The sequence below is a fragment of the Ramlibacter sp. genome (genome assembly GCF_041916345.1).
Taxonomy (GTDB): domain Bacteria; phylum Pseudomonadota; class Gammaproteobacteria; order Burkholderiales; family Burkholderiaceae_C; genus Ramlibacter.
This window is the reverse complement of sequence record NZ_JAYRZR010000025.1, coordinates 1-47243: the sequence shown is the minus strand read 5'-3', so window position 1 is coordinate 47243 and position 47243 is coordinate 1. Positions and strand designations below refer to the sequence as shown.

General features: G+C 69.7%; 46 protein-coding genes and 1 pseudogene. 19 read left to right on the top strand and 28 right to left on the bottom strand.

Going from position 1 to position 47243, the window contains the following annotated elements; genetic code table 11:
- Window positions 1-337 precede the first annotated feature (337 nt).
- Window positions 338-1312 carry an IS110 family transposase gene (locus ACE3T5_RS09155; protein WP_374666737.1) on the top strand — a complete coding sequence of 325 codons (975 nt, stop codon included), beginning with the start codon at window positions 338-340 and terminating at the stop codon, window positions 1310-1312.
- 96 nt (window positions 1313-1408) lie between these two features.
- Here the strand turns inward: ACE3T5_RS09155 and ACE3T5_RS09150 are convergent, their stop codons facing one another.
- The 17 genes from ACE3T5_RS09150 to ACE3T5_RS09070 all read right to left on the bottom strand — a co-directional run bounded on the left by ACE3T5_RS09150 (window position 1409) and on the right by ACE3T5_RS09070 (window position 21258).
- Window positions 1409-2578 carry a dipeptidase gene (locus ACE3T5_RS09150; protein WP_374666735.1) on the bottom strand — a complete coding sequence of 390 codons (1170 nt, stop codon included), beginning with the start codon at window positions 2576-2578 and terminating at the stop codon, window positions 1409-1411.
- Window positions 2579-2585: 7 nt separating this feature from the next.
- The gene (locus ACE3T5_RS09145) at window positions 2586-2990 is read right to left on the bottom strand and encodes a group II truncated hemoglobin (protein WP_374666733.1); all 405 of its coding nucleotides are present in this window, start codon (window positions 2988-2990) and stop codon (window positions 2586-2588) included.
- Between the two features lie 25 nt (window positions 2991-3015).
- Window positions 3016-5535: an ABC transporter permease gene (locus tag ACE3T5_RS09140; protein WP_374666731.1), complete on the bottom strand. Its 2520-nt coding sequence runs from the start codon at window positions 5533-5535 to the stop codon at window positions 3016-3018.
- Between the two features lie 61 nt (window positions 5536-5596).
- Window positions 5597-6442 carry a formate dehydrogenase accessory sulfurtransferase FdhD gene (locus ACE3T5_RS09135; RefSeq protein ID WP_374666729.1) on the bottom strand — a complete coding sequence of 282 codons (846 nt, stop codon included), beginning with the start codon at window positions 6440-6442 and terminating at the stop codon, window positions 5597-5599.
- An 83-nt stretch (window positions 6443-6525) separates the two neighbouring features.
- Window positions 6526-6900: a hypothetical protein gene (locus tag ACE3T5_RS09130; RefSeq protein ID WP_374666727.1), complete on the bottom strand. Its 375-nt coding sequence runs from the start codon at window positions 6898-6900 to the stop codon at window positions 6526-6528.
- Between the two features lie 19 nt (window positions 6901-6919).
- The gene (locus ACE3T5_RS09125; RefSeq protein WP_374666725.1) at window positions 6920-8134 is read right to left on the bottom strand and encodes a formate dehydrogenase subunit gamma; all 1215 of its coding nucleotides are present in this window, start codon (window positions 8132-8134) and stop codon (window positions 6920-6922) included.
- Complete coding sequence (locus ACE3T5_RS09120) at window positions 8118-8345, bottom strand: hypothetical protein (RefSeq protein ID WP_374666723.1); 228 nt, start codon at window positions 8343-8345, stop codon at window positions 8118-8120. The genes ACE3T5_RS09125 and ACE3T5_RS09120 overlap by 17 nt, the downstream gene beginning before the upstream one ends.
- A complete protein-coding gene (fdh3B, locus tag ACE3T5_RS09115) occupies window positions 8342-8959 on the bottom strand; it encodes a formate dehydrogenase FDH3 subunit beta (RefSeq protein ID WP_374666721.1) in 618 nt (205 codons plus the stop codon). Before fdh3B ends, ACE3T5_RS09120 begins: the two co-directional genes overlap by 4 nt.
- Window positions 8960-8969: 10 nt before the next feature.
- Window positions 8970-11933: a formate dehydrogenase subunit alpha gene (locus ACE3T5_RS09110; RefSeq protein WP_374666719.1), complete on the bottom strand. Its 2964-nt coding sequence runs from the start codon at window positions 11931-11933 to the stop codon at window positions 8970-8972.
- A 22-nt stretch (window positions 11934-11955) separates the two neighbouring features.
- Complete coding sequence (locus ACE3T5_RS09105) at window positions 11956-12165, bottom strand: twin-arginine translocation signal domain-containing protein (RefSeq protein WP_374666717.1); 210 nt, start codon at window positions 12163-12165, stop codon at window positions 11956-11958.
- Window positions 12166-12326: 161 nt separating this feature from the next.
- Window positions 12327-12944, bottom strand: a complete 618-nt coding sequence (locus ACE3T5_RS09100; RefSeq protein WP_374666715.1) for a molecular chaperone — start codon at window positions 12942-12944, stop codon at window positions 12327-12329.
- Window positions 12941-15028, bottom strand: coding sequence for a 4Fe-4S binding protein (locus ACE3T5_RS09095; protein ID WP_374666713.1), 2088 nt, complete (start codon window positions 15026-15028; stop codon window positions 12941-12943). Before ACE3T5_RS09095 ends, ACE3T5_RS09100 begins: the two co-directional genes overlap by 4 nt.
- Window positions 14955-15566 (bottom strand): DUF3306 domain-containing protein, encoded by a 612-nt coding sequence (locus ACE3T5_RS09090; protein ID WP_374666711.1) that lies wholly within the window; start codon window positions 15564-15566, stop codon window positions 14955-14957. The genes ACE3T5_RS09095 and ACE3T5_RS09090 overlap by 74 nt, the downstream gene beginning before the upstream one ends.
- Entirely contained in the window at window positions 15559-16113 is a 555-nt protein-coding gene (locus ACE3T5_RS09085; protein WP_374666709.1) for a DUF3305 domain-containing protein, read from the bottom strand. Before ACE3T5_RS09085 ends, ACE3T5_RS09090 begins: the two co-directional genes overlap by 8 nt.
- Window positions 16114-16185: 72 nt before the next feature.
- Complete coding sequence (gene fdhF / locus ACE3T5_RS09080; RefSeq protein WP_374666707.1) at window positions 16186-18972, bottom strand: formate dehydrogenase subunit alpha; 2787 nt, start codon at window positions 18970-18972, stop codon at window positions 16186-16188.
- Window positions 18959-20713: an NADH-ubiquinone oxidoreductase-F iron-sulfur binding region domain-containing protein gene (locus ACE3T5_RS09075; RefSeq protein ID WP_374666705.1), complete on the bottom strand. Its 1755-nt coding sequence runs from the start codon at window positions 20711-20713 to the stop codon at window positions 18959-18961. The genes fdhF and ACE3T5_RS09075 overlap by 14 nt, the downstream gene beginning before the upstream one ends.
- Window positions 20714-20778: 65 nt before the next feature.
- A complete protein-coding gene (locus ACE3T5_RS09070) occupies window positions 20779-21258 on the bottom strand; it encodes a MarR family winged helix-turn-helix transcriptional regulator (RefSeq protein ID WP_374666703.1) in 480 nt (159 codons plus the stop codon).
- A gap of 203 nt (window positions 21259-21461) precedes the next feature.
- Here ACE3T5_RS09070 and ACE3T5_RS09065 point away from each other — a divergent pair, with 203 nt between their 5' ends.
- Both ACE3T5_RS09065 and ACE3T5_RS09060 read left to right on the top strand, forming a co-directional pair.
- Window positions 21462-21830 carry a hypothetical protein gene (locus ACE3T5_RS09065; protein WP_374666701.1) on the top strand — a complete coding sequence of 123 codons (369 nt, stop codon included), beginning with the start codon at window positions 21462-21464 and terminating at the stop codon, window positions 21828-21830.
- Between the two features lie 46 nt (window positions 21831-21876).
- Window positions 21877-23010 carry an ABC transporter substrate-binding protein gene (locus ACE3T5_RS09060; protein WP_374666699.1) on the top strand — a complete coding sequence of 378 codons (1134 nt, stop codon included), beginning with the start codon at window positions 21877-21879 and terminating at the stop codon, window positions 23008-23010.
- Between the two features lie 7 nt (window positions 23011-23017).
- Here ACE3T5_RS09060 and apbC read toward each other — a convergent pair whose 3' ends face one another.
- Complete coding sequence (apbC, locus tag ACE3T5_RS09055; RefSeq protein WP_374666697.1) at window positions 23018-24106, bottom strand: iron-sulfur cluster carrier protein ApbC; 1089 nt, start codon at window positions 24104-24106, stop codon at window positions 23018-23020.
- A 55-nt stretch (window positions 24107-24161) separates the two neighbouring features.
- On the opposite strand from apbC, the gene metG reads away from it, so the two are divergent.
- Window positions 24162-26252 carry a methionine--tRNA ligase gene (gene metG, locus ACE3T5_RS09050; RefSeq protein WP_374666695.1) on the top strand — a complete coding sequence of 697 codons (2091 nt, stop codon included), beginning with the start codon at window positions 24162-24164 and terminating at the stop codon, window positions 26250-26252.
- Window positions 26252-26467 carry a hypothetical protein gene (locus ACE3T5_RS09045; protein WP_374666693.1) on the top strand — a complete coding sequence of 72 codons (216 nt, stop codon included), beginning with the start codon at window positions 26252-26254 and terminating at the stop codon, window positions 26465-26467. The genes metG and ACE3T5_RS09045 overlap by 1 nt, the downstream gene beginning before the upstream one ends.
- A 15-nt stretch (window positions 26468-26482) precedes the next feature.
- Here the strand turns inward: ACE3T5_RS09045 and ACE3T5_RS09040 are convergent, their stop codons facing one another.
- On the bottom strand, window positions 26483-28267 hold the full coding sequence (locus tag ACE3T5_RS09040) for a 7TM diverse intracellular signaling domain-containing protein (protein WP_374666691.1): 1785 nt from the start codon (window positions 28265-28267) through the stop codon (window positions 26483-26485).
- Between the two features lie 95 nt (window positions 28268-28362).
- Between ACE3T5_RS09040 and ACE3T5_RS09035 the strand changes: the two genes are divergently transcribed.
- The 7 genes from ACE3T5_RS09035 (at window position 28363) to ACE3T5_RS09005 (ending at window position 34673) form a co-directional block, all read left to right on the top strand.
- Window positions 28363-29124, top strand: a complete 762-nt coding sequence (locus ACE3T5_RS09035) for a YoaK family protein (protein ID WP_374666689.1) — start codon at window positions 28363-28365, stop codon at window positions 29122-29124.
- Window positions 29125-29147: 23 nt separating this feature from the next.
- Window positions 29148-30809, top strand: a complete 1662-nt coding sequence (locus ACE3T5_RS09030) for a SulP family inorganic anion transporter (RefSeq protein WP_374666687.1) — start codon at window positions 29148-29150, stop codon at window positions 30807-30809.
- Window positions 30810-30830: 21 nt separating this feature from the next.
- Window positions 30831-31058: a DUF3460 family protein gene (locus ACE3T5_RS09025; RefSeq protein ID WP_374666685.1), complete on the top strand. Its 228-nt coding sequence runs from the start codon at window positions 30831-30833 to the stop codon at window positions 31056-31058.
- 80 nt (window positions 31059-31138) lie between these two features.
- A complete protein-coding gene (locus ACE3T5_RS09020) occupies window positions 31139-31936 on the top strand; it encodes a ScpA family protein (RefSeq protein WP_374666739.1) in 798 nt (265 codons plus the stop codon).
- A gap of 28 nt (window positions 31937-31964) precedes the next feature.
- Window positions 31965-33590, top strand: a complete 1626-nt coding sequence (gene nadB / locus ACE3T5_RS09015) for an L-aspartate oxidase (protein WP_374666683.1) — start codon at window positions 31965-31967, stop codon at window positions 33588-33590.
- A 22-nt stretch (window positions 33591-33612) separates the two neighbouring features.
- Window positions 33613-33948 (top strand): ribosomal protein L7/L12, encoded by a 336-nt coding sequence (locus tag ACE3T5_RS09010; RefSeq protein WP_374666681.1) that lies wholly within the window; start codon window positions 33613-33615, stop codon window positions 33946-33948.
- A gap of 11 nt (window positions 33949-33959) precedes the next feature.
- Window positions 33960-34673, top strand: a complete 714-nt coding sequence (locus ACE3T5_RS09005) for an aspartate/glutamate racemase family protein (RefSeq protein ID WP_374666679.1) — start codon at window positions 33960-33962, stop codon at window positions 34671-34673.
- A gap of 11 nt (window positions 34674-34684) precedes the next feature.
- On the opposite strand, the gene nadA is transcribed toward ACE3T5_RS09005, so the two are convergent.
- Window positions 34685-35803, bottom strand: a complete 1119-nt coding sequence (gene nadA / locus ACE3T5_RS09000; protein WP_374666677.1) for a quinolinate synthase NadA — start codon at window positions 35801-35803, stop codon at window positions 34685-34687.
- A complete protein-coding gene (nadC, locus tag ACE3T5_RS08995; RefSeq protein ID WP_374666675.1) occupies window positions 35803-36666 on the bottom strand; it encodes a carboxylating nicotinate-nucleotide diphosphorylase in 864 nt (287 codons plus the stop codon). The genes nadA and nadC overlap by 1 nt, the downstream gene beginning before the upstream one ends.
- Before the next feature lie 62 nt (window positions 36667-36728).
- Here nadC and ACE3T5_RS08990 point away from each other — a divergent pair, with 62 nt between their 5' ends.
- A complete protein-coding gene (locus tag ACE3T5_RS08990) occupies window positions 36729-37049 on the top strand; it encodes a thioredoxin family protein (RefSeq protein ID WP_374666673.1) in 321 nt (106 codons plus the stop codon).
- Window positions 37050-37060: 11 nt separating this feature from the next.
- Here the strand turns inward: ACE3T5_RS08990 and ACE3T5_RS08985 are convergent, their stop codons facing one another.
- The 4 genes from ACE3T5_RS08985 to ACE3T5_RS08970 all read right to left on the bottom strand — a co-directional run bounded on the left by ACE3T5_RS08985 (window position 37061) and on the right by ACE3T5_RS08970 (window position 39368).
- Entirely contained in the window at window positions 37061-38068 is a 1008-nt protein-coding gene (locus ACE3T5_RS08985) for an NAD(P)H-dependent glycerol-3-phosphate dehydrogenase (RefSeq protein ID WP_374666671.1), read from the bottom strand.
- Window positions 38069-38105: 37 nt separating this feature from the next.
- The gene (gene secB / locus ACE3T5_RS08980) at window positions 38106-38573 is read right to left on the bottom strand and encodes a protein-export chaperone SecB (protein WP_374666669.1); all 468 of its coding nucleotides are present in this window, start codon (window positions 38571-38573) and stop codon (window positions 38106-38108) included.
- 121 nt (window positions 38574-38694) lie between these two features.
- Window positions 38695-38958 (bottom strand): glutaredoxin 3, encoded by a 264-nt coding sequence (gene grxC, locus ACE3T5_RS08975; RefSeq protein ID WP_374666667.1) that lies wholly within the window; start codon window positions 38956-38958, stop codon window positions 38695-38697.
- 2 nt (window positions 38959-38960) lie between these two features.
- The gene (locus tag ACE3T5_RS08970) at window positions 38961-39368 is read right to left on the bottom strand and encodes a rhodanese-like domain-containing protein (RefSeq protein ID WP_374666665.1); all 408 of its coding nucleotides are present in this window, start codon (window positions 39366-39368) and stop codon (window positions 38961-38963) included.
- Window positions 39369-39462: 94 nt separating this feature from the next.
- Between ACE3T5_RS08970 and gpmA the strand changes: the two genes are divergently transcribed.
- The 4 genes from gpmA (at window position 39463) to ACE3T5_RS08950 (ending at window position 42887) form a co-directional block, all read left to right on the top strand.
- Window positions 39463-40206 carry a 2,3-diphosphoglycerate-dependent phosphoglycerate mutase gene (gene gpmA / locus ACE3T5_RS08965; protein WP_374666663.1) on the top strand — a complete coding sequence of 248 codons (744 nt, stop codon included), beginning with the start codon at window positions 39463-39465 and terminating at the stop codon, window positions 40204-40206.
- Between the two features lie 113 nt (window positions 40207-40319).
- Window positions 40320-40481 carry a hypothetical protein gene (locus ACE3T5_RS08960; protein ID WP_374666661.1) on the top strand — a complete coding sequence of 54 codons (162 nt, stop codon included), beginning with the start codon at window positions 40320-40322 and terminating at the stop codon, window positions 40479-40481.
- A gap of 122 nt (window positions 40482-40603) precedes the next feature.
- Window positions 40604-42046, top strand: coding sequence for a S41 family peptidase (locus ACE3T5_RS08955; protein WP_374666659.1), 1443 nt, complete (start codon window positions 40604-40606; stop codon window positions 42044-42046).
- Between the two features lie 88 nt (window positions 42047-42134).
- On the top strand, window positions 42135-42887 hold the full coding sequence (locus ACE3T5_RS08950; RefSeq protein WP_374666657.1) for a ThiF family adenylyltransferase: 753 nt from the start codon (window positions 42135-42137) through the stop codon (window positions 42885-42887).
- Window positions 42888-42983: 96 nt separating this feature from the next.
- On the opposite strand, the gene ACE3T5_RS08945 is transcribed toward ACE3T5_RS08950, so the two are convergent.
- Window positions 42984-43343, bottom strand: a complete 360-nt coding sequence (locus ACE3T5_RS08945; RefSeq protein ID WP_374666655.1) for a hypothetical protein — start codon at window positions 43341-43343, stop codon at window positions 42984-42986.
- Between the two features lie 245 nt (window positions 43344-43588).
- On the opposite strand from ACE3T5_RS08945, the gene ACE3T5_RS08940 reads away from it, so the two are divergent.
- Both ACE3T5_RS08940 and ACE3T5_RS08935 read left to right on the top strand, forming a co-directional pair.
- Complete coding sequence (locus ACE3T5_RS08940) at window positions 43589-43801, top strand: addiction module protein (RefSeq protein WP_374666653.1); 213 nt, start codon at window positions 43589-43591, stop codon at window positions 43799-43801.
- A gap of 142 nt (window positions 43802-43943) precedes the next feature.
- A pseudogene (locus ACE3T5_RS08935) lies at window positions 43944-44087 on the top strand (type II toxin-antitoxin system RelE/ParE family toxin); the annotation flags it as partial.
- Window positions 44088-44761: 674 nt separating this feature from the next.
- Here the strand turns inward: ACE3T5_RS08935 and ACE3T5_RS08930 are convergent.
- Both ACE3T5_RS08930 and ACE3T5_RS08925 read right to left on the bottom strand, forming a co-directional pair.
- Window positions 44762-45025: a Txe/YoeB family addiction module toxin gene (locus ACE3T5_RS08930; RefSeq protein ID WP_374666651.1), complete on the bottom strand. Its 264-nt coding sequence runs from the start codon at window positions 45023-45025 to the stop codon at window positions 44762-44764.
- Window positions 45022-45267, bottom strand: coding sequence for a type II toxin-antitoxin system Phd/YefM family antitoxin (locus tag ACE3T5_RS08925; RefSeq protein ID WP_374666649.1), 246 nt, complete (start codon window positions 45265-45267; stop codon window positions 45022-45024). Before ACE3T5_RS08925 ends, ACE3T5_RS08930 begins: the two co-directional genes overlap by 4 nt.
- Window positions 45268-47243 lie beyond the last annotated feature (1976 nt).

Sequence of the window (47243 nt, the reverse complement as noted above, 5' to 3'; positions counted from 1 at the left end):
CCGGTTGCTCTCCACCCCGCCTCGCGGCGACGCAGTTACCTTCAGCTACGAAGTCAATGACCTCCTTCGATGCGGACTTCCACCGCACTGGTTACGCGCCTTCACGGGCGCACGGGTTGCGCTGCGCTCCACCCCAGCCTTGTATTGTGTTGCCCTGATTTTTCAGAGTTCGGCGAAAGCCGATCGGAGCGGGTGCACGCCGCCCCCAGCCTTCAGGCCCCAAGCCCGCAGCGTAGATCAAGCGGCGCCCGCTCCTTTTTTCCCGTCCTGTCCAAAGATCGGACAGTATCTTTCTGCCCGGCTTTGCCGGAGCCCGCATTCACAAGGTTGATCGGACATGGAAGAGGAAAAGCTGCACTCTGTTGGCATCGATGTTTCAAAGGCCAAGCTGGACGTGGCCTTGAAGCTGCCCGCAGGCAAGTGGAAGTCCAAAGTGGTGGCCAACACGGCCGCGGGGTTTGTCGAGCTGCGCGCCTGGCTGGCCAAGCAAGGCGTGGTCAAGGCTCACGTGTGCATGGAGGCCACCGGGGTGTACTGGGAGGCTGTGGCCACCGAACTGGTCGACCAGGGCGTCACGGTCAGCGTGATCAATCCGGCCCAGATCAAGGCCTTTGCCGGCACGCAGGGGGTTCGCACCAAGACCGACGCGGTCGACGCGCGTGTCATCGCCGACTTCTGCGCGATGCACGTACCGCAGGCGTGGAGACCTGCGGCCAAGAGTGTGCGCCGCTTGTGTGCCCTGGTGGCCAGGCGCGAGGCGCTGCTGGATCTGCGCACGCAGGAGAGCAACCGCCTGGAGGTCACTGCCACCGAGGAGGTGCGCACGAGCATCGAGCAGGTCATTGCCGTGCTGGATCGGCAGATCCAGCAGATCGAGCGGCAAATCGCCAAGGATGTGGATGGTGACCCAACGCTGCGTGAGCAGCGCGATCTGCTGGACTCCATCCCCGGAGTGGGAGACAAGACGATCAGCACCCTGCTGAGCCACTACGGAGGCGAACTGAGGTTCGAGAAGACCGCACAGGCGGTGGCCTTCGCGGGCCTGGACACCAGGAAGCACGAGTCGGGCTCGAGCGTGCAGGGCAAGCCCCGGCTGTCCAAGCAGGGCCATAGTGCGATCCGGCGAGCCCTGTACATGCCTGCCGTGGTGGCAATGACCAAGACCGCCTGGGGCAAGGCCTTCAGCCACAGGCTGCTTGCCGCAGGCAAGCCTAAGAAGCTGGTTCTCGGCGCCCTGATGCGCAAGCTCCTGGCGATCGCCTACGGCGTCCTGAAATCAGGAAAGCCCTTCAACCCGGCCCTTCACACTTGATTCGCGAGACAGTATCTACAGGAAGCCCCATGACCAGCCGCATTTCGTAGGCTGGGGTGGAGCGTCAGCGCAACCCCAGCGTTCCCAGTGCCTCCCTCACTCCGGCAGCTGCGCCAGCAGCAACCGCTGCACGTTGCCGCCCATGATGGCGATGATCTCCGCTTCGCTGAAGCCGGCCTGCTGCAGCGTCTGCGTCACCAGCGGCAGCCCGGTGGCGTCGATGGCGGTGCGGGTGGCGCCATTGAAGTCAGAGCCCAGGGCCACGTGCGCAATGCCCGCCACCCGCACCGCATGCCGGATCGCCCGCACGATGTCGCCCAGGCTCAGCCCGCACACCGCGCCGTGGAAGTAGCCGATGCCGACCACGCCGCCGTTCGCGGCGATGCGGCGCAGCTGGTCATCACTCAGGTTGCGCGGCCCTGGGCACGTGCCCTGTACCCCGGTGTGCGACACCACCACCGGCCGCTTCGCCATCGCGAGCACGTCGTCCACCACCTTCGGCGAGGCATGGGCGAGATCCACGATCATCTTCTTCTGTTCCAGCCGCCGCACCACCTCGCGGCCGAAGGGCGTGAGGCCGCCCTTCTCCATGCCGTGGGCCGAGCCGCCCAGCTCGTTGTCGAAGAAGTGGGTGAGGCCGGTCATGCGGAAGCCCGCGTCATACAGGCGGTCCACGTTCTCCAGCCGCCCCTCCAGCGGATGCAGGCCCTCGGTGGCGAGCAGGGCCGCCAGTCGGCCGCCACCCAGGCCGCCACTCGCGAGCAGCGCCTTCAGCTCGCCGCTCGTGCGCACCACCTGCATGCGGCCGCCGCTGGCGGCTGCCGCAGCATGCAGCTTCTCGCTCTGGTACAGCGCCCGCTCCAGCAGACTGCCCCAGGTGCGCGGCGGCCAGCGCTGCGCCATCACCAGCGCGGTGATGGTGTCGCTGTCGGACGGGTTGCGCTCGAAGTTCAGCCCGCGCGGCGACTTCGTCACAGTGGAGAACACCTGCAGCGCGACCCGCCCGTCCTGCAGGCGCGGCAGGTCGGTGTGGCCATAGTCATGGCGGCGCAGCAGGTCTCGCGACCACAGCAGCGCGTCGTCATGCAGGTCCGCCACGAACAGGCGGCCGTGCAGGGTGCGCGCCGCTGGCGTGGCCTCGTAGCCGGGCGGCATCGCCACGCCGTTCATGCGGCGATCCACCTCGCGCGGGACGACGAAGAAGAACAGGCCGAGGGCGATCAGCACCAGGGCGGCCAGGGCAGAGAGCCAGAAGCGCTTGGTCATGCCGGCCTCACATCGGGGTGTTGCGCATCCAGTCCGCCGTCTGGAAGAAGCTCTGGTTCAGCCGCGTGCGCAACTCGGCATCGACACCCACCTCACCCATGGCCTGGTCCATGCACGCCAGCCACTGGTCCCGTTCGAGGATGCCGATCTTGAAGGGCATGTGCCGCATGCGCAGCCGCGGGTGGCCGAAGCGGTCGGTGTAGTGCGGCGGTCCGCCCAGCCAGCCGCAGAGGAACCAGAAGAGGTGCTGGCGCGCGCGCACCAGGTCGCTGCCGTGCGCGGCGCGCAGGGCCGCGTACTTCGGCTCCAGATCCATCAGGTCGTAGAAGCGCTCCACGAGGGCATGGACCTTCGCTTCACCACCGATCCAGTCGAAGGGGGTGGCGTGGGGTTGCTGTTCGGCGGACTGCATGGGCCGGATTGTCGCCCGGCCGCACCTACTCCGCCGCCCGGCGCAGCGTCTCCACCACCGGGCGCTGCAGCACCTCGCGCAGGCCCCACCAGCCGGCCGCCAGCGCCAGCAACGCACCGGCGACGGCACCGACGAGCGGCACGAAGGGCGATGCGGTCCAGGCGAAGTCGAACGCGTACTTCGCCAGGCCCCAGCCCACCACCGCGGCGACGGCACTGGCCAGGAAACCTGCCAGCAGGCCGACGCCCGCCAGCTCGGCACGTTGCACCTGCCGCAGCAGGCTGGCGCGCGCACCGACGGCGCGCATGATGGCGAACTCGCGCGCCCGCTCCTCGCGCGTGGCGGTGACGGCGGCGAACAGCACCACCAGGCCGGCCGCGAGCGTGAAGCCGAACAGGAACTCCACCGCGCGGATCACCTTGTCCAGCACGGCCTGCACCTGGCTGATGGTGGCGCTCATGTCCACGTTGGTGATGTTCGGGTACTGCTTGACCAGCGCGTTGTCGAAGCCCTTGCGCTCCGGCGCGCGGAACGAGCCCATGTAGGTGACGGGCACGTCGGGCAGCTCGCTCACCGGGTACATGACGAAGAAGTTGGCGCGCATGGAGCTCCAGTCCACCTTGCGCAACGAGGTGATGCGCGCCTCGCTCTGCACGCCGGCGATGTCGAAGCGCAGGGTGTCGCCCAGCTTCAGGCCCAGCGTGGCCGCGATGCCGTCCTCCACGCTCACCGCGCCCGCCTCTTCCGGTTGCCAGCGGCCGGCGACGATGTCGTTGTGGGGCGGCTTGTCGGCCGCGTGCGAGAGGTTGAACTCGCGGTCCACCAGACGGCGCGCACGGTCCTCGGTGTAGCTGTCGGGCGAGACGGGCTGCCCGTTCACCGCCACCAGGCGGCCGCGGAACATGGGGTACCAGTCGAGCCGCTTCACGCCCTCGCCGCGCAGCGTGCGCACGAAGGCCTCGCTCTGCTCGGGCATCACGTTGATGACGAAGCGGTTCGGCGCGTCCGGCGGCGTGGCGGCGCGCCAGCTCGCGATGAGGTCGGTGCGCAGCAGCACCAGCAGCACCAGCGCCAGAAGGCCGACCGCGAGCGCGCTGGTCTGCACCACCGCATAGGCCGGCCGGGCGCCGATCTGGCGCGTGGCCAGCACCAGCCAGCGCGGGGCGGTGGTCTCGCTCACCACCCGGCGCAGCAGCTTCACCGCCAGCCAGCTCAGGCCGGCAAAGACCACCACCGCGCCAGCGAAGCCGCCCACCGCGATGCCGCCCAGCTTGAGATCGCTGCTGGCGGCCAGCAGCAGCGCGGCGAAGCCCGTCACGCCCACCCCCAGCACCAGCAGCGAGGCCGGGCGCAGGTTGCCCACGTCACGGCGGATCACCCGCAGCGGCGGCACCTGCGCGAGCTGCAGCACCGGCGGCAGGCCGAACGCGAGCAGCAGGGTCAGGCCCATGCCCAGCCCGAAGGCCACCGGCCACAGCCCCGGCGCCGGCAGCGCCGTCTCCATCAGGCCACTCAGCAGCGCGACGAAGACGAAGTGCACGCCGAAGCCCGCCAGCACGCCCAGCAGGCTGGCGACCACGCCGATCACCGCGAACTCCACCGTGTAGGCCAGCGCGATGGTGCGCTGGCTCTGTCCCAGCACGCGCAGCATGGCGCAGTCGTCGAGGTGGCGCGAGGCGAAGCCGCGTGCGGCCAGCGCCACCGCCACCGCGCTCAGCAGCGCGGCCAGCAGGGCCACCAGGTTCAGGAATTTCTCCGCGCGGTCCAGCGTCTGCCGCATCTCCGGCCGCCCGCCTTCGAGCGACTCCACCCGCACGCCGCGCACCTCGGGCTTGGCCGCCTCGGCGATGGCCCACTCGGAGAAGCGGGCGACATCGCGGTCGGCGCCCGCCACCGCGAAGCGGTAGGTGAGGCGGCTGGCCGGCTGCACCAGCCGCGTGGCGGCCAGCGACTCGGTGGCGATCATCACCCGCGGCGCGAAGTTGAGAAAGCCGCCGCCGCGGTCCGGCTCCACCGTCACGATGCGGGCGATGCGCAGCGTGGCATCGCCCAGCAGCAGCGGGTCACCCACCTTCAGGCCCAGCGCCTCCAGCAGCGGGGCGTCCACCCAGGCCTCGCCCGGGGCCGGCACGTCGCGCGTGGGCTGGCCGGGCTGGTCGGGCGAGGTCGTGGTCTGCAGGCGGCCGCGCAGCGGGTAGCCGGGCGGCACCGCCTTCAGCGCCACCAGGCGCGCGGCGCCGCCCTGGGCCTCGGGGGCGCGGCCCATGGAGGGGAACAGCAGCGTCGTCACGCCTTGCAGGCCCAGCGCACGGGCACGCTCGATGAACGCCGCCGGCGTGGCCTGGTCGCTCACCACCACCGCGTCACCGCCCAGCAGCTGGCGCGCGTCGCGACCCAGGCCGGACTTCAGCCGGTCGGCAAAGAAGCCCACCGCCGTGAGCGCGGCCACCGCCAGCGTGACGGCCACGATCAGCAGGCGCAGCTCGCCCGCGCGCAGGTCACGCCAGAGCGTGCGCCAGCCCAGGGTCCAGGGGGATGTCGACATGCCGCGGACCTTACCTGAAAACTCTCAGGTGGAAGTGAGCAGGGTCTGTGCCGCGGCGGCGTCAGTCGCCGCTGCGCAGGCGGGGCGGGGCCAGCTCCGGCTGCAGCAGCAGCCGGTCGTGGCCGGCATAGCAGAGGAACTGGCGGTTGACCGCGCGACCGACGGCGCACAGGCCCAGCCGCTGGGCGACCTCGTGGCCCATCTGCGTGATGCCGCTGCGCGAGACGACGATGGGCACGCCCATCTGCGCCGACTTGATGATCATCTCGCTGGTGAGCCGGCCGGTCGTGTAGAAGACCTTGTCGGCGCCGGTCTCCTGCGGCTCGCGCAGCCACATCCAGCCGGCAATGGTGTCGATGGCGTTGTGGCGGCCCACGTCCTCCACGAACAGCAGCATCTCCTCCCCGCGGAACAGCGCGCAGCCGTGCACCGACCCGGCCGACTTGTAGGTGCTCTCCTGCAGGCGGATCGCGTTCAGCACGCCGTACAGCTGGGCCTGCGTGATCGTGGCCGGCGGCAGCTGCACGGCCTCCAGCTCGTCCATCAGCCCGCCAAACACCGTGCCCTGGCCGCAGCCGGTGGTGACCACGCGGCTGGCCGTGCGGGCCTCGATGTGGTCGATGCCGCCGCGGGTGCGCACGGCGGCGGCGCCCACCTCCCAGTCGACCGTGATCGACTCCACCTCGTCCACCGCACGCACCAGCCGCTGGTTGCGCAGGTAGCCCAGTACCAGCCACTCGGGCCGCGCGCCCAGGGTCATGAGCGTGACCAGCTCGCGCTTGTCGACGTAGATCGTGAGGGGTCGCTCCGCCGGGATCTGCACGGCCTCGCGCGTGCCCTGCGGCGTGATCGCCTCGATGGCGCGGGTGAGCGGCGCTCGGGCCTCGGTGAGCTGGGGCAGGGGCATGGCGGGCGACAGGATGCGGGAGGCCGCAGGCTACCGCATCCTGCGGCCCGGGCGCAGGGCACGGCCACGTGGGCCGCGGTGCCTCAGGGCTTCTTGGCGGGGGCCTTGGCGGCGGCGGCGGTCGTGGTGGCCGCCGCGGGTGCGGCAGCGGTCGCGGGCGGCGGGTACACGAAGGGCCCCGGGTCGGCACACGCCGGCGTGGCAGGCGCCGCACCGGCCGCGGGCGCCGCGGCGGCCTTGGCATCCTTGCCGCCGGAGGCCTTCTTGTAGTGGGCGGCCACGCGGTCCTGCGCCTTGCAGAGCTGGTAGCCGTCCACCTTGCCCTGCCAGGCCGTCTTGGCCGCGGCCTCGGCCGCCTTGGCCTTGGCGGCGTCGTCCAGCACGGGGGCGGGGATCTTGGCGAACGCGGCGCCCGAAGCCACCAGGGCCAGGGCGCACAGGGTGATGCGGGTCGTCATGTAGAGGTCTCCTGCGCGGTCAGGCCGCGTTCGCCGGCGTGTCGGCCGCACCGGGCGCGGACAGCGTGGCCGGCTTGCTGCGCTGGGCGGGGATCTTGCCGGCCTTGACGTCGTCGTACCAGTACTCGTGGTGCTCCTTGGCCCAGGTCTCGTCCACGTAGCCGGTCTTCATGGCATCGAAGGCGCCGCGCATGCCCAGCGTGCCCATGTAGATGTGGCCGATGAACATGGCCATCATCAGCACCGCCGCGACAGCGTGGATCATGTGGGCCACCTGCATGGTGCCGCGGTCGTACAGCAGGCTCGGGATCAGCTTGTCCAGCACCAGGCCGGAGGCCGCCACCACCAGACCGAGCAGGAACACCCCGCCCCAGAAGAGCGCCTTCTCCCCGGCATTGAAGCGGTTGGACGGAACCTCCTTGTTGCCGAACAGGCCGCCGCCATGCAGCAGCCATTGCAGGTCACCGCGCTGGGGCAGGTTGTCGCGCACGAAGGTGACGAACACGATCACCAGCGACACCACGAACAGCGGCCCGACGAAGTTGTGCATCGTCTTCAGGGCGTAGGTCAGCCAGCCGAACAGCGTGCTGCCGATCACCGGCAGCAGGAAGAACTTGCCGAACGCCATGACGATGCCGGAGATCGCCAGCACGCAGAAGGCGATGGCGTTCGACCAGTGGGCGGCGCGCTCGAAGGGCGTGAAGCGCTCCACCTTGCGGCCGGTCTCGGCGCCGTGCAGTTCGATGGTGCCCTTGGTGAAATAGAAGATCGCGCAGGCCAGCAGGATGATGGCGAGCAAGGCCGCGCCGTAGGGGATGATCCAGTTGTTGCGCACCTGGCGCCACGCTTCACCGGCGGTGGTGAGGCGGCTGCCGGGGTACTGCACCTGCGGCTGGATCAGCACGCCCGCCTCGGGCGCCTGGCTGGCCGGCAGGCTGCTGTAGCCGGCCAGGCCCTGCTTCACGTCACGCCACATGGGCGAGTTGTTGCCGGGCTGCACGGCATTGCGCTGTGCGTTGGTCTGCTTGTCGTAGCCGGCCTCGGACGACGCGTCGCGCTTCACCTCCGGCTTGACGTCGAAGATGTTCTGGCTCTGGATGCCGCCGGGGGCGGCCTGCGCCGGGGCCGGTGGTTCGTCGTGGGGGGCGACCTTGCCCTGGGCGAAGGCCGGCCCCGCGCAGGCCACGGACAGCGCGAAGCCGAACGCGGCCAGGGTGCTACTGAACCTTGGCATAGTCGTTCTGCCCCTGGACGGTGCGCACCTTGAGCTGCTGCTCCCAGCTGTTGCGGTCGCCCGGCTTCCAGCCCGGCGCCACGTAGGGCTTGCCGGTGCCGGCGAAGGGCGGCGCATCGCCCTTGATGCCGGTGGCGGTCTGTTCCTTCTCGGCGCAGCCGGCCAGGCCAGCGGCACCGACGGCGAGCGCGATGACGAACGGGCGGATCATGACTTGGCTCCCGCGGGCTGGCCCGCCTGCTTGGAGCCGTAGGCCGTGCCCCAGCCCCACACCTCGGCGCCCTTGCCGCGCTTGAGCACGCGGTTGCGGAAGATGTCGGCCACCACGTCGCCGTCACCGGCGAGCAGCGCCTTGGTGGAGCACATCTCGGCGCAGGCCGGCAGCTTGCCTTCGGCCAGGCGGTTGCGGCCGTACTTCTCGAACTCGGCCTGCGAGCCATGGGCCTCGGGGCCGCCGGCGCAGAACGTGCACTTGTCCATCTTGCCGCGCACGCCGAAGGTGCCGGCGGAGGGAAACTGCGGCGCGCCGAAGGGGCAGGCGTAGCTGCAGTAGCCGCAACCGATGCAGGTGTCCTTGTCGTGCAGCACCACGCCCTCTTCGGTGCGGTAGAAGCAGCTGACGGGGCACACGGCCATGCACGGGGCGTCGCTGCAGTGCATGCAGGCGACCGAGACCGAGCGCTCGCCCGGCACGCCGTCGTTGAGGGTGACGACGCGCCGGCGGTTCACGCCCCAGGGCACCTCGTGCTCGTTCTTGCAGGCCGTGACGCAGCCGTTGCACTCGATGCAGCGCTCGGAGTCACAGATGAATTTCATGCGGGCCATCAGGGTCTCCTCACGCTCTCTCGATGTTGCAGACGGTCGTCTTGGTCTCTTGCATCATGGTCACGCTGTCGTAGCCGTAGGTCGTGGCGGTGTTCACCGCCTCGCCACGCACCACCGGCGCCGCGCCGCTGGGGTAGTAGGCCAGCATGTCCTGCCCCTGCCAGCGGCCGGAGAAGTGGAACGGCATCCAGACCGTGTCGGGGCCGACACGCTCGGTGACCAGCGCCTGCACGTTGAGCTGGGCGCCGGTGGGCGACTTCAGCCAGACGCGATCGCCGTTGCGGATGTTGCGCGCGGCCGCGGCCTTGGGGTTGATCTCCACGTAGGCTTCCTGCTGCAGCTCGGCCAGCCAGGGGTTGGCGCGCGTCTCCTCGCCGCCGCCCTCGTACTCGACCAGGCGGCCGGAGGTGAGGATGAGCGGGAACTTCTCGTGCACCTTGTCGGCCACGTTCTTCGCCTGCACCGTCTTGTACAGCGTGGGCAGGCGCCAGAAGGCCTTGCGGTCGTCGTGCGTGGGGTACTTGGCCACCAGGTCGGGCCGGGTGCTGTACAGCGCCTCGCGGTGCTGCGGAATCGGATCCGGGAAGTTCCAGACCACCGCGCGCGCCTTGGCGTTGCCGAACGGGTGCACGCCGTGGTTCTTCATGGCCACGCGGATCAGGCCGCCCGAAGGGTCGGTCTTCCAGTTCTTGCCTTCGGCGGCGGACTGCTCCTCGGGGGTGAGCTCGCCCCACCAGCCGAGCTTCTTGATCAGCAGGTGGTCGACCTCGGGGTAGCCGGTGGTGATGTCGCAGCCCTTGCTGTGCGAGCCGTCCTCGGCCAGCAGGTTGACGCCGGCGCGCTCCACGCCGAAGTTGGCGCGGAAGTTGCCACCGCCATCCATCACGTGCTTGCTGGTGTCGTACAGGTTGGGGGAGCCGGGGTGCTTGAGGGCCGGCGTGCCGTAGCAGGGCCAGGGCAGGCCGAAGTAGTCGCCCTCGATGTCGTAGCCGGTCTCCTTGTCCTTCACGCTGGCCTTGGCCTTGAGCGTCTTGACGTCGAAGTGGGCCATCAGGCGCATGTGGGCCTTCAGGCGCTCCGGGCTCTGGCCGGTGTAGCCGATGGTCCAGACCGACTTGTTGATCTCACGCAGGATGTCCTCGGGCACGGGCTCGTCCAGGCCCTTGACCTTCTGCATCTTGTAGTTCTTGACCAGTTCCTTGCCGAAGCCCAGCTTCTCGGCGAGCTGGTACATGATCATGTGGTCGCTGCGGCTCTCCCACAGCGGCTCGATCACCATCTCGCGCCACTGGATGGACCGGTTCGACGCGGTGCAGGAGCCGCTGGTCTCGAACTGCGTGGCCGCCGGCAGCAGGTACACGGCGCGGTTGGGGTTCAGGTCCTCGGGCTTGCCGGGCATGGCCGCCATGGCGGCGGTGGCGGAGGGATACGGGTCCACCACCACCAGCAGGTCCAGCTTGTCCATGGCCCGCTTCATCTCCAGGCCGCGGGTCTGCGAGTTGGGGGCGTGGCCCCAGAAGAACACCGCCTTGAGGTTGGGATCCTGGTCGATCAGCTCGTTCTTCTCCAGGATGCCGTCGATCCAGCGCGAGACGGTGATGCCGGGCTTGGTCATCATCGCCGGGGCGGCGAAGCGGCCCTTGATCCAGTCGTATTCCACGCCCCAGGTCTTGGCGAAGTGGCGCCAGGAACCTTCGACGATGCCGTAGTAGCCGGGCAGCGAGTCGGGGTTGGGGCCGACGTCGGTGGCGCCCTGCACGTTGTCGTGGCCGCGGAAGATGTTGGTGCCGCCGCCGGAGACGCCCACGTTGCCCAGCGCGAGCTGCAGGATGCACGAGGCGCGCACCATCGCGTTGCCGATGGTGTGCTGCGTCTGGCCCATGCACCACACGATGGTGGAGGGCCGGTTCTTCGCCATCATCTCGGCGACCTTGGCCACCTGGGCCTCGGGCACGCCACAGGCCTCCTCGACCTTGTCGGGCGTCCACTTGGCCATGACGTCCTTCTTGACGTCCTCCATGCCGTAGACGCGGTCGTTGATGTACTTCTTGTCTTCCCAGCCGTTCTTGAAGATGTGGTACAGCACGCCGAACAGGAACGGGATGTCGCTGCCGGAGCGGATGCGCACGTACTCGTCGGCCTTGGCGGCGGTGCGGGTGAAGCGCGGATCCACCACGATCATCTTCGTGCCGGTCTCCTTGGCGTGCAGCATGTGCAGCAGGCTCACCGGGTGCGCCTCGGCGGCGTTGGAGCCGATGTACAACGCGCACTTGCTGTTCTGCATGTCGTTGTACGAGTTCGTCATGGCGCCGTAGCCCCACGTGTTGGCCACGCCGGCCACGGTGGTGGAGTGGCAGATGCGCGCCTGGTGGTCGCAGTTGTTGCTGCCCCAGAAGCTGACGAACTTGCGCAGCAGGTAGGCCTGCTCGTTGTTGTGCTTGGAGGAGCCGACCCAGTAGACGGAGTCGGGGCCGCTGGCCTTGCGCAGGGCCATCAGGCGCTCGGCGATCTCGGTGTAGGCCTGGTCCCAGCTGATGCGCTGGTACTTGCCGTTGACCAGCTTCATCGGGTAGCGCAGGCGGTACTCGCCATGGCCGTGCTCGCGGATCGCCGCGCCCTTGGCGCAGTGCGCGCCCAGGTTGATGGGGGAGTCGAAGACCGGCTCCTGGCGGGTCCAGACGCCGTTCTCGACCACGGCGTCGATCGCGCAACCGACCGAGCAGTGCGTGCAGACCGTCCGCTTGACCTCGATCTTGCCGTCCCCGATGCCGGGGCCGGAGCCGGCGGCGCGCGCCTTCTTCACCAGGGTGAGCTGCGAGGCGGCGAGGCCCACGCCGACCCCCAGGCCGGAGCGGCGCAGGAAACCGCGGCGGTCCATGGTGGGCAGGGCGGTGCTCAGGCCGCGCTGCAGGCTGTGGACGAAGGGGGTGCGTGCGTGCGCCTCGGAGGCGCCCGACTTCTTGGTCAGCAACATGGATCGCTCCAGCGGATGGGCGTTAGATGAGCGTGGTCTTGTAGTACTGCTTCACGTGCTCGGACACGTGATAGCCGCCGCCGCGCTCGGGCGCGGGCGGCGTCTCAAGACGGGCGGCTTCGGCAGGCAGCGGGGCCTTCGGCAGGCTCACCACCGCGGCGGTCGCGGCACTGGCGGCCGCGGCGCCGAGCATGAAGCCCCGGCGCGAGGGCTGGACCTTGCGGTCGGACATGGTTGTCTCCTTGCAATGCGCGTGCGACTGCTATGCACGGCTGTTCATACTCTAGTCCAGCGCGCGCCCCGCGGCAATCGTTTGCATGCAATAACCGACCCGACAGGTCTCAGGGTAAACCCAGACCCTGCCGTCGACGTGTCGCAATTTGAGACGAAGTCTCAGGCCAGCAGGTCGAAGCCCTGCGCCTCCACGCTGGCGAAGGCCCGCGTGAAGCCGGCCAGCGCGGCATAGAAGCGGGCTGCCGGATGGGCCGCGAGCGCGTCACACAGAGCCGGCAGCCAGGGCTGGAGATGCGCCGCGAAGAAGTCGCGCTGGCGGGTGAGATTGCACACCGCGACATCGTCACCGGCGATCAGGTAGCGCATGACCTCGCACAGGTAGGCGACGTGGTCCTCGGTCTCGGGCATGGCCTCGTCGCGGGTGAGGCCGAGCGCCGCCAGATCGTCGCGCAGGCGAGCCAGCGGCTTCTCGTTCAGGTAGCCGGAGAGGTAGTGCGAGCCGAAGAGGTAGATCTCGGGCTTGCCGACGCCGCCGAAGAGCGCGTCGTACTCCTGCGCCACCTCGGCGTCTGTCACCGCACGCGCGCTGCCGACCAGGGTGCGCCACGGCTCCTCCAGGAAGGCGCCGGCCGCGGGCGCCTCGGTCACGGCCACGCGCAGGGCGGCCATCAGCTCCGGCGGGGGCGGGGCGTAGTACAGGCGGGCCAGCAGGCCGTAGATCTCGGCCCGGGCGGTCTCCTCGTCCAGGGCGGTGCTCGCGCGCGCGGTGTCGGTCATGCGTCGGTGATCCGGCGTTCGTCGGTGGCGGAATAGAGGTCGATCACGCGGCAGTCGGCGCACATCTTCAGCCGCTCCAGCGCCGCGCCCTGGAACATGGCGTGGCCCGCGAGCTTGCCGAGCATGGCCTCGATGGCTTTCTGGGTGCCGAAGGGCTTGCCGCAGCGGATGCAGCCATAGGGCCTGGTCTCCGCGACCACGCGCACCTCGCGGCGGGCCGGGCCGGGCACCAGCCGTGGCAGCAGCGACACGGCGTCCTCCGGGCAGGTCTTCACGCACAGGCCGCACTGCACGCAGCTCGCCTCATGGAAGCGCAGCTGCGGGGCCTGCGGGTTGTCGCGCAGCGCACCGGCCGGACAGGCGCCCACGCAGGACATGCACAGCGTGCAGCGGTCGCCATCCACCTGCACGGCGCCGAAAGGCGCGCCCGCCGGCAGCGGGATGGCCTCGGGACGGTGCGGCGCGTGGGTGATGAGGTGGTCCAGCGCCAGATCGAGCGTGGTGCGCTTCTCCGGCGCGAGCGCGAAGCGCGCGGGCTCGGCGGGCACGGCACCGGCACGCGCGCGCAGCAACTGCAGCTCCTGATCCAGCTCGGTCGGATGGCGCGCGCGCAGCAGGCTGAAGTGGCTGCCGGCATAGCCCAGGCCCTGCAGCACGGCCTGCGCCATGTCCATCTGCGCCTGCAGGCCCTCCAGGTACTGCGGCGCCTCCTCGTCGGTGATCAGCACGGCGACGTGCGCAGCACCCTGCGCCACCGCGGCCAGCCACACATCCGGGCCCAGGCTCGCCGTGTGCCAGAGCGCCAGCGGCATCACCTGGGCGGGCACGCCCTGTGCCGCGCCCACGCGGGCGGCGCGGCCAAGTTCCTCCACCAGCGTCTGGCCGCGCTGCTGGCTGTGCAGCAGCAGCATGGGCGCGCGGCCGCCGGCCTGGGTGTAGGTCGACAGCAGCGTGCGGATGCGGGTGCCGAGATCCACCGCCTTCGGATACGCATACGACAGCGCGCCCGTGGGGCACACCGTGGTGCAGGCCCCGCAGCCCACGCACAGGCTGGCGTTCACCTGGATCTGCTGGCGCTCCTTCTGGCTGCTGATGGCCTCGGCCGAGCAGATGTCCACGCAGGCGTTGCAGCCCACCAGCTCGTTGCGGCTGTGGGCGCAGAGCTTCTGCCGGTAGTTGACGAAGCGCGGTTTCTCGAACTCCCCCACCAGCTCGCGCAGTTGCAGCACCGCCTGCAGCGCGGCCGGGCCCTCGGCCTCCGCGGGCGGCAGGTGGAAGTAGCCCTGCGGCCGCGCGTGCTGCAGGAAGGCCGGCTGCGCCCGCAGGTCCAGCACCAGATCGAAGGTGTCGGTGTGGGACGCGGGCTCGCGGGAGAAGTCGATGGCGCCGGCCGCGTCGCAGGCCTTGACGCAGGCGCGATGGCCGCGGCAGGCCTCCAGGTTGATCTGGTAGTCCAGGCCGATCGCGCCCTCGGGGCAGGCCGCCACGCAGGCATTGCAGCGCGTGCAGAGGTCCAGGTCGATCGGGTTGTCGCTCTTCCATGCGAGCTGGAAGGCGCCGAGCCAGCCGGCCAGCCGCTCGATGCGGCCGGCGAGCACCGGGTGGCGGCGCTCCTGCGCGCCGCTGCCGCCGGTGGCGAACAGCGTGGCCTGCAGGCTGTCACCGATCAGCGCGGCGAACTTCTCGGCCGCTTCCAGCGCGCCGATGACCAGCAGGCGGCCGCTGCTGCGGTAGCTGACCACCGGCACGGGCTCAGGCTCCGGCAGGCGGGCGGCGGCCAGCAGGGCGGCGATCTTGGGGCCGGCGGCGCGGGCGTCGGCGCTCCAGCCACCAGTCTCGCGGATGTTCACGAAACGCACGGGCGCCACGGCGCCTTCGGTCTCGCGCGCCAGTTCAGCGAACAGCCGCTTTTCCTGTGTGCAGGCCACCACCACTTCACCGGGGCCGCGCACGGCCTGCTGGAAGGCCGGGGCCTCGCGGCGGCACAGCGTGCTGTGCAGCGTCAGGTTCTCATCGAGGGTCTTGCCCAGGACCTTCGGGTCCAGGGGCATCGTCTGGTTGCAGTCGCAGATCAGGGTCGGCATCGTCTTCGGCCGCGGGAACGCCCGCCTCACCGGGGCCCGACTCTGCCACGGATCCGGCCGTGGGGTCATTCGCACGATCCCTGCCTTCCGTTTCCGGATCCTCGTCGAACAGCTTCAGGAAGCGCGCGCCGGCGAGTTGCCGCGCCATCGCCAGCGGCAGCGGGTCGGGCTTGGAATAGTCGTCGATGTAGACATCCATGCCGTCCATCACGTTGAAGTGCGGATCGGCGAAGAGCTTCTTCATCGCGGTGTTGCGCACGTCCGGCGGCACGTCGGCGCGCACGAAGCGGCTGAAATCGCTGGCCGGGGTGAGGGCCTGCGCCTCTTCGAGCGTCGGCGGCGGAGCGGGCGGTACCGCCGCAGGCGGTGCGTCGGCGGCGGTGGTGGAGGCCGTACCGGCGGCGGGCACGGCCTTCGCCGGCAGGGCCACCCCAGGCGCGGCCGGCGGCGGCTCGGGCAGCTCGCGCCCGGTGCGGGCGGCTTCCTTGCGCCGCGCCCAGCGGCCCAGGAAGCCCTCGTCGCGCCCGCCTTCAGCCATGGCCGCCCCCGCGCGAAGGCTTGCCGGTGGACACCGAGGCCGGCTGGCCGAAACGGTCCTGCAGGGGCCGGAAGCTGTCCGGCCGCTTGCGCTTCTTGGGCTCGGGCACGTAGTGCGCCTCGGCGAAGTCACGCATCCAGGCCACCACCTCCGCCGGGGCGGGCACCTGTTCCACCGTCTCCTGCGCATCCAGCCAGCGGCCTGCATCGTGGTAGCTCAGGCTGACCATGGCCGGGCGGGCCATGGGCTCGGCAGCCACGGACGCCTCTTCCTCCATGCGCCACAGCACGAACCAGCACGGCGCGGGCGTGGTGGCATTGAGGATGTAGCCCTCGGCGTCGTCGCGGAACAGCTCGACCTCGAAGCCCGGGTGCAGCCAGCGCTGCTCGGCCGCATCGTCCACGAGCAGCCGCGGTTCCGTGCCGAAGGCGCCGTCATCCGGCAGCACCTCGGCCAGCTCCCAGCGCCAGGGCTGCCAGCGGTTGTCGATGCGCACGCGGCGCATCACCACGGCCACGGTCAGACGGGGGCGGACGGGTTCGACCATGGGGCGGAGATTAGCCGCTTTCGGCGCGACGGTCGGCGCGTGCGGGTTTGCCGCGACGCACCGACCAGTGCCTCAGGCCGCTGCCACGCGCACCGCGCAGTACTTGAACTCCGGGATCTTGCCGAACGGATCCAGCGCGGGATTGGTCAGCAGGTTCGCCGCCGCCTCCACATAGGCAAAGGGCATGAACACCGTGGCGTCGGGCGTGCCGTCATCCTGCCGCACGCGGCAGGTCACCTCGCCGCGGCGGGAGGCGATGCGCGCCTTCTGGCCGGGTGTCAGGCCCAGGCGCTGCAGCTCGCGCCCGTTCAACGACGCGGTCGCCACCGGCTCCAGCGCGGCCAGCACGTCGGTGCGGCGCGTCATGCTGCCGGTGTGCCAGTGCTCCAGCACGCGGCCGGTGATCAGCACCAGGGGATAGTCGGCATCGGGCTGCTCGTTGGCGCTCACCAGTTGGGCGGGCACCAGCTTCAAGCGGCCGTCGGCGGTGGGGAAGTGGTCGGTGAAGACGATGGGCTGGCCCGGGTCGTCCTCGCTCAGGCAGGGATAGGTGACGCTGCCCTCGCGCTGCAGGCGCGCCCAGGTGATGCCGGCGATGGCCGTGTGCATGGCCTGGCGCATCTCCTCGTACACGGCCGCCACGCCGGCATGCTCACCGAGGTAGTGCCACTGCAGGCCCATGCGACGCGCGATCTGCTGGATCAGCCAGAGGTCCGGCTTCGCCTCGCCCGGTGGCTCGATGGCCTGGCGGCCGAGCTGCACCATGCGGTCGGTGTTGGTGACGGTCCCGGTCTTCTCGGGCCAGGCGGTGGCGGGCAGCACCACATCCGCCAGCCAGGCCGTCTCGGTCAGGAAGATGTCCTGCACCACCAGATGCCGCAGCGAGGCCAGCGCCTCGCGGGCGTGGTTCAGGTCCGGGTCGCTCATGGCCGGGTTCTCGCCCACGATGTACATGCCGCGCACCTTGTGCGGGTCGTCGTCGGGCGCCAGCGCCTTGTGCAGGATCTCCACCACCGTGTAGCCCGGGCGGTCATCCAGCCGCGTGCCCCAGAACCGCTCGAACCAGGCGTGGGCCTGCGGGTTGTCCACGCGCTGGTAGTTGGGCAGCATCATCGGGATCAGGCCGGCGTCGCTCGCGCCCTGCACGTTGTTCTGTCCGCGCAGGGGATGCAGGCCGCTGCCGGGCTTGCCGATCTGGCCGGCCACGCTGCACAGCGCGATCAGGCAGCGCACGTTGTCGGTGCCGTGCACATGCTGGCTGACGCCCATGCCCCAGAGGATCATGGCGCTCTTGGCGGTGGCGAAGGCACGCGCCACCTCGCGGATGGTCTCGGCCGGGATGCCGCAGACGGCGGCCATCCGCTCCGGCGCGAAGGCCTGCACGCTCTCGCGCAGCGCGTCGAAGTGGCTGGTGCGCGCGGCCAGGAAGGCCTGGTCCGCCAGGCCCTCCTCGATGATCGTGTGGATCATCGCGTTGACGAGCGCCACGTCCGTATCGGGCCAGAAGGGCAGCACGCGCCACGCATGGCGACCCAGGTCGGTGACGCGCGGATCGGCCAGCACGATGCGGGTGCCGGCGCGCGCCGCGTTCTTCATCCAGGTGGCCGCCACCGGATGGTTGGAGGTGGGGTTGGAGCCGATCACGAGCACCAGCTCGGCGTGGGCCACGTCGCTCACCTGGTTGCTCACCGCGCCGGAGCCCACGCCCTCCAGCAGCGCCGCCACGCTGGACGCATGGCACAGGCGCGTGCAGTGATCCACGTTGTTGCTGCCGAAGCCGGTGCGCACCAGCTTCTGGAACAGGTAGGCCTCTTCGTTCGTGCCCTTGGCCGAGCCGAAGCCGGCCAGCGCCTTCGGCCCGTGCGTGTCGCGCAGCTTGCGCAGGCCACCGGCGGCGGCTTCCAGCGCTTCCTCCCAGCTGGCCTCGCGGAACACCTCGTCCCAGCGCGCCGGGTCACGCATCACGTTCACGTCCTTGGGCACGTCCGGCCGGCGAATCAGCGGCTTCGTGAGCCGATGCGGGTGGTGCACGTAGTCGAAGCCGAAGCGGCCTTTCACGCACAGCCGGCCGTGGTTGGCCGGCCCGTCACGGCCGTCCACCGCGACGATGCGGCCCCCGCGCACCTTGTAGGTGAGCAGGCAGCCGACGCCGCAGAAGGGGCAGACCGACTCGACCTCGCGGTCCACGCGCTGGTCACCGACCAGCGTGCGCGGCATCAGCGCGCCCGTGGGGCAGGCCTGCACGCACTCGCCGCAGGCCACGCAGCTGCTGTGGCCCATGGGATCATCCAGGTCGAACACGATCTTCGACTGCGCGCCGCGGAAGGCGTAGCCGATCACGTCGTTGACCTGCTCCTCGCGGCAGGCACGCACGCAGCGCGTGCACTGGATGCAGGCTTCCAGGTTGACACGCATCGCTGGGTGCGAGTCATCCGGTGCGGGCTGCTCGCGTTCCAGCCGGCGCAGGGCGCGCCGCGGCGCCACGCCAAGCCGGGCCGCCCAGTCACTCAGTTCACCGTGCTGGCCGGCGGGCGTCCACTTGCGGCCCTGCTCGGGCAGGTCGGCCAGCAGCAGCTCGACCACCATGCGCTGGCTGTGGCGCGCGCGCTCGCTGTCGGTGCGCACCTGCAGGCCGGGCGTGACGGCGCGGCAGCAGCTCGGCGCGAGCGTGCGCTCGCCCTCGACCTCCACCACGCAGGCGCGGCAGTTGCCGTCGGGCCGCAGGCCGTCGCTGTGGCACAGGTGCGGGATGGCCACGCCATGGCGCTGCGCGGCGTGCAGGATGCTCTCCCCCGCCACCGCCTGCGCCGGCCGGCCATCGAGCAGGAAGTCCACACGGGGCAGGTCAGGCGATTTCATGAGCGAAGTACTTCTGCACGCAGCGGATCGGGTTGGGCGCCGCCTGCCCCAGGCCGCAGATGGAGGCATCGGCCATCACCCGCGACAGATCCTCCAGCAGGGCCTGGTCCCACACCGGCGCTTCCATCAGCGCCGCCGCCTTGGCCGTGCCCACGCGGCAGGGCGTGCACTGGCCGCAGCTCTCGGCGGCGAAGAAGCGCATCATGGCCAGCGCGGCGTCGCGCGCGCGGTCTTGCCGGCCCAGCACGATGATGGCGGCCGAGCCGATGAAGGCACCATGCGGTTGCAGCGTGTCGAAGTCCAGCGGCACATCGGCCAGGGAGGCGGGCAGGATGCCGCCGGAGGCGCCGCCGGGCAGGTAGGCATACAGATCGTGGCCGGGCTGCATGCCGCCGCAATGGTCCTCGATGAGTTCGTTCAGGGTGATGCCGGCCGGCGCCAGCTTCACGCCCGGTTTCGCCACGCGGCCGCTGACGCTGAACGAGCGCAGGCCCTTGCGGCCGTTGCGTCCGGGGCCGGCGAACCACGCGGGGCCGCGTTCCACGATGTCACGCACCCAGAACAGCGTCTCGAAGTTGTGCTCCAGCGTGGGCCGGCCGAACAGCCCCACCTGCGCGATGTAGGGCGGGCGCTGCCGCGGCTCGCCGCGCCGGCCCTCGATGCTCTCGATCATCGCGGACTCCTCGCCGCAGATGTAGGCGCCGGCACCACGCCGCAGCTCGATGTGCGGCAGCGGGCACGGCGGCTCCGCCTGCAGGCGGGCGATCTCGCGAGTCAGCATCACGCGGCAGTCGTGATACTCGTCACGCAGGTAGATGTAGACGGCCTCGGTGCCAACCACCTGCGCCGCGATGAGCACGCCCTCCAGGAAGCGGTGCGGGTCGCGTTCCAGCCAGTGGCGGTCCTTGAAGGTGCCGGGCTCGCCTTCGTCGATGTTCACCGCCATCAGGCGCGGCGCCGGCTGCTCGCGCACGATGCGCCACTTGCGCCCGGCCGGAAAGCCCGCGCCACCCAGGCCGCGCAGGCCGGCGTCCTCCAGCGCGCGGAGCACGACCTCGGCATCCTCCTCGCCGTTGACCACCGCCGCCGCCAGCGAGTAGCCGCCCTGCGCGCGATAGGTGTCGTAGTCCACGTGGTCGCTCACGCCCAGCGCGCGGCCGATCTCGCCGGCGCCGCGCGCGGCCTGCGCCACCACCGCCTGCATCACGCGCTCTTCGCTGGCCTGTGGCACCGCCACCTGGCCCACCAGCGCGGCGGGCGCCTGGTCGCAGCGGCCGATGCAAGGGGCGGGCAGCACGCGCACGCCCTCGCCCAGCAGGGCAGGCAGGCGCTCGCGCACGTGGGCGGCGCCTGCCAGCTCGCAGCCCAGGCCGTCGCACACGCGCACCGTCAGGCCGGCGGGCGTCTCGCCCTCGCGCAGCAGGTCGAAGTGGTGATAGAAGCTCGCCACCTCCTGCACCTGCGCCAGCGGCAGGTTCATCTCGCGCGCCAGTGCCACCAGGTGCGCCGGGTGCAGGCCGCCCCACTGGTCCTGCAGGCGGTGCAGGTGCTCGATCAGCAGGTCCGGCCGGTGCCCCTCGGGCGGGCGTGGCCCGATGCAGGCGCGCACCTCCTCCAGCGCGGTCGCCTCGGGCTGACGGCCTTTCAGCCGGGCGCCACGGCGGATGCGCTCGCGCAGGTCATCCGGGCTACCGAGCACGGCAGTCACGGGTCTCGGGGAATCGGGTCGGTCTGGGTTCATCGGTCAGGCGCCACTTTAGCGCCTGCAGGGTCCGCCCGGCCACCGCGGGCGGCGCGGGGGTCGGATCAGCCCCGCGGGCCGTCGACCAGCTTCTCCAGCAACTCCAGCAGCATGGCCTGCTCGGCGCGGCTCAGCCGCTGCAGCCAGGCGCGGTCGGCCTGGCGGATGGCGGCCTGGGCCTCACGCACCATGCCCAGCCCCGCGGGCGTGAGCGTCAGGTGCTGCTGCCGCGCATCGCGCGCGGCGCGCTCGCGCTCCAGCAGGGCGCGCTGCTCCAGCCGCCGCAGGATGCCGGTCATGTTGGGCGGCGCCACGCCAAGCGCCTGCGACAGCTGGCCTTGTGTCACCTCTTCGTTGCCGGCGATGAGCAGCAGCACCGAGAACTCCACCGGCCGCAGGTTGCAGCTCTCGCGCACGGCGGACTCGAAGGCCTTGAAGGCGACGTAGCGCGAGCGGGCCAGCAGGTAGCCGGGGAAGCGGCGCAGCTCGCGCTGGTCCAGCGCACGGGCGGGGGTTCGCGGGGTGTCGGCAGCAGGCTTGACCATGGCGACGCTTATACGGGATCACGCCGGGCCGGGCAAGCCGACATCTCGCCAGAAGCTGATGGGCCATCACCAAAAGGGCACCACGAACCAGGGGCGCGTCATCAGGGAAACCACCGATCTCGCCGGCTTGAATTGTTTATCGTTGATAACAATACTGGACCCATCGAGGCCGGACCACCGGCCCCCATGAGGAGACAAGTCCCATGAGCTGGAAGTTCGACAGCCTGGGTTGGGCCGTTCGTTGGGGAAGCCGCGCGTCGCGCGGTGACGCGCCACCGTCTGCCCAGCCCGCCCGCACCGCCACCGCCGAAGAACTCGCGCGGATCCGCCTGGCCATGCTGGAGGCCCTGGGCCCCGGCCGCACCGCCAGCCGCCTGCACCTGCGGGTGGCGACGGCCTGTGACGCCTGGGTGCTCTGGGACCTGCGCAACGAGCTGCTGGCCACGCTGGCCGCGCGTGACGGCGAAGCCGCCGCCACCCGCACCGTGACCGCGCTCACCCCCCTGTTCCAGGGCCTGCTGCCCGCCGGCCTGGCGCGCAGCCTGGCAAGCCCTGGCCCCACCCGCCACTGAGTCCCACCGCCCCGCGCCCATCGGGGCCCCAACCGGAGTCCACCCCATGTTCCAACGCATCCTCCCCGCCGCCCTGGCCCTGCTGCTGGCGGCCGCCGCCCACGCCGGCGACAAGGGCGTCACGCCCACCGAGATCCGCCTTGGCGCCTCCCAGGTGCTGAGCGGCCCGCTCGGACCGCAGACACGCGAATACGGCGTCGGCGCGCAGCTCTACTTCGACTCGGTCAATGCGGCCGGCGGCGTGCACGGCCGCAAGATCAGCTACACCACCCTGGACGATGGCTTCGACGTCAAGCGCGCGGTCGAGAACACCCGCAAGCTGATCCAGGAGCAGGAGGTGTTCATGATCTTCAACAACACTGGCACGGCGCAGACGGGGGCCATCCTGCCGCTGGCGCAGGAGACGCGCACCGTCATCTTCGGACCCGTCACGGGCGCCTCCAGCTTCCGCGAGAACGTGAATCCGTTCCTGTTCCACGTGCGCGCCGGCTATGCCAACGAGGCCCGCGCCATCGTGGGCCAGCTCAAGCGAACGGGCATCACGCGCGTCGCCGTCTTCTACCAGGACGACCCCTTCGGCAAGGCGCTGCTGACCGAGCTGAAGGCCGCCTCCGCCGCCGAGGCCCTGCCCTTCCTGGCGGAGGTCAAGGTCGATCCCAAGCAGCCGGACTTCAAGGCCGCGGCGCAGCAGACGGTGGCCGTGCAGCCGCAGGCGGTGATCCTCGGCACCGCGGGCACCACGTTCCCGAACTTCGTGCGCGCCGTGCTGCAGACCGGCGGCAAGCCCAGCTTCTACGGCTTCTCCGTCGCCAGCCTGGACGTGATCAACAAGGAGTTGAAGGAGCAGGCCCGCGGCATCGTGCTGGCGCAGATCATGCCGTCCCTGCGCAACAGCTCGGTGCCGGTGGTGGCCGAGTACCTGAAGCTGCTGCGCGAGAAGGCACCGGAGGCCGTGCCCTCGGCCTCGCAGTTCGAGGGCTTCGTGCACGCCCGCCTGCTGGTGGAGGGCCTGCGCCGCGCCGGCAAGAACCTCAGCACTGACAGCTTCATCAAGGCCATGGAGTCGGCCGGCGAAATCAGCTTCGGGAAGTTCGTGGCCAAGTACTCGCCACAATCCCACAACGGCTCCAGCTACGTGGAGCTCGCCATCGTGGACAACAGCGGCAACCTGCGGTACTGAGCGCGGCTCAGGTGTTCTTCGACACCGTGATGGTCGGGAACTTGGCGGAGAAGTCCTTCGCGCGCGCGGCGACCTTGATGGCCACCTGCCGCGCGACCGACTTGTAGATGCCGGCCGCCTCGCCATCCGGATCCGCCACCACCGTGGGCTGGCCGCTGTCGGCCTGCTGGCGGATGCGGATGTCCAGCGGCAGCGCGCCCAGGTAGTCGATGCCGCGTTCCTGCGCGTAGCGACGGCCGCCGCCTTCGCCGAAGATGTGCTCGGCATGGCCGCAGTTCGAGCACACGTGCACCGCCATGTTCTCCACCAGGCCGAGGATGGGCACGCCCACCTTCTCGAACATGGTCACGGCCTTGCGAGCGTCGATGAGCGCGATGTCCTGCGGCGTGGTCACGATCACCGCACCGGTCATGGGCACGCGCTGCGACAGCGTGAGCTGGATGTCGCCGGTGCCGGGCGGCATGTCCACCAGCAGGTAGTCCAGCTCCTGCCAGTTGGTCTGGCGCAGCAGCTGCTCCAGCGCCTGGGTGGCCATGGGGCCGCGCCAGATCATGGCGTCGTCGGGGTCGACCAGGAAGCCGATGGACATGACCTGCAGGCCGTGGTTCTCCAGCGGCTCCATGGTCTTGCCGTCCTCGCTCTCGGGGCGGCGGGCGATGCCCAGCATGGTGGGCTGGCTGGGGCCGTAGATGTCGGCGTCCAGCACGCCCACCCGCGCGCCCTCGGCCGCAAGGGCCAGCGCCAGGTTGGCGGTGGTGGTGCTCTTGCCCACGCCGCCCTTGCCTGATGCCACGGCGATGATGTTCTTCACGTTGGGCATCAGCGCCACGCCGCGCTGCACCGCGTGCGGGATGACGCGGGTGACGATATTCACCGAAACGTTGTCCACGCCCGGCACGCCGCGCGCGGCCGCCACCAGCGCGCGCCGCAGCTCGGGCACCTGGCTGCGGGCGGGATAGCCCAGCTCGATCTCGAACGACACCTCGCCGCCGTCGACCTGAAGCTGCTTCACGGCCTTGGTGCTGACGAAGTCCTTGCCCGTGTTCGGGTCCTTCACCGCGGCGAGGGCGGCGAGCACTTGTTCCTGGGTTGCCATGGGCGGCAGTGTAGCGAGCGCCACTAAAATCGCCGGTCCTCCCCGGAAAGCCCCCATGTCCGCCCCGCGCAAGCTCTTCGTCACCACCGCCCTGCCCTATGCCAACGGGCGCTTCCACATCGGCCACATCATGGAGTACATCCAGGCCGACATCTGGGTGCGGCACCAGCGCATGCAGGGCAGCCAGGTGCATTTCGTCTGCGCCGACGACGCGCATGGCGCGCCCATCATGATCGCGGCCGAGAAGGCCGGCCAGACGCCGCAGCAGTTCGTGGCCGGCATCGCCGCCGGCCGCAAGGAATACCTCGACGGCTTCCACATCGCCTTCGACAACTGGCACAGCACCGACGGCCCGGAAAACCACGCGCTGGCGCAGCAGATCTACCGCGACCTCAAGGCCAACGGCCTGATCGCCAGCAAGACCATCGAGCAGTTCTTCGACCCCGAGAAGAACATGTTCCTGCCGGACCGCTTCATCAAGGGCGAGTGCCCGAACTGCCATGCGAAGGACCAGTACGGCGACAACTGCGAGGTCTGCAGCAAGGTCTACAGCCCCACCGACCTGATCAACCCCTACTCGGCGCTCTCGGGCGCCACGCCGGTGCTGCGCACCTCGGAGCACTTCTTCTTCAAGCTGTCGGATCCGCGCTGCCTCGCCTTCCTGCGCGAATGGACGACCAGCGGCGCGGTGCAGCCGGAGGTGCTGAACAAGATCAGCGAGTGGCTCACGCCCGACGAGGCCGGCCAGACCGCGCTGGGCGACTGGGATATCAGCCGCGACGCGCCGTACTTCGGCATCGAGATCCCCGACGCGCCGGGCAAGTACTTCTACGTCTGGCTCGACGCGCCGGTGGGCTACCTGGCCTCGCTCAAGAACTACTTCGACAAGGGCGGCGCGGCCGCCGCTGGCGAGCCGCGCTCGTACGAGACGTTCATCGCCGATCCGCAGGTGGAGCAGGTCCACTTCATCGGCAAGGACATCATCACCTTCCACACGCTGTTCTGGCCGGCCATGCTGTACTTCAGCGGCCGCAAGGTGCCCAACCACGTGTTCGTGCACGGCTTCCTGACCGTGAACAACGGCGAGAAGATGAGCAAGAGCCGCGGCACCGGCCTGGACCCGCTGAAGTACCTGGCGCTGGGCATGAACCCCGAGTGGCTGCGCTACTACCTGGCCGCCAAGCTGAATGGCCGCAACGAGGATGTCGACTTCAATGCCGACGACTTCCAGGCGCGCGTGAACAGTGACCTGATCGGCAAGTACGTCAACATCGCCAGCCGGGCCGTGAAGTTCGTGCCAGGCGGCCGGCTGGTGGCCGCCCCGCCGGTGGAAGGTCTGGATGCCGCGGCCCTGGTGCAGGCCGTGCGCACGCTGTACGAAGACCGCGACTACGCCAAGGCGCTGCGCGAGATCATGGCCGCCGCCGACCGGGTGAACACCGCCTTCGACGCCGCTGCGCCGTGGAAGCTGGCCAAGGCCGGCCAGGGCGAGCAGGCCGCCGCCGTGGGCAGCCAGTGCCTGGAAGCCTTCAAGGTGCTCACCGCGTGCCTGAAGCCGGTGCTGCCCGCCCTGGCGGCGCAGGCCGAGCGCTTCCTGGCCTGCGCCCCGCTCGATTGGGACAACGCCGCCACGCCCCTGGGCGCCGGCCATGCGGTGGGCGCGTACGAGCACCTGATGCAGCGCGTGGACCCGAAGCAGCTGGAGGCGCTGTTCGAGCCACCGGCGGCGGCGGGCGGGCAGCCCTCACCCCAGCCCTCTCCCGCAAGCGGGCGAGGGGGTGAACCGGGCGGCGAAGGCATCGCCGCCAGCATCACCATCGACGACTTCACGAAGATCGACCTGCGCATTGCGAAAATCGTGAACTGCGAGGCGGTCGAAGGCTCCACCAAGCTGCTGCGTCTGACGCTGGATGTGGGCGAGGGCCGGCACCGCAACGTGTTCAGCGGCATCGCCTCCGCCTACCAGCCGGCGGATCTGATCGGCCAGCTCACCGTGATGGTCGCCAACCTGGCGCCGCGCAAGATGAAGTTCGGCGTGAGCGAGGGCATGGTGCTCGCCGCCAGCCACGGCGATGAGAAGGCACAGCCTGGCATCTTCGTGCTGACGCCCTGGCCCGGCGCGCAGCCGGGCATGCGGGTGCGCTGATGCGCCTCGTCCGCGCGCTCGCCATCGGCGCCGTCCTGGCCGCGCTGGGCGGGTGCACGGTGCTCACCATCGCGGGTGCGGCCGCATCGGTCGCGGTCACGGGGGCTTCGCTTGCGGTTGATGCCGCGGTGGGCGCGGCACGGCTCACCGGCAACGCGGTCGGCGCCGCCGCCGATGCCGCCACGAAGGACGACGAAGAGTCCACCGACCGGTAGGCGGACGGCCTCGCCTCAACCGGCGGCGTCCGCCCCGGGCGGCAGCGAGGCCGGCGCGTCCGACACGGGCGGCGCCTTCGGCGGCCGCAGCTCCTGGATCGCCCGCTGCGGCGCCTGTGCGATCGCCTCCAGCCGGTACTCCAACTGCGCCAGCAGCGCCTCGGCGTCGGCCCAGGCGTCCGGGGCCAGCGTGAAGGCCACATGGAACTTCAAGGCATGGCCCGCCAGCCGAGGTTCGGGCCGCAGGCCGAGGGCCAGCACGTGCGCCGCCCCGGCCCGCAGGGGCCCTTCGCCGCCAGCATGTTCGAGCACCGCCACGAAGTCCCCTTCCGCCAGGCGGCCCACCGTGTCGCCCTCGCCCGCGATGCGCCGCACGCAACTGGCCGCATGCAGCATCGCGGCGCTGGCCACCTGCTGACCCGACTCCTGCGCGATGGCGCCCAGGTTGGACACGCGGAGCCGCAGCACCGCCACCTGGCCAGGGCTCGCCCGCGCGCGCTGCATCGCCTGGCCCACCTGGCGGCGGGTGAAGAAGTCGTTCACCAGCCCCGTGAGCGGATCGCGGTCTTCCAGGGCGGCCTGCCGCACCAGCAGGTCACGGCGGTCGCGGCTGCGCCGGTACAGCGCGATCAGCAGCAACGGGATCTCGATCGCCGCGCCGATCTGCGAGCCGTACTGGGTGGCCGGACTCATGGGCAGCACCCCCACGTTGCGCAGCGCCTGCAGCAGCGCGCCGGCCAGCAGGGCCGACAGGCCGGCGGTGATCCACCACCCCGCGGGCGACCGCCGCACCGCGTACCAGACCAGCAGCGGCAGACACAGGGGGAACGTGAGGATGAAGTAGGCATTGGCCGCCGTGAAGGTCGGCTCACGCCCCACCAGCACGAACATCGCGGCCAGCAGCAGGCCGGTGGCCGCGTGCAGGCCCAGCAGCCAGCCGACCCAGCGCCAGGGCAGCGGCCGCACCACGAGCCAGACGAACAGGACCAGCAGCGAGGTGCCCAGCATCGGGAACACCACGGCCGCGAGGTCCGACCACTGCGGGTGGTCCGACCAGTAGTAGTAGCCCGCCACGCCGGTGAGCGAGGCCTGTGCGGCCGCGAGCATCAGCACATAGGCCGCATAGACCGCGTGGGTCACGTCACGCAGCGCGATGGCATTGACGGCGCTCAGCACCAGCACGAGCGCGACCAGCCCCTGGTAGGCGCCGAGCAGCAGCAGCACCCACTTGCGCTCGGCCTCGAACTGCGCCGCCGTCTCCAGCCGCCACGGGAAGCTGGTCGGATGCGTGTTGCGCACCTTCAGCAGCACGCGGCCGCCGTTCGCGCCCAGCGGCAGCACGGGGTAGAGGTAGGGCAGCGTCCAGCGGCGCACGCCGATCGCGTCACCCGCCCGCGCGACGGGTTGCCCCAGGGCCTGCGGCAGGTACAGCTCCGCCAGGTCCAGGCCGGCATAGGGCAGCACCAGGTGGCGCCCGGCCGGATCGCCCGGCCCGGTGTCGAGCAGGAACCACTGCTCCTGCCGCGGCCCGGCGGGCTGGAACTGGTCGATGCCGTGGGGCTCGCCCTCGCCGCGGGCCAGGCGCGCCCAGGCCGCCTCCGGCGTCAGCTCACCGCGGCCGGCGCTGATCACCGTGCCGGTCATGGCCTGTGCCGCCAGTGTCACCAGCAGGCAGGCGCACAGCAGCAGCCTGCGGGCCCACCAGGCCGCAGCGCCGAGCAGCCCCAGGGCCTGACGCCCACCCGAACGCGCGGCGCCCCTTTCAGGGTTGGTGCGTGGGTCTGCGACCGGATGGACCACGGATGGATTCTGCAGGAAATGCGTGCCAGCGAATGCATGTCGGCGCAAGGCGGCACCTAGAATGGTCCCGCCCCACGGCCGAGTGCTGCATCTGCATGCTCCCCTACATCCGCAACTGGACCGACGTCGAACGCACCAACCAGGCCAACGTGCGACTGGGCACCTTCCTCGCCTTCGTGGCGGGCGCGGCCAACGCCGGCGGCTTTCTCGCCGTGGGCCAGTACACCTCGCACATGACCGGGCAGGTGTCGTCCTTCGCCGACCACCTGGTGCTGGGCAACGTGTCGCTCGCGGTGGCGGCAGCCGGCGCCGTGCTGGCGTTCATCGGCGGCGCCATGACCACCGCCCTCCTGGTGAACTGGGGCTTGCGGCAGCGCCTGCACAGCGCCTACAGCCTGCCGCTGTTCCTGGAGGCGGTGGCGCTGCTGGTGTTCGGCGTCTTCGGGGCCTCGATCCAGCTCTTCGCCCCGCTGTTCGTGCCCCTGACGGTGCTGCAGCTGTGCTTCATCATGGGCCTGCAGAACGCCGTGATCACCAAGATCTCGCGCGCCGAGATCCGCACCACGCACGTGACCGGGCTGGTCACCGACATCGGCATCGAGCTGGGCAAGCTTCTGTACCTGAACCGCGACATCGACCAGGCCCCGGTGCTGGCCAACCGGCAGCGGCTGCGCATCCACAGTCGCCTGGTGGCGGCCTTCCTCGTGGGCGGGCTGGCCGGCGCGCTGGGCTTCAAGCACCTGGGCTACGTGTCCACCGTGCCGCTGGCACTCGGACTGTGGGTGCTGGGCCTGCGGCCTTTCCTGCGCGACGTGCGCGAGCGCCTGGGCGCCGCCGGCTGGCGCGGCACCTCGTAGCCACGGGTGCACAATAGGTCGCGATGCCTGCGCCGGTGTCCCTTCCTTCCTTTCGGCCCCGCCTGATCGATGACCTGCGGGGTTACGACCGCGAGCGCTTCGGGCGTGACGTGGGGGCGGGCATCACGGTGGGCATCGTCGCCCTGCCCCTGGCCATGGCGTTTGCCATCGCCTCGGGCCTCAAGCCCGAGGCCGGGCTGTGGACGGCCATCATCGCCGGCGCGCTGATCGCCCTGCTGGGCGGCTCCAGCGTGCAGATCGGCGGGCCGGCCGGGGCCTTCATCGTCATCGTGTACGGCATCGTGGAGCGGTATGGCCTGGCGAACCTGCTCATCTCCACGGCCTGTGCCGGGGTGCTGCTCTTCACCATGGGCCTGCTCAAGCTCGGCCGGCTGGTGCGATACGTTCCGGTGAGCATCGTGATCGGCTTCACCAACGGCATCGCGGTGCTGATCGCGGTGAGCCAGATCAAGGACTGGCTGGGCCTGGCCATCCCCAAGATGCCGGCGGACTTCTTCACCCAGATCAAGGTGATCGTGCAGCACCTCGGCAGCTTCAACCCCGCCGCCTTCACGCTCGGCGTGCTGTGCGTCGTGGGGCTGTTCATCTGGCCGCGCCTGTGGGGCGAGAAGTCGCCGATCCAGGCCGCCATCGACCTGCCTGGCCTGCAGGGCACCGCGCGGCTGAACAAGCGCGTGCCGGCGCCCATCGTGGCGCTGGTCACGCTGTCGCTCGCCGCCTGGTGGCTGAAGCTGCCGGTGGAGACCATCGGCAGCCGCTTCGGCAGCATCCCGCAGGGCGTGCCCGCCTTCCAGCTGCCCGAGTTCTCGTGGGAGACGGTCAAGCAGCTCGTGACGCCCACGCTCACCATCGCCCTGCTGGGCGCGATCGAGTCGCTGCTGTGCGCGCGCGTCGCCGACCAGGTCTCGAACCTGCCCCGCCACGACCCCAACCAGGAGCTGATGGCCCAGGGCGTGGCCAACTTCGTGGTGCCGTTCTTCGGCGGCATGCCGGCCACCGGCACCATCGCCCGCACCGTGACCAACGTGCGGGCCGGCGCCAGCTCGCCCGTGGCCGGCATCACCCATGCCGTGACGCTGGCGCTGGTGGTCCTGCTGGCGGCCCCGCTGGCCCTGCACGTGCCGCTGGCGGTGCTGGCCGGCATCCTGCTGTTCGTGGCCTGGAACATGGGCGAATGGCGCGAGTTCACGCACCTGCGGCTCTACAGCACGCACTACCGGCTGCTGATGGTCGGCACTTTCGTGCTGACGGTGGTGTTCGACCTCACCGTGGCGGTGGAGGTGGGCCTGGTCGCCGCCTGCCTGCTGTTCATCCAGAAGATGAGCTCGCTGTTCCGGGTGGAGCTGGTGAAACAGGAGGGCGCGATGCTGCTGTTCCGGCTGTACGGCTCGCTGTTCTTCGGCGCCGTCTCGCGCATCGACCAGGTGGTGCAGGCGGTGGAGAACGGCCCGCCGCGGCCGGTGGTGGTGCTCGACGCGCTGCAGCTCGTGCACCTGGATACCTCGGGCCTGGACTCGCTGCGCCAGCTGCACAAGGTGGTGCTGCTGCGCGAGGGCACGCTGCACATCGAGAACCTGCAGGCGCAGCCGAGCGAGGTGATCGAGCGCGCGGGTTTCGGCGAGGAACTGCGCCGCAACCTGCAGTCGCCCGAGGTGGCGGTGTGAACGAATAAAATCCGCCTCACCATGTCCAAGCTGCTTCGCATCTTCCGCCGCCCCGACTACCAGTCCGAGGTCACCCAGTTCATCGAGCAGCTGAAGTCGACGCAGCCTGAGCTGGAAGCCCAGCAGCGCGCCGGCCGTGCCTTGCTGTGGGACCGCCAGCTCGATCGCGAGGCCCTGGAGGCCTGGAAGCAGGCCCGCGTGCCGCAGAAGCCCTACGTGTACGGCGACGATCCGCGCCGCGCCCGCTGAAGCCGCGCCCGCCGCCGAGCATCGCCTTGGATCCCGCCGATTCCGTGCTGCCGCCCCCGGACGCGCCGGCGGTGCCCGGCATGCCCGACGTGGTGGACCAGGTCGCGCTGGCGCGCCTGTACGGCGAACCGCTGTTCGCCATGCCGCAGGACCTGTACATCCCGCCCGACGCGCTGGAGGTGTTCCTGGAGGCCTTCGAGGGCCCGCTGGACCTGCTGCTGTACCTGATCCGCAAGCAGAACTTCAACATCCTCGACATCCCGATGGCGGCGGTCACGCGCCAGTACCTCGCCTACGTCGACGAGATCCGGTCGCGCAACCTGGAGCTGGCGGCCGAATACCTGCTCATGGCCGCGATGCTGATCGAGATCAAGTCGCGCATGCTGCTGCCGCCGCGCAAGACGGCCGAAGGCGAGGAGGCGGAGGACCCGCGGGCCGAGCTGGTGCGCCGCCTGCTGGAATACGAGCAGATGAAGCTCGCCGCGGCGCGCCTGAACGAGCTGCCGCAGGTCGGCCGCGACGTGCTGCGCGCGCAGGTCTACATCGAACAGGCGCTGGCGCCGCGCTTTCCCGACGTGCACGTGGCCGACCTGCAGGAGGCCTGGCGCGACATCCTGCGCCGCGCGAAGCTCGTGCAGCACCACCGCATCACCCGCGAGGAGCTCTCGGTGCGCGAGCACATGAGCCTGGTACTGCGCCAGCTGCAGGGACGGCGCTTCGTGGAGTTCGAGCACCTGTTCGACGCCTCGCGCGGCGCGCCGGTGCTCATCGTCACCTTCATCGCCACGCTGGAGCTGGCGAAGGAGAACCTGATCGAGATCACGCAGGCCGAGGCCTACGCCCCCATCTACGTGCGCCTCGCCTACCAGCCCGCCTGAGACGCGCCCCCTTCTCCCGGATCCTGCCTTGAGCCCCTCCACGCCCCGTGACTTCGACGTGCTGATCGTCGGCAGCGGCCTCGCCGGCCTGTCCGCGGCGCTGCACCTCGCCCCCACCCACCGCGTGGCGGTGCTGACCAAGCGCGTCATGAGCGACGGCTCCAGCGGCTGGGCGCAGGGCGGCATCGCCGCGGTGATGGACCGAACGGACAGCTTCGACGCCCACGTGGACGACACCCTGGTCGCCGGCGCGGGGCTGTCCGACCCGGCCGCTACCCGCTTCGTGGTGGAGCACGCGCCCGAGAGCGTGACCTGGCTGCGCTCGCTGGGCGTGCCCTTCTCGGAGGAGGACGGCCAGCTGCATCTCACGCGCGAGGGCGGGCACAGCGCGCGACGCATCGTGCACGTGACCGACGCCACCGGCGCCGCGGTGCAGCGCACCCTGATCGAGCGCGTTCGTGCCACACCCAACATCACGGTGCTGGAGCACCATGTTCTGGTCGACCTGATCGCCTCGGCCAAGCTGGGCCTGCCCGGCCCCAACCGCTGCCTGGGCCTGTACGCGCTGGACGAGGCCACCGACCAGGTGGTCACCTTCCGCGCACCGCACACCGTGCTGGCCACCGGCGGCGCCGGCAAGGTGTACCTGTACACCACCAACCCCGACACCGCCACCGGTGACGGCATCGCGGCCGCGTGGCGCGCCGGCTGCCGGGTGACGAACATGGAGTTCATCCAGTTCCACCCGACCTGCCTGTACCACCCGCACGTCAAGAACTTCCTCATCACCGAGGCCGTGCGCGGCGAAGGCGGGCGGCTGCTGCTGCCGCCATCGGCCGGTGGCACCCGCTTCATGCCCCAGCATGACCCGCGCCTGGAACTGGCGCCGCGCGACGTGGTGGCCCGCGCGATCGACTTCGAGATGAAGAAGCACGGCCTCGACTGCGTGCTGCTGGACATCTCGCACCAGCCGCCGGCCTTCGTGCGCGAGCACTTTCCCAACATCCACGCGCGCTGCCTGGAGCTGGGCATCGACATCACGAAGGAGCCGATCCCCGTGGTGCCGGCGGCCCACTACACCTGCGGCGGCATCCACACCGACCTGCAGGGCCGCACCGACCTGGCCGGCCTGCACGCCATCGGCGAGACCGCCTACACCGGCCTGCACGGCGCCAACCGGCTCGCCAGCAACTCGCTGGTGGAATGCATGGTGTTCGCGCGCTCGGCCAGCCTGGACATCCTGGCCACCGCGCAGCCCGTGCCGCCGGCGGTACCGCCCTGGGACGACAGCCGCGTGACCGATGCGGACGAATCGGTCGTGATCTCGCACAACTGGGACGAGCTGCGCCGCTTCATGTGGGACTACGTGGGCATCGTGCGCACCAACAAGCGGCTGGAGCGCGCCTCGCACCGCATCCGCCTGCTGCAGCAGGAGATCCAGGAGTTCTACAGCGCCTTCCACGTCACGCGCGATCTGCTGGAGCTGCGCAACCTGGTGACGGTGGCCGAGCTGATCGTGCGCTCGGCCCAGGCGCGGCACGAAAGCCGCGGCCTGCACTTCAGCCGCGACTACCCGGCCATGGCGCCCGAGGCACTGCCCACCGTGCTGACACCGCCGCCGCCCATCCCCCGTCCAGGGGTTGCAACGGCGTAAGGAATTTGTCTACAGTGCCGCCATGAGCATCCCTGGCTACCGCCCCTCCCCGGAAGTCGCCGCCGCGCTGGCGCGCGGCAACAAGATCGAGGCCATCAAGCTGGTGCGGCACGACACGGGCCTGGGCCTGGCCGAAGCCAAGGATCTGGTGGAGGCACTGGCGCGCCAGCCGGCGGTGACGGCCGCGCGCGAGAAGGTCACGGCCGCATGGTCCGAGACGGTGCAGGCCGGCTCCAGCGGCACGGCCCCCGCGCCGCTGTCCCCGGGTGAGCAGCCCCGCGTCCAGCGCACGGCGCTGTGGGTTGTGGTCGCGGTGGTGGTGGCGGCCGTGCTGGGCTTCCTGGCCGGCCGCGCCTGAGACGCCCGCCCGTGCGCCAGCAGCCGCTGCACATCGGCATCGTCGGGTGCTCCGCCGAGGGCGCGGCGCTGTGCTTTCGCACCCTCTGCGCCGAAGGCCCGGGCCTGATGGGCACGCACGCGCACCCACCGGTCTCCCTGCACACCCCCAGCCTGGCCGACTACGTGCAGGCCCTGGAGCGGGACGACCTGGCAAGTGTCGCGGCCCTGATGCTCGAGTCGGCCGACCGCCTGCAGGCCGCCGGCGCAGACTTCCTGATCTGCCCGGACAACACGATCCACCAGGCGTTCGACCTCGTGGAGGCCCACTCGCCCCTGCCCTGGCTGCACATCGCCCAGGTGGTGGCGGTAGAGGCGCGCCGGCGCGGCCTGCGGCGGCTGGGCGTGCTGGGCACCACCTGGCTGATGGCCAGCACGGTCTATCCCCGCGCCCTGCAGGCCCTGGGCATCGGCTGCATGCTGCCAGCGGCCAGCCAGCGCGGCGAGATCGGCCGCATCATCATGGACGAACTGGTGCCCGCGCGGCCGCGCCCGCAGAGCACCGCCTTCCTGCAGCGCGTGATCGGCGACCTGCAGGCCAGCGGCTGTGACGGCGTGGTGCTGGGCTGCACCGAACTGCCGCTGGTGCTGGACGACGGCAACTCGCCGCTGCCCACGCTCGATTCGACGCGGCTGCTGGCACGAGCGGCGCTGCGGCGGGCCCTGGGGTTGGAAGCGTCGCGCTGAGGCGGCGCGCCTCAGGCCGCGCCGATGTGGGGCACCAGCGCGCCCGCCGGCTGGCCGCTCTTCAGCGCCGCGGTGAAGGCCAGCATGCGGTCGATGGGCACGCGGGCCCGTTGGCCCAGGGCCGCATCGACATGGATCTCGTTGGCCCCCGTCTCCAGCACGCGCGCCACGTCCGCCAGGCCGTTCATGGCCATCCAGGGGCAATGTGCGCAGCTCTTGCAGGTGGCGCTGTTGCCCGCCGTCGGCGCCTCGATGAACACCTTGCCCGGGTTCTGCGTGCGCAGCTTGTGCATCATGCCGTTGTCGGTGGCGACGATGAACTCGCGCGCGTCCATCTCGCGCGCAGCCTTCAGGATGCCCGAGGTGGAGCCCACCGCATCGGCCAGCGCCACCACGTCGGCCGGCGACTCGGGGTGCACCAGCACCTTGGCGCCCGGGTGCTGCTTCATCAGGTCCGCCAGCTCGAAGGCCTTGAACTCGTCGTGCACGATGCACGAGCCGTTCCAGAACACCATGTCGGCGCCGGTCTGGCGCTGGATGTAGCCGCCCAGGTGGCGGTCCGGCGCCCACAGGATCTTGTGGCCCTTGTCCTTGAGCGCGCGCACGATGTCCAGCGCGCAGGACGATGTGACCAGCCAGTCCGACCGGGCCTTCACCGCCGCACTGGTGTTGGCATAGACGACGACCGTGCGGTCCGGGTGCTGCCGGCAGAAGGCGTCGAACTCGTCAGCGGGGCAGCCGAGATCGAGCGAGCAGTTGGCGTCCAGGTCGGGCATGAGCACGCGCTTCTCGGGCGAGAGGATCTTCGCCGTCTCGCCCATGAACTTCACGCCCGAAACCACCAGCGTGCGCGCCGGGTGGTCGCGGCCGAAGCGCGCCATCTCCAGCGAGTCGCTGACGATGCCACCCGTCTCCTCGGCCAGGTCCTGCAGGTCGGGGTGCACGTAGTAGTGCGAGACCATCACCGCGTCCTGCGCCTTCAGCAGACGGCGGATCTTCTCCTTCAGCGCAGCCCGCTCGGCGGGCGAGGGCTCCGGCGGCACGCGGGCCCAGGCATGCTTCGTATCGCAGACGCTGCCGCCCACGGGGTGTTCGTATTCGACTTCCTTCAGCGGGATCACGGCGGCCATCATTCCTCCTTGAAGCGCATCGAGTAGTCGGTCGCCTTCACGTCCTTGGTGAGGGTGCCGATGGAAATGCGGTCCACGCCCGTCTCGGCCAGCTCGCGCAGGCGCTCCAGCGTGACGCCACCTGAGATCTCCAGCACGGCGCGCCCGGCATTGAGGCGCACCGCCTCGCGCAGCGTGGGCACGTCCATGTTGTCCAGCAGCACCATCTTCGCGCCGGCGGCCAGAGCCTCTTCGAGCTGCGCCAGCGTCTCGACCTCGATCTCGATGAAGCTCGCCTGCGCCGCCACTTCGGCAGCGGCCTTCAGCACCGGCGTGACGCCGCCCGCCGCGGCGATGTGGTTCTCCTTGATCAGCACGGCGTCGTACAGGCCGATGCGGTGGTTCGTGCCGCCGCCGGTGCGCACCGCGTACTTCTGCGCCAGACGCAGGCCGGGCAGGGTCTTGCGCGTGTCCACGATCTGCGCGCGCGTGCCCTTGACCGCCTCGACGTAGGTGGCCGTCTTGGTGGCCACCGCGGACAGCAGCTGCAGGAAGTTGAGGGCCGTGCGCTCCGCCGTGAGAATGGCCCGCGCCGAGCCGCGGATCTCCAGCACCGGCTGGCCCAGGGTGCAGCGCCGGCCCTCGGGCACCGCCCACGTCAAGGTCGCCTGCGGGTCCATCTGGCGCACGGCCGCCACCACCCACGGGCCGCCGCACACGACGGCCGCCTCACGGGCGATCACCAGCGCGCGGGCGCGGCGCGTCGGGTCCACGAGGCCGGCGGTGAGGTCACCGTCGCCCACGTCCTCGGCCAGGGCGCGGGCCACGTCGGCACGCGCCAGGTCCGCCACGGCGGCGGACGAGAAGTCGAACAAGGCTGTCATGCGGCAAGCATAGCCGCTCGCCCCGGCAGGCGCCGGCGCACGATCGACGCCACAATCGGCGCATGACCCGACCCTACGAGGAATCGCAACCCGCGCGCGCCGAGGTGGACGCGCTGCCGGGCGCGGTGGTGCTGGACTTCGGCACCAACTGGTGCGGCTGGTGCGCGCGCGCCGAGCCGCTGATCCGGGAGGCGCTGGCCGCCCACCCCGAGGTGCGCCACATCAAGGCAGAGGACGGCCCCGGCCGGCCGCTGGGGCGCAGCTTCGGCGTGAAGCTGTGGCCCACGCTGGTGCTGCTGAAGGATGGCCGGGAGATCGGCCGCGTGACACGCCCCGGCGGCAGTGACGACGTGCGCGCGCTGCTGGCGCGGATCGGCGCCTGAGCGGCGCCGCCCTACTCGGCCTCGACAGCCGGGTCGCGCGCCATCAGGGCCGCCACCGCGTCCGCGGGTCGCAGCCGGCCGTCCAGCAACGCCACCACCGCCTGGGTGATCGGCATCTCCACGCCCAGGTGATGCGCCCGCTGGGCCACCGTGCGGGCGCAATACACGCCCTCGGCCACGTGGCCGAGCGAGGCCACGGCCTGCGCCAGCGTGCGGCCTTCGGCCAGCAACAGGCCCACGCGGCGGTTGCGGCTGAGGTCGCCGGTGGCGGTGAGGACCAGGTCGCCCAGGCCGGAGAGGCCCATGAAGGTCTCGGCGCGTGCGCCCAGGGCGAGGCCCAGGCGCGTGATCTCGGCGAGGCCGCGGGTGATGAGCGCCGCGCGGGCGTTCAGGCCGAGCGCCAGACCGTCGCACAGCCCGGTGGCGATGGCCAGCACGTTCTTCACGGCGCCGCCCACCTCCACGCCCGCCACGTCGTCGTTGGCATAGATGCGCATGGCCGGCCCGTGGAAAGCCTCGACCAGCGCCTGCCGCACGGCGGGCGATTCGCTCGCGGCGACCAGGGCCGTAGGCCGGCCGGCCGCCACCTCCTGCGCGAAGCTCGGACCGCTCAGCACGCCGGCGGCCAGCGCGGGCGCGACTTCGGCGCAGATCTCGTGGCCCAGCTGCCCGCCGGCACCGCCAGCGCCGGCTGCCTCGAAGCCCTTGCACAGCCAGGCCACCGGCACGGCGCAGCCAGCCAGCACGCCCAGCAGGCCGCGCAGGCCGGACATCGGCGTGGCCACGATCACCAGGTCATGGGCAGCGGCCAGCGCAGGCACATCAGACAACGGGGCGCCGCTGGCCACCAGCGCGGGCGGCAAGGGCGCACCGGGCAGGTAGCGGGCGTTCTCGCGCCGCGCGGCCAGGTCGGCCGCCTGGGCGGCGTCGCGCGCCCACAGCGTCACCGCGTGGCGCGGCGCGGCGCTGATCGCCAGCGCCGTGCCCCACGCGCCCGCGCCGAGCACGAGGATCTTCATGGCCAGGGGCGCCGCGCCCGCGACACGGGCCGCGGCTTCAGGCCGAGGTGATGATGGGCGAGGGCTCGGCCTGCTGCAGCTGCTCGGCCTGCTGCTGCTCGTACATGGCCTGGAAGTTCAGCTCGGCCAGGTGCACCGGCGGGAAGCCGGCGCGGGTGACGATGTCGGCCACGTTGCCGCGCAGGTACGGGTAGACGATCTGCGGGCAGGCGATGCCCATGATGGCCTGCATCTGGTCCTGCGGGATATTGCGGATCTCGAAGATGCCGGCCTGCTTCACCTCGACCAGGAACACGGTGCGGTCCTTGATCTTGGTGGTGACGGTGGCGGACACGCACGATTCGAAGATGCCGTCGGCGACCTGCTGCGCCTCCACGCCCAGCTGGATGTCCACCGTGGGCTGCTCCTGCTCCAGCAGGATGGCGGGCGAATTCGGCTGCTCCAGCGAGGCCTCCTTCATGTACACGCGCTGGATCTGGAAGACGGGATCTTGGTTGTCGGCCATGGCGGCTCTGCCTTTCGGGTCGGAATGAAAAAGCCCGCCGGGGAAAACGCTCGCGGCGGGCGCAGCTTCGGTCAGCCGGGGATTATCTCAGGCCGGCAGGCGCCGGCCCCGGGGGTGCGAGTCAGGCCGCGCCCTGCAGCAGCGGCATCAGGCCGCCGCGGCCGTCGAGCGCGACCAGGTCATCGCAGCCACCCACGTGGGTGTCGCCGATGAAGATCTGCGGCACGGTGCGGCGGCCGGTCACCGCCATCATGCGGGCGCGCTCCTGCGGGTCCATGTCGATGCGGATCTCCTCGATCGCGTCGACCCCACGGGCCTTCAGGAGCTGCTTGGCACGGATGCAATAGGGGCACACGGCCGTGGTGTACATCTTGACGGGTTGCATGCTCAGGCCTTCTCGACCGGCAGGTTAGCCTCTTTCCAGGCGGTCATGCCGCCCGCCAGCACGACAGCCTTGTCGTAGCCCAGGGCTTTGGCGCTGGCCACGGCGCGCCCGGCCCGGGCGCCGGAGGCGCACACCAGGATCAGCGGCACGGTCTTGTTCTTCACCACCTCGGGCAGCCGCTGCTCGAGCTGGCCCAGGGGAATGTTGCGCGCGCCCACGATGTGGCCCTGGGCGAATTCGTCCACCTCGCACACGTCCACCACCTGCGCCTTCTCGCGGTTCATCAGCATCACGGCGCCGTTGGCGCTGACGCCAGAGCGGCCGCCGCGGTTGACGGCCGGCCAGACGAGCATGGCGCCCGAAGCGAACGCGACCAGGATCAGCATCCAGTTGTCGACCAGGAACTTCATTGTGTCTGCCTACTTTCGATTGAGTGCGGCCGGCTCCAGGCACCGCAACCCGCGATTCTAGAATGGCGGGTTTCCCCTCACCGGCAGCCGCCCCATGCACAAGCTCGTTCTCATCCGCCACGGCGAATCGACCTGGAACCTGGAAAACCGGTTCACCGGCTGGACCGACGTGGACCTCACCCCCACCGGCCTGGAACAGGCCATCCAGTCCGGCCGGCTGCTCAAGGCCGAGGGCTGGGACTTCGACCTGTGCTTCACCTCGGTGCTCAAGCGCGCCACCCGCACCCTGTGGCACGTACTGGACGAGATGGACCGCACCTGGCTGCCGGTGGAACACTCCTGGCGCCTGAACGAGCGCCACTACGGCGCCCTGCAGGGCCTGAACAAGGCCGACATGGCGCGCCAGTACGGTGAGGACCAGGTGCTGGTCTGGCGCCGCAGCTACGACACGCCGCCGCCGGCACTGGAGCCGGGCGACCCCCGCAGCGAGCGCGCCGACCGCCGCTATGCCGGTCTGCCAGACGGCGCCGTGCCGCTGACGGAATGCCTGAAGGACACCGTGGCCCGGGTGCTGCCCTACTGGGAGGAGAAGATGGCCCCGGCCATCCGCTCGGGCCAGCGCGTGCTGGTGGCGGCGCACGGCAACTCCATCCGCGCGCTGGTGAAGTACCTGGACGGCATCGCCGACGCCGACATCGTGGGCCTCAACATCCCCAACGGCATCCCGCTTGTCTACGAGCTGGACGCGAACCTGAAGCCGATCCGCCGCTACTACCTGGGCGACGCGGAGGCGGCGGCGCGCGCCGCGGCCGCCGTGGCGAACCAGGGTAAGCGCTAAAGCCCCTGTGGCCGATCGGGCCTTTGCCTAGGGAATTGGATGAAGGCCAGTACGCCATCGCCCATCGCGGGCGCCCCCTGTGCCGCCGAACATTCGGCCACAGGAGGTGTCCCATGTCTTTCGTCCCGTCGTCGCTGATCGTCCATGCCCTGTCGGCCTACCTGGCCGGTGTCCTGATCGGCGTGTCCGGCTGGCTGCCGACGCCATCCGCGCCCGACCTGAACCCGGCGACCACCCTCAGCCAGGCCGGCGCCGGCCCGGCCCACGGGCGCTGAACCACCGTCTGCGTGCAGGCCGTCACGGCAGGCGGCGCGAAGGTGGGGAACCCTGGGGCTTTCCGCGCGTCAGAGCAGGGAGGGCAGGTGTATATTGCCCCCGTGAAGGACCCGCATTTCCCATGAGCCACAAACTGAAGATCGCCGGCTGGATCTCCGTCGGCGCCCTGGCCGGCGCCTTGACCACCGTGTCGCTGCAGACCGTGGCGCGGGGTTCGCTCGCGCCCCTGCCGCTGGAAGAACTGCAGCAGCTCGCGGCGGTGTTCAGCATGGTCAAGACCGACTATGTCGAGCCAGTCGACGAACGCAAGCTGATCAGCGACGCCATCTCCGGCATGGTGTCCAGCCTGGACCCGCACTCGCAGTACTTCGACAAGAAGTCCTTCAAGGAATTCCGCGAGGGCACCACCGGCCGCTTCGTCGGCGTGGGCATCGAGATCTCGCATGAGGACGGCCTCGTCAAGGTCGTGTCGCCCATCGAGGGGTCGCCCGCGCACCGCGCCGGCCTGAAGAGCGGGGACCTGATCACCAAGATCGACGATACCGCCGTCAAGGGCCTCACGCTGAACGAAGCCGTCAAGCGCATGCGCGGCGAGGCCAACACCAAGGTGATGCTCACGATCTACCGCAAGGACGAGAACCGCACCTTCCCGGTGACGATCACCCGCGAGGAGATCAAGACCGTCTCGGTCAAGGGCCGCATCGTCGAGCCGGGCTACGGCTGGATCCGCCTGTCGCAGTTCCAGGAGCGCACCGTCGATGACTTCGTGCGCAAGATGGAGGAGCTGTACAAGGCCGAACCCAACCTCAAGGGCCTGGTGCTCGACCTGCGCAACGACCCGGGCGGCCTGCTGGATGCCGCGGTGGCCGTCTCCGCCGCCTTCCTGCCGGCGGACGTGGTGGTCGTCTCCACCAACGGCCAGCTCGCCGAGAGCAAGTACACCTACAAGGCCTCTCCAGACTTCTACGTGCGCCGCGGCGCCGATCCGCTGCGCCGCCTGCCCCCGCAGTTGAAGTCGGTGCCGCTGGTGGTGCTGGTGAACGAAGGCTCCGCCTCCGCCAGCGAGATCGTCGCCGGCGCCCTGCAGGACCACAAGCGCGCCATGGTGCTGGGCAGCCAGACCTTCGGCAAGGGCTCGGTGCAGACGGTGCGCCCGCTCGGCCCCGACACGGGCCTGAAGCTCACCACGGCCCGCTACTACACGCCCAGCGGCCGTTCCATCCAGGCCAAGGGCATCGTCCCCGATGTGCTGGTGGACGAATCCGAAGAGGGCAACATCTTCGCCGCGCTGCGCACCCGCGAGGCCGATCTCGACAAGCACCTCGCCTCCGGCCAGGGTCCCGAGACCAAGGACCCCGCGCGCGAGAAGGCGCGCGAGGAAGCCCGCAAGCGCGTGGAGGAAGAAGCCCGCAAGGCCCCGTCCGAGCGGCGCGTGCCGCCCGAGTACGGCAGCGACAAGGACTTCCAGCTCGCCCAGGCTCTCAATCACCTCAAGGGCCGCCCGGTCATGGTCAGCAAGACCCAGGTGATCGAGGCCAAGGACGAGAAGAAGGCGCAGAACTGATCCGGCTGCCGGGGTCCCCTGGCACCCTCGCCCCTGCCAGGCCGGCCACAGCGCCGGCCTTTGCACGACTGGCGGGCACAATGCCGCCATGACCGACGACCAGCTCCTGCGCTACTCGCGCCACCTGCTCCTGGAGGAGATCGGCATCGACGGGCAGAAGCGCCTGCTGGACGGCCGCGTACTCGTCATCGGCGCCGGCGGGCTGGGCTCGCCCGTGGCGCTCTACCTCGGCACCGCGGGCGTGGGCCGCATCACCCTCGTCGACCCCGACGTGGTGGACGTCACCAACCTGCAGCGCCAGATCGCCCACAACCTCGCGCGCATCGGCCATCCCAAGGCCGAATCGGCCCGCGAGGCTGTGGCCGCCATGAACCCCGAGGTGATCGTGCAACCCGTCGTCGCGCGGGCGGATCCCGCGCTGCTCGACCAGCTCGTCCCCGAGGCGGACGTTGTCATCGACTGCACGGACAACTTCGCCACCCGGCACGCGGTGAACCGCGCCTGCGTGCAGCACGGCAGACCACTCGTCTCCGGCGCAGCGATCCGCTTCGATGGCCAGGTGACCGTCTTCGACTCACGCCAGGTCGACTCACCCTGCTACGCCTGCGTGTTCCCGCCCGACGCCGCGCTGGAGGAAACCCGCTGCGCCACCCTGGGCGTGTTCGCCCCGCTGGTGGGCATCATCGGCACCACCCAGGCCGCCGAAGCCCTGCGCCTGCTGGCCGGCGTCGGCAGCTCGCTCGCGGGGCGGCTGCTGATGCTGGATGCGAGGTACATGGAGTGGACGGAAGTGCGTGTGAGCAGGGATGACGCGTGCGTCGTTTGCGGCAGCGGGCGATGAGCGTCCAACGCCCAGCCCGCTCGCGGCACGGCAATCCCCCCATCGGTCAATGAACCGCAGCCCGTTGCCCACCCACGCCTCACGCAAGAACGACCGCTACCCAGCGTCCTCCTCCACTGCCGATTCGTCTGGGCCGCCTCTGTAGAAGGAGATCATCGGCATCAGCTTGACGAGGAGTTCACCGGGCACACGATCTTCCGGAATGAATCCCATAGCGACGCCGCGGGCAACGATGTCTGCTTCCCTCAGGAACCGATAAGCAGACCAGAGCTCTCGTGAATCGTGCTGGTGGAACTGATGGATCTCTCCAATGAGGTCCGCAGCCCCGATGCCGCCCTCGCGCCACGCCCGAAACTTGGCTTCCAGTCTCGCCAGCAGCTTCCCTGCTTCCGCCTCGTACACACCGCCGGCGATCTCGCGAAGAACGCGGCGCTCGGGCTTGGTGAAGTCAGGCATCTTCCGCCACCTATTGACACAGGCCTACGTCGACGTACTCAACCTGACCCAGGCAGGCCAGGCACGTACGCCGAGCAGTTCGAATCGGCCTTCTCGATGACAACGGCGAATAACGTGAAGGCGACCGGCGCGAACCAGCGCGCCGCAGGCGTAGCAGATGTGTGTCCGTGTCGATTGACTTGTCATCCCGAGGCCCCTCCACGCGAGAGTTGGCCAGCGCATGACTGGCCTTCATGAGTGCCCGCGTGGACCATCTGCTGGACGAAGTTCTCAGCCTCCCGGCCGAAGAGCGCTCGGCACTGGCTGTGGCGTTGCTCGACAGCCTGGAAAGTGCTGACGAGACCACGATCTCGGACCTTTGGCGAGCCGAGGTCAACAAGCGCCGCGCGGAGTTGCGTGCCGGCCAAGTACAAGCTGCCCCTTGGTCCGAAGTACGGCAGCGCCTGAACTCCCTGTGAATGCCTTCGACCTGGAGGTTCTGCCTGAGGCGGAGGCGCGGGAAGCTTTTCACTGGTACCTCGAACGAAGCCCGCTCGTAGCCAATGCATTCAGAGCTGAACTCCTTGTTGCGATAGGCGGGCTCGCCACCACGGCAAAGCCTGGCCAGGAGACGAAGACGGTTTTCGCCACTACCACTTGAAGCGATGCCCCTACACCGTGATGTACGAAGTGTTGGGCCAGCGAGTGACTGTCTTGGCGGTTGCGCATCAACGTAGACGGCCTGGCTGCTGGCACAACCGCTGAGATGGCTGCGGGTCTGCACCCGCGGGATACCGTGCGTGTAACCGGCGACTTGCTGGTTAGGCTGCATCCCGGCAATGTTCCAGCTTTTCATAGAGGCTGAACTTGTCGTGCGACTCCAATCGCAGTACATCGGCGATTACCTCCCTCGGTAGTCGTATCTCCAGCTGGAAACTCCAGGGCTGCAACTGTTCACCATACTGCGCATTCACGACTTCTCCTCGGTGGACCTCGTTACCTACACCAGTACGCCCCGAGAGACCCAAGGTCAGTTGTTGGTAGGTATACCTCGCAGAGATCGTGAACTCCAAGATTGGCCAAACAACAAACTCACCGTCACCGGGGTGCCCAAGCGGTCCTTCCGAGCACGTGCCAATCTGATTCCCTCGTACGGTTTCTGAGAAACCAGATCGCATTCTCTCAACGTCAGTCACCAATCGATTTGCAGCCATAGGACTCACATCAATGCTACGCCTAAACAGGCTGGGCCTGTTTCCCGGACGGAAGTGAAGGCTTGTACCAGTTGAGAAGATCTCGACCGTGTCGGCGCACTGCAGGCCGTTGACTTGCATGTATCCGGGGAATCCGTCTCTCAAAGCAGCCCCTGCGGTCTAACGATGGCGGTAACCGGCACGCTGCCGCAGCGTGTCCGGTTGACCAACTTGTTATCCCTCACCTCACTCATAGTGAGTCCACATGCGCAGCACGCGTACTGTGCGCTCCATCTTGAAGACTTCGTACACGATGCGGTGCTGAATGTTGATTCGACGAGAGTACGCGCCTTCCAAATCTCCGACCAGCCTCTCGAAAGCTGGCGGATTCTGAAACGGGTCATTCGCCAGCACATCCAATATCACTTGCGCCTTCTCCCTCAAGCCAGCGGCAGAGAGCTTCTTTGCGTCTTTAAGCGCATGCTTGGCGTAGACAACTTGCCATGTCACCACTTAACCTCTCTGGCGCTGCCCTTCAGTGGCTCAGCCATTCCCTTCTTTATGGACTCCCTCATGCCGGGAACCGAGAGCAGATACAGGGTTTCTTGAATGGCGTCCCAGTCCTCCGCCGCTACAAGAACAGCGCTACTGCGCTTCCCCGCGATAACGATCGGACGATGCGAGTCGTTCGCTTCGTCGATCAATCTGTACAGATTGGCCCGCGCCTCACTTGCCGTGACCGGATTTGTCATGGAACCTCCAAGCGTTGACATGGTACGCTTTAACGTACGCGTGTCAAGCCGCACTGGCTCGTGAGGGATAACGATGGCGGTAACCGGACTGCTGCGGCAAGGCGCACCGGGCCAAGAATGAAATGGCGGCCCGGTGTGCCTTGCCGTAGCAGGTCCGGTTGACCAACTTGTTATGCCGGGCGCACGGCTCAGAACGAACAGCTGGACGTCGACCGAAGCTACGGCTGCCCAGTGCCAGAACCGCCAGACACCAATGCCCTTCACCTGCAGCTGCAGTCGAAGCCGAAGCCGAAACCGCACGCTTGCTGTTGCAGGAGTTCAAGTTCCTGCCCGGTGGCCAAGGCAGCGCCGCACAGGCGGGCGAGACCAGGGTGCGCAGAGACTCTGACTTGGACATTGAATATGTGCCATGTGCGGCCAGATTGAAGGAGACAGCGCACACGAAATCTACAAGCCCTCCGCGCAGCGGCATGCGATGCCCGGCGTCGAACTGCCGAAACGCATGAGGCCCGACGATGCCTTCACGGCCAGATGCGCGGCGAGGTCTCGATTGCACGGCATAACGTTGGCGGTAACCGGCCTGCTGCGGCAGCGCAGACCGGGTCAAGAATGAAATGACTGCCCGGTCTGCGCTGCCGTAGCAGGTCCGGTTGACCAACCAGTTATGGCAAGCGCCCCACAACAAGGACGAGACGCCAGAACGCCTGGGAAAAGTTGCCGACGAAACGTTCGAGGACCAGGCGCGGCACGGCTCCGAGGGTACTGACCACGGTTGAGCGCCAAACACGGTCCGTTGCCAGCTCACCGACCAACTCCCCCGGAGCGCACAAACCTACCGGCGAAGCGGCCGAGGACCAGCCGCCTTCCGCCGGAGCCTGCAGCTTTGCCAAGCGATCCCAGGCGCGCCACCTTCGCTACACCGCAAGGCCGTAACGGCTGCCAGCCTTGCGCTGACCCCGGCTTTTGCCAACGGCACCCTGGTTCCCGTGCGCCATAACGTGCTTGTGACCGGCGACCGAGGGAAGGTGCGCAGGGAGCGTAGCGACTGAGCGGACGCCCTTGGGCGTCCGTGTCGACTTGCGGGTTAGCCATCGCTGCCTCCGTGCAACGTGCCCTTGTATACGACACGGCGCGGACGTGCCGACCTCTTTCCGCGCAGGATGAGACGGCTAGGTTCTTCACCTTGATTCATTCCATTCCCGGCACGACGCGAAAGCGTGCGATCAACATACTCAGCTAAGGGTGCATCAGGATTCTTGCGCCACGATCGACGGCCCGTACGTAACCCAATGGACTCGACTTCTTCCAGAGATCTGCTGATCCTGGCAGTGTCTACTGATTCTGCTCGCCTCAGCGCGCGATGAGCCTCCGCCTTTCGTTGCGCGATCGCCTTTCGACTCGTGCTCCGCGATTCCGCAAATGCATTTCTTCCGTCCTTCGCGTAGCTCAAGGACTTCTTCTCCTGTGGCGAGCGGCGTGTCTTCATGCGTAGGGCTAACGATGGCGGTAACCGGCACGCTGCGGCAGGGCGCACCGGGCGGACAATGAAATGGTCGCCCGGTGTGCCCTGCCGCAGCGGGTCCGGTTGACCAACCAGTTATGGCAAGCGCTACCAAGCAACGAGGAAGCGCCAGAGCGCCCGGGCAGTCTTGCCGACGAAACGACCGCGAACCAGGCGCGGCACGGCTCCGAGGGTACTGACCACGGCAGAGTGCCAAACACGGTCCGTTGCCAGTTCACCGACCAACCCTCCCGGAGCGTACAACCCGACCGGCGAAGCGGCAGAGGACCAACTGACATTCGCCGCCGCCTGCAGCTTTACCAAGAGATCCTGGGCGCGCCACCTTCGCTACACCGCAAGGCCGTAACTGCTGCCAGCCTTGCGCTGACCCCGGCTTTCGCCAACGGCAGCCTGGTTCCCGTGCGCCATAACGATGGCGGTAACCGGCACGCTGCGGCAGCGCAGACCGGGCGAA

Coding starts and splice junctions, on each gene's coding strand:
- ACE3T5_RS09155 (WP_374666737.1), top strand. CDS start 338: ATGGAAGAGGAAAAGCTGCACTCTGTTGGCATCGATGTTTCAAAGGCC.
- ACE3T5_RS09150 (WP_374666735.1), bottom strand. CDS start 2,578: ATGACCAAGCGCTTCTGGCTCTCTGCCCTGGCCGCCCTGGTGCTGATC.
- ACE3T5_RS09145 (WP_374666733.1), bottom strand. CDS start 2,990: ATGCAGTCCGCCGAACAGCAACCCCACGCCACCCCCTTCGACTGGATC.
- ACE3T5_RS09140 (WP_374666731.1), bottom strand. CDS start 5,535: ATGTCGACATCCCCCTGGACCCTGGGCTGGCGCACGCTCTGGCGTGAC.
- ACE3T5_RS09135 (WP_374666729.1), bottom strand. CDS start 6,442: ATGCCCCTGCCCCAGCTCACCGAGGCCCGAGCGCCGCTCACCCGCGCC.
- ACE3T5_RS09130 (WP_374666727.1), bottom strand. CDS start 6,900: ATGACGACCCGCATCACCCTGTGCGCCCTGGCCCTGGTGGCTTCGGGC.
- ACE3T5_RS09125 (WP_374666725.1), bottom strand. CDS start 8,134: ATGCCAAGGTTCAGTAGCACCCTGGCCGCGTTCGGCTTCGCGCTGTCC.
- ACE3T5_RS09120 (WP_374666723.1), bottom strand. CDS start 8,345: ATGATCCGCCCGTTCGTCATCGCGCTCGCCGTCGGTGCCGCTGGCCTG.
- fdh3B (WP_374666721.1), bottom strand. CDS start 8,959: ATGGCCCGCATGAAATTCATCTGTGACTCCGAGCGCTGCATCGAGTGC.
- ACE3T5_RS09110 (WP_374666719.1), bottom strand. CDS start 11,933: ATGTTGCTGACCAAGAAGTCGGGCGCCTCCGAGGCGCACGCACGCACC.
- ACE3T5_RS09105 (WP_374666717.1), bottom strand. CDS start 12,165: ATGTCCGACCGCAAGGTCCAGCCCTCGCGCCGGGGCTTCATGCTCGGC.
- ACE3T5_RS09100 (WP_374666715.1), bottom strand. CDS start 12,944: ATGACCGACACCGCGCGCGCGAGCACCGCCCTGGACGAGGAGACCGCC.
- ACE3T5_RS09095 (WP_374666713.1), bottom strand. CDS start 15,028: ATGCCGACCCTGATCTGCGACTGCAACCAGACGATGCCCCTGGACCCG.
- ACE3T5_RS09090 (WP_374666711.1), bottom strand. CDS start 15,566: ATGGCTGAAGGCGGGCGCGACGAGGGCTTCCTGGGCCGCTGGGCGCGG.
- ACE3T5_RS09085 (WP_374666709.1), bottom strand. CDS start 16,113: ATGGTCGAACCCGTCCGCCCCCGTCTGACCGTGGCCGTGGTGATGCGC.
- fdhF (WP_374666707.1), bottom strand. CDS start 18,972: ATGAAATCGCCTGACCTGCCCCGTGTGGACTTCCTGCTCGATGGCCGG.
- ACE3T5_RS09075 (WP_374666705.1), bottom strand. CDS start 20,713: ATGAACCCAGACCGACCCGATTCCCCGAGACCCGTGACTGCCGTGCTC.
- ACE3T5_RS09070 (WP_374666703.1), bottom strand. CDS start 21,258: ATGGTCAAGCCTGCTGCCGACACCCCGCGAACCCCCGCCCGTGCGCTG.
- ACE3T5_RS09065 (WP_374666701.1), top strand. CDS start 21,462: ATGAGCTGGAAGTTCGACAGCCTGGGTTGGGCCGTTCGTTGGGGAAGC.
- ACE3T5_RS09060 (WP_374666699.1), top strand. CDS start 21,877: ATGTTCCAACGCATCCTCCCCGCCGCCCTGGCCCTGCTGCTGGCGGCC.
- apbC (WP_374666697.1), bottom strand. CDS start 24,106: ATGGCAACCCAGGAACAAGTGCTCGCCGCCCTCGCCGCGGTGAAGGAC.
- metG (WP_374666695.1), top strand. CDS start 24,162: ATGTCCGCCCCGCGCAAGCTCTTCGTCACCACCGCCCTGCCCTATGCC.
- ACE3T5_RS09045 (WP_374666693.1), top strand. CDS start 26,252: ATGCGCCTCGTCCGCGCGCTCGCCATCGGCGCCGTCCTGGCCGCGCTG.
- ACE3T5_RS09035 (WP_374666689.1), top strand. CDS start 28,363: ATGCTCCCCTACATCCGCAACTGGACCGACGTCGAACGCACCAACCAG.
- ACE3T5_RS09030 (WP_374666687.1), top strand. CDS start 29,148: ATGCCTGCGCCGGTGTCCCTTCCTTCCTTTCGGCCCCGCCTGATCGAT.
- ACE3T5_RS09025 (WP_374666685.1), top strand. CDS start 30,831: ATGTCCAAGCTGCTTCGCATCTTCCGCCGCCCCGACTACCAGTCCGAG.
- ACE3T5_RS09020 (WP_374666739.1), top strand. CDS start 31,139: ATGCCCGACGTGGTGGACCAGGTCGCGCTGGCGCGCCTGTACGGCGAA.
- ACE3T5_RS09010 (WP_374666681.1), top strand. CDS start 33,613: ATGAGCATCCCTGGCTACCGCCCCTCCCCGGAAGTCGCCGCCGCGCTG.
- nadA (WP_374666677.1), bottom strand. CDS start 35,803: ATGGCCGCCGTGATCCCGCTGAAGGAAGTCGAATACGAACACCCCGTG.
- nadC (WP_374666675.1), bottom strand. CDS start 36,666: ATGACAGCCTTGTTCGACTTCTCGTCCGCCGCCGTGGCGGACCTGGCG.
- ACE3T5_RS08990 (WP_374666673.1), top strand. CDS start 36,729: ATGACCCGACCCTACGAGGAATCGCAACCCGCGCGCGCCGAGGTGGAC.
- ACE3T5_RS08985 (WP_374666671.1), bottom strand. CDS start 38,068: ATGAAGATCCTCGTGCTCGGCGCGGGCGCGTGGGGCACGGCGCTGGCG.
- secB (WP_374666669.1), bottom strand. CDS start 38,573: ATGGCCGACAACCAAGATCCCGTCTTCCAGATCCAGCGCGTGTACATG.
- grxC (WP_374666667.1), bottom strand. CDS start 38,958: ATGCAACCCGTCAAGATGTACACCACGGCCGTGTGCCCCTATTGCATC.
- ACE3T5_RS08970 (WP_374666665.1), bottom strand. CDS start 39,368: ATGAAGTTCCTGGTCGACAACTGGATGCTGATCCTGGTCGCGTTCGCT.
- gpmA (WP_374666663.1), top strand. CDS start 39,463: ATGCACAAGCTCGTTCTCATCCGCCACGGCGAATCGACCTGGAACCTG.
- ACE3T5_RS08960 (WP_374666661.1), top strand. CDS start 40,320: ATGTCTTTCGTCCCGTCGTCGCTGATCGTCCATGCCCTGTCGGCCTAC.
- ACE3T5_RS08955 (WP_374666659.1), top strand. CDS start 40,604: ATGAGCCACAAACTGAAGATCGCCGGCTGGATCTCCGTCGGCGCCCTG.
- ACE3T5_RS08950 (WP_374666657.1), top strand. CDS start 42,135: ATGACCGACGACCAGCTCCTGCGCTACTCGCGCCACCTGCTCCTGGAG.
- ACE3T5_RS08945 (WP_374666655.1), bottom strand. CDS start 43,343: ATGCCTGACTTCACCAAGCCCGAGCGCCGCGTTCTTCGCGAGATCGCC.
- ACE3T5_RS08925 (WP_374666649.1), bottom strand. CDS start 45,267: ATGACAAATCCGGTCACGGCAAGTGAGGCGCGGGCCAATCTGTACAGA.